This window comes from Altererythrobacter sp., from assembly GCF_050299635.1.
Taxonomy (GTDB): Bacteria; Pseudomonadota; Alphaproteobacteria; order Sphingomonadales; family Sphingomonadaceae; genus Erythrobacter.
Map to the genome: position 1 here is coordinate 1 of NZ_JBNKWF010000023.1, position 50,201 is coordinate 50,201.

Consider the following 50,201-nt stretch of genomic DNA (forward strand, 5'->3'; position numbering starts at 1 on the left):
CAAGCAGTCTCGCTCCAAATATGGTGCGAAGCGGCCGAAGTAAGAGGAGCCCACTCCGACCATTCCCGTCGCCCCTGCGCAGGCAGGGGCCTAGATAAGGGAAATGGCCGGGCGGTCCGTAGGAATCACGGAGCCGCAACCGTTATCTGGGTCCCCGCCTTCGCGGGGATGACGCAAGAAGACGGTCGCTACGCTCCCGACATTTTGGAGAATAGAAATGTCACGTCGTCGTCGTCCCGAGAAAAGGGAAATCCTGCCTGATCCGAAGTTCGGAGATCAGGTGCTGTCGAAGTTCATGAACAACCTCATGCTGGACGGTAAGAAGTCCGTTGCCGAGCGCATCGTCTATGGCGCGCTCGACACGGTCGAAGCCAAGGCCAAGGCCGATCCGGTGCAGCTGTTCCACGAAGCGCTCAACAATGTTAAGCCGCAGGTCGAAGTCCGCAGCCGCCGCGTCGGTGGTGCGACTTACCAGGTGCCGGTCGAGGTTCGCCCCGAGCGTGCCCAGGCACTCGCGATCCGCTGGCTGATCGGTGCTGCACGTGGCCGTGCGGAAACCACCATGTCCGTGCGCCTCTCGGGCGAGCTGATGGATGCGGCCAACAACCGTGGCAACGCCGTCAAGAAGCGCGAAGATACGCACCGTATGGCTGACGCCAACCGCGCCTTCTCGCATTATCGCTGGTAATTACTAATCGAGGGGAGAGCCCCCTCATGGAGACTTAGAAATGGCACGCGAGTATCCGCTGGAGCGTTACCGCAATATCGGCATCATGGCTCACATCGATGCCGGCAAGACCACCACGACCGAGCGTATCCTCTACTACACCGGCAAGTCCTACAAGATCGGCGAAGTGCACGATGGTGCAGCGACGATGGACTGGATGGAGCAGGAGCAGGAGCGCGGCATCACCATTACTTCGGCTGCGACCACCACCTTCTGGTCGGCCGAAGATGGCGAAGGCCCCAAGCACCGGATCAACATCATCGACACGCCCGGGCACGTCGACTTCACGATTGAAGTCGAACGTTCGCTGCGCGTGCTCGACGGCGCGGTCGCGGTGTTCGACGGCGTGGCCGGAGTTGAGCCGCAATCCGAAACTGTGTGGCGCCAGGCCGACAAGTACAAAGTCCCCCGCATGTGCTTCATCAATAAGTTGGACCGTACCGGTGCGGACTTCTACTATTGCGTTCAGTCGATCATCGATCGCCTCGGCGCTACTCCGCTGGTGCTGTACCTCCCGATCGGAATGGAGAGCGACCTCAAGGGTGTCGTCGACCTCGTGAACAACCGCGGCATTGTCTGGGAAGACGAGAGCCTGGGTGCGAAGTTCAACTATGTCGATATCCCTGCGGATCTGGCCGACAAGGCTGCCGAATATCGCGAGAAGCTGATCGAGACCGCCGTCGAGCAGGACGACGATGTCATGGAAGCCTATCTCGAAGGCGAAGAACCCGATGCGGCGACGCTCAAGCGTCTCATCCGCAAGGGCACGATGGACCAGGCTTTCGTTCCTGTGCTGTGTGGTTCGGCGTTCAAGAACAAGGGCGTGCAGCCGCTGCTCGACGCAGTGGTTGACTACATGCCTTCGCCGCTTGACGTTCCGGCCATCAAGGGTGTGCTGCCCGACAGCGACGAGGAAGATGTGCGTCCGTCGAGCGATGATGCGCCTTTCGCCGCGCTGGCCTTCAAGATCATGAACGATCCCTTCGTGGGCTCGCTCACCTTTACCCGCATCTATTCGGGCAAGCTCTCCAAGGGCTCGGTCCTGAACTCGGTGAAGGACAAGAAGGAAAAGATCGGCCGCATGCTGCTGATGCACTCGAACAACCGCGAGGACATCGATGAGGCATTCGCTGGCGATATCGTTGCGATTGCGGGCCTCAAGGAGACCACAACCGGCGACACGCTGTGCGATCCGGCCAAGCCGATCATTCTCGAGCGGATGGAATTCCCCGATCCGGTTATCGAGTTGTCGGTGGAACCGAAGACCAAGGCCGACCAGGAAAAGATGGGCGTCGCGCTCAACCGCCTGGCTGCGGAGGATCCTTCGTTCCGCGTAACGACCGACCACGAAAGCGGTCAGACGATCATCAAGGGCATGGGCGAGCTCCACCTCGACATCCTGGTCGATCGCATGAAGCGCGAGTTCAAGGTCGAGGCCAATGTCGGTGCGCCGCAGGTGGCCTACCGCGAAGCGCTCGCCCGCGAGGTCGAAGTCACCTACACCCACAAGAAGCAGTCGGGTGGTTCGGGCCAGTTCGGTGAAGCAAAAGTCGTCGTTACGCCGGGCGAACGCGGCCAGGGCGTCATTTTCGAAGACGAGATCAAGGGCGGCAACATCCCGCGCGAATATATCCCGTCGGTCGAAAAGGGCATGCGCGAGCAGGCCGAGAGCGGCTATCTCGTCGGCTTCCCGATCATCGACTTCACCATCCGCCTGATCGACGGCAAATACCATGACGTCGACTCGAGCACGGTGGCGTTTGAAATCACCGGGCGCGGCGCGATGCGCGAAGCGGCCAATAAAGCCGGCATCAAGCTGCTCGAACCGATCATGAAGGTAGAGGTCGTTACGCCCGAGGATTACCTCGGCGACGTGATTGGCGACCTCAACAGCCGCCGTGGTCAGATCCAGGGCACCGACAGCCGCGGCAATGCCCAGGCGGTCGAAGCCTTCGTGCCGCTTGCCAACATGTTTGGCTACGTCAACGAGCTGCGTTCGTTCACTCAGGGACGTGCCCAGTACACCATGCAGTTCAGTCACTATGACGAAGTGCCGGCAAATGTTGCGCAAGAGGTGAAGGAGAAGCTTGCCTAAGCGCGCATCAGGGTCTAGGGGCGGCGCCTGATTCAGCGGGTGCCGCCTTCTCCCGCAGAGAGATCAATCTTTCAAACAGAGGTTATTGAGTAATGGCGAAGGAAAAATTTGAGCGGAACAAGCCGCACTGCAACATCGGCACCATCGGTCACGTTGACCACGGCAAGACCACGCTGACGGCTGCTATCACCAAGGTGATGGCAGAAACGCACGGTGGTTCGGCGGTTGATTTCGCAAACATCGACAAGGCTCCCGAGGAGCGCGAGCGCGGCATCACCATTTCGACCGCACACGTCGAATATGAAACCGACGCACGTCACTATGCACACGTCGACTGCCCGGGCCACGCCGACTATGTGAAGAACATGATCACCGGTGCTGCCCAGATGGACGGCGCGATCCTGGTTGTGAACGCTGCTGACGGCCCGATGCCGCAGACTCGCGAGCACATCCTGCTTGCCCGTCAGGTCGGCGTTCCGGCTCTGGTCGTGTACATGAACAAGGTCGATCAGGTCGACGACGAGGAAATCCTCGAGCTGGTCGAACTGGAAGTTCGCGAACTGCTGAGCGAGTATGGCTTCGACGGCGACGATATTCCGATCGTCAAGGGTTCGGCTCTGGCCGCTCTTGAAGGCCGCGACGACGAGATCGGCAAGAACTCGATCATCGAACTGATGAAGGCTGTTGACGATTACATCCCGCAGCCGGATCGTCCGGTCGATCAGGACTTCCTGATGCCGATCGAAGACGTGTTCTCGATCTCGGGCCGTGGTACGGTTGTCACCGGTCGTGTCGAAACCGGCAAGGTCAATGTTGGCGACGAAGTCGAAATCGTTGGTATCCGCGACACGCAGAAGACCACGGTCACCGGCGTCGAAATGTTCCGCAAGCTGCTCGACAGCGGCGAAGCTGGCGACAACATCGGCGCGCTGCTGCGCGGCACGGGCCGTGACGACGTTGAGCGTGGCCAGGTTCTCGCGAAGCCGGGTTCGGTTACGCCGCACACTGAGTTCAGCGCCGAAGTTTACGTGCTGTCGAAGGATGAAGGTGGCCGTCACACGCCGTTCTTCGCCAACTATCGTCCGCAGTTCTACTTCCGCACGACCGACGTGACCGGCGAAGTGATCCTCCCCGAGGGCACCGAAATGGTCATGCCTGGCGACAACGTGACGATCAGCGTCAAGCTCATCGCTCCGATCGCCATGGACGAAGGTCTTCGCTTCGCCATCCGTGAAGGCGGTCGTACCGTCGGATCGGGGGTTGTCAGCAAGATCACGAAGTAATATAGGCGCGCGCGTCGCAGCGACAGATTCGTCTGCTGCGGCGCGTGCAACAGTTTTGAGGAGGGCCGCCCCTCGCCGGAATATCGGTAGGGTGGGGCGGTTCTTCTTTTTTGGGAAGGTTTCGGTCTTCCTTGGCTCTTTCGCATCGGTGTAGGTAATGGAAGCTCAGAATATCCGCATTCGCCTCAAGGCGTTCGATCATCGCGTTCTCGACCAGGCAACTGGTGAAATCGCAGACACCGCACGTCGTACGGGTGCACTCATTCGTGGTCCCATTCCCATGCCGACGCGCATCGAGAAGTTCACCGTGAACCGCGGCCCGCACATCGACAAGAAGTCGCGCGAGCAGTTCGAGGTGCGCACCTACAAGCGGCTGCTCGACATCGTGCAGCCCAACGCTCAGACCGTCGACGCTCTGATGAAGCTCGATCTGGCGGCTGGCGTGAACGTCGAAATCAAGCTGGCTTAAGCCGCTTTCGGCCGGTCCATCTGGTAGGACCTTAAACGACCAGAGAATTTCGGGGCTCCAACGGCCCCGCTGATCCAGCAGGATCGGCAAGACATTGGGATACCGCCGGATTTATCCGGGCTGCGTCCCCCGTCTAGCTTCCCGAGCCATTCCGGCGAGGGCGGCACTCAGCCCGGACGGGGCGATGCATGACAATTTGGGCTGGCAAGCACGCGGGGATGGGCCTCGTGTGCCTCTGTTTAGGAGTTCAGACGATGCGCACTGGCGTTATCGCAAAGAAAGTCGGGATGACCCGCCTGTTCCAGGAGGATGGACGTCACGTACCTGTGACCGTCCTGGCCCTGGAAGGCTGCCAGGTTGTTTCGCACCGCACTGCCGAGCGCGATGGCTATTTCGCCGTCCAGCTGGGTGCGGGCGAGGCCAAGCAGAAGAATGTCAACAAGCCGCAGCGCGAAGCTTTTGCGAAGGCCCAGGTCGGCCTGAAGAAGCGCGTTGCCGAGTTCCGCGTGGAAAACGAAGAGGGTCTGGTCCCGGTCGGTTCGACCATCAGTGCCGATCACTTCGTTGCCGGCCAGAAGGTCGACATCACCGGCCATACCCAGGGTAAGGGTTTTGCCGGTGCGATGAAGCGCTGGGGTTTCGGTGGTCTGCGCGCAACGCACGGCGTTTCGATCAGCCACCGTTCGCACGGTTCGACGGGTAACCGCCAGGATCCGGGTCGCGTCTTCAAGAACAAGAAGATGGCCGGTCACATGGGCGATCGCCAGCGTACCCAGCAGAACCTGGAAGTGGTTCGCACCGATGCAGACCGTGGCCTGATCTTCGTAAAGGGCTCAGTCCCCGGATCGAAGAATGGCTGGTTGCTGGTTCGTGATGCGGTGAAACTGCCATTCTCGGAAGAGCTGCCGTTCCCGGCTGCGATTTTCGATCCTGCTGCCGCCAATCCAGTCGAGGAAGCTCCGGTGGAAGCCGAAGTGGCCGAAACGCCGGTAGAAGCCGAAGCTGCTGTAGAGGCCGCGCCGGTGGAAGAGACGCCTGCAGCGGAAGCTCCGGCTGAAGAAAACAACGCGCCTGAAGCCGATGATGCTTCGGACGAGAGCAAGGAGTCCTGATCGTGAAGGTCAAGGTCCAGAAAATCGACGGCAAGGCTGCTGGCGATCTCGAGCTCAACGATGCCGTGTTCGGTGTCGAGCCGCGCGCCGACATCCTGCACCGCGTCGTGACGTGGCAGCTCGAAAATCGCCGTGGCACAGCGCGTCCGACACGTGAGCGCAGCGACGTTGCGCGTACCGGCAAGAAGTTCGGCCGCCAGAAGGGTTCGGGCGGTGCACGTCACGGTGACCGCGGTGCTCCGATCTTCATCGGCGGCGGCAAGGCTCACGGTGCCCGCAAGCGCGACTTCAACCAGTCGCTCAACAAGAAGCTGCGTGCGCTCGGTCTCAAGATGGCGCTTTCGAGCAAGGCGAAGGACGGCCTGGTGGTCGTTGACAGCCTCGAGCTCAAGGATGCCAAGACCAAGGTGCTCAAGGGTCACTTCGACAAGGCCGGGCTTGCTGGCAAGGTCCTGGTGATTGACGGCGAGAGCGTGAATGACGGCTTCAAGAAGGCCGCGGGCAACCTCAAAGGTGTCAACGTGCTCCCCGCCATCGGCGCCAATGTCTACGACATTCTCAACCACGACACGCTGGTCCTGACCAAGGATGCTGTCGCCAAACTGGAGGCGCGCTTCAATGGCTAAGAAGCAGGAAGTCGACGCGCGTCACTATGACGTGATTTTGGCCCCGCACATCACCGAGAAGTCTACTTTGGCTTCCGAGAACAACGCAGTTGTTTTCAAGGTGGCGGGCGATGCGACGAAACCGCAGATCAAGGAAGCGGTGGAAGCGATCTACGACAAGAAAGTCGTGGGCGTGAATACGATCGTCGTGAAGGGCAAGACCAAGCGCTGGAAGGGCAAGCCCTACAAGCGCTCCGACGTGAAGAAGGCGGTCGTCACCCTCGCCGAGGGCGAAATGATCGACATCACGAGCGGTATCTGAGGGGCTAGAGAGAAATGGCACTCAAGAATTACAATCCGACGAGCCCCGCGCGCCGTGGCCTCATCCTCGTCGACAAGACCAGCCTCTGGAAGGGCAAGCCGGTCAAGTCGCTGACGGAAGGCAAGCGCAAGACCGGTGGACGCAACAACAAGGGCCATGTCACTTCGCGCGGCATGGGCGGCGGTCACAAGCAGAAGTACCGCTTCATCGATTTCAAGCGCCGCAAGTGGGACGTTCCCGCAACTGTCGAGCGTATCGAATACGATCCCAACCGCACGGCCTTCATCGCTCTCATCAAGTATGAGGACGGCGAGCAGGCTTACATCCTGTGCCCGCAGCGCCTGGCTGTTGGCGACACGGTTGTGGCCGGCGAGAAGACCGACACCAAGCCGGGCAACGCCATGTTGCTGGGCCAGATGCCGGTCGGCACCATCTGCCACAATGTGGAGATGAAGCCGGGCAAGGGTGGCCAGATCGCCCGTTCGGCAGGTGCTTACGTGCAGCTGGTCGGTCGCGACCGCGGCATGGTCATCGCGCGTCTCAACTCGGGCGAGCAGCGTTACCTGCGCGCCGATTGCATGGGTACGGTTGGTGCGGTTTCGAACCCCGACAACCAGAACCAGAACTTCGCCAAGGCCGGCCGCAAGCGCTGGATGGGGCGCAAGCCGCTGACCCGCGGCGTCGCCAAGAACCCGGTCGATCACCCGCACGGTGGTGGTGAAGGCCGCACCAGCGGTGGCCGCCATCCGGTGACCCCGTGGGGCAAGCCGACCAAGGGCGCACGTACCCGCAACAACAAGCAGACGGACAAGATGATCATCCGTTCGCGCCACGCCAAGAAGAAGAGGTAAGACAAGATGGCACGTTCCGTCTGGAAAGGACCGTTCGTCGAACTCAGCCTTCTCAAGAAGGCGGAGGACGCACAGGAAGCGAGCAGCAACAAGCCGATCAAGACCTGGTCGCGCCGCAGCACGATCCTGCCGCAGTTCGTTGGCCTGACGTTCAACGTCTACAACGGGCAGAAGTTCATCCCCGTCTCGGTTTCCGAGGAAATGGTCGGTCACAAGCTTGGCGAGTTCGCGCCCACGCGCAACTTCCCGGGCCACGCTGCCGACAAGAAGGGCAAGCGCTAATGGGCAAGGCAAAGGCACCCCGCCGCGTCGGCGATAACGAGGCGCTGGCTACCGGCAACTCGATCCGCGGTTCGGCGCAGAAGCTGAACCTCGTCGCCGGGTTGATCCGCGGCAAGAAGGCCGAAGAGGCCATGAACATCCTCGCTTTCAGCAAGAAGGCGATGGCGAAGGACGCCAGCAAGGTGCTCGCTTCGGCGATCGCCAATGCGGAAAACAACCACAACCTGGACGTCGACGCGCTGGTCGTGGCCGAAGCTTCGGTTGGCAAGTCGATCACGATGAAGCGGTTTCACACCCGCGGCCGTGGCAAGTCCACCCGGATCCTCAAGCCGTTCAGCAAGCTGCGGATCGTCGTACGCGAAGAGGAAGAGGCGTAAGATGGGCCAGAAGAGCAATCCGATCGGTCTGCGCCTGCAGATCAACCGTACCTGGGACAGCCGCTGGTACGCCGAAGGGCGTGACTATGCCAAGCTGCTCAAGGAAGACATCGAGATCCGCAAGTTCATCATCGAGACCGTGCCGCAGGCCGCAATCTCGAAGGTGGTGATCGAACGTCCGGCCAAGCTGTGCCGCATTTCGATCTATGCTGCACGTCCCGGCGTCATCATCGGCAAGAAGGGCGCGGATATCGAGAAGCTTCGCAGCAAGCTTTCGGCCATGACCGAAAGCGAAGTGAAGCTGAACATTGTCGAGATCCGCAAGCCGGAAATCGACGCCAAACTCGTCGCGCAGGGCGTGGCCGACCAGCTGGTCCGCCGTGTTGCTTTCCGCCGTGCCATGAAGCGTGCCGTTCAGTCGGCGCTGCGTCTGGGTGCGGAAGGGATCAAGATTACCTGCGGTGGCCGCCTTGGCGGTGCCGAGATCGCACGCGTCGAATGGTATCGCGAAGGCCGTGTGCCGCTGCACACTCTCCGCGCCAATGTCGACTATGCCGAAGCCGAGGCGCTGACCGCCTATGGCATCATCGGCATCAAGTGCTGGATCTTCAAGGGCGAGATCATGGCCCACGATCCGACGGCGCAGGACCGCTTGATGATGGAAGCCCAGACGTCCGGCGTCCGGCCGGCTCGTTGAGGTGAGTAGATAAGATGCTGCAACCGAAGAAAACCAAATATCGCAAGGCGTTCAAGGGCAAGATCCATGGCAAGGCCAAGGGCGGCACCACGCTGAACTTTGGCGCCTATGGTCTCAAGGCTCTCGAGCCGGAGCGTCTCACCGCGCGCCAGATCGAGGCCGCTCGCCGTGCCATCACCCGCGCCATGAAGCGCCAGGGCCGTCTGTGGATCCGCGTGTTCCCCGATGTTCCGGTGTCGAAGAAGCCTGCCGAAGTCCGTCAGGGTAAGGGCAAGGGTTCGGTCGAATATTGGGCAGCCCGCGTGAAGCCGGGCCGCATCCTGTTCGAACTCGACGGCGTTCCCGGCCCGCTGGCCGCGCTCGCTTTCGAACGTGCGGCTATGAAGCTGCCGATCAAGACCAAGGTCGTTGCCCGCCTGGGCGACACCTCGCACCTGGGAGGTAACTGATGGCCGACAAGAATGTCATCGAGGACCTGCGCGCCAAGACCGACGATCAGCTCGACGCCGAGCTGACCGAGCTGAAGCGCGAGCAGTTCAACCTGCGGTTCCAGGCGGCGACCAACCAGCTTGAAGCGCCGGCCCGGATCAAGGAAGTGCGCCGCACGATCGCCCGGATCAAGACGCTGCAGAACGAGCGCGCCGCGACAGCGGCCGCTGCGAAGGCTTGAGGAGCTAGACAATGCCGAAACGTATCCTGATCGGAACTGTCACCTCCGACAAGACCGACAAGACCGTGACCGTGAAGGTCGAACGCAAGGTGAAGCACCCGCTCTACGGGAAGATCATCCGCCGTTCGAAGAAGTATCACGCTCACGATGAGAGCAATGAGTACAAGATTGGCGATGTCGTCCGCATCGAGGAGACCAAGCCGATCTCGAAGACCAAGACCTGGGCCGTAAAGGACCGGGTCACGGCAGGCGGCACGCAGGCGGTGGAAGCCGACCTCGAAGTCGAAGCCGCAGGCAACTGACCCTTCGACGGGCTCAGGACAAGTTTAGACGTAGGAACTGCCGGACTCGTTCCGGCAAGCCAGTGAGAAGGAACCGGATCGATGATCCAGATGCAATCCAATCTCGACGTCGCGGATAACAGCGGCGCAAAGCGCGTCCAGTGCATCAAGGTACTGGGCGGCTCAAAGCGCCGTACTGCATCCGTAGGCGACGTGATCGTGGTTTCCGTGAAGGAAGCGCAGCCGCGCGCCAAGGTCAAGAAGGGCGACGTTCACCGCGCCGTGATCGTGCGCACGAAGAAGGACGTTCGCCGCCCCGATGGCAGCGTGATCCGCTTCGACAGCAACGCCGCCGTGCTCGTCAACAAGAGCGAAGAGCCGATCGGCACACGTATCTTCGGCCCGGTGGTGCGCGAATTGCGCGGCCGCGGCTTTATGAAGATCATCTCGCTCGCGCCGGAGGTGTTGTAATGTCCGCTGCGAAGATCAAGAAGGGTGACAGCGTCGTCGTCCTGTCCGGCAAGGACAAGGGCAAGACCGGCACCGTCGCGAAGGTCATGCCGAAAGAAGGCAAGGTCGTCGTCGAAGGCGTCAACGTCGCAACCCGTCACCGCAAGCCGAGCCAGGCCAACCCGCAGGGTGGCATCGATCGCTTCGAAGCGCCGATGCACATCTCCAAGGTTGCCGTGGCCGATCCGAAGTCCGGCAAGCCCACCCGCGTTCGCTTCGAAACGAAGAAGGACGGTTCCAAGGTGCGCGTTGCCGTGAAGTCCGGGGAGACTATCGATGGCTGATTATACCCCCCGCCTGAAGCAGAAGTATGAGGACCAGATCGTCAAGGCGATGACCGAGAAGTTCGGTTACAAGAACCGCCTTGAAGTTCCCAAGCTCGAGAAGATCACGCTCAACATGGGTGTGGGCGAAGCGAGCCAGGACAAGAAGAAGGTCCAGACCGCTGCCGAGGAAATGGCGCTGATCGCTGGCCAGAAGCCGGTTATCACCAAGGCCAAGAAGTCGATCGCCCAGTTCAAGCTGCGCGAAGGCATGCCGATCGGTTGCAAGGTGACCTTGCGCCGTGACCGCATGTTCGAGTTCATGGATCGCCTCGTAACCATCGCAATGCCGCGTATCCGCGACTTCCGCGGGCTCAACCCCAAGTCGTTCGACGGGCGTGGCAACTATGCGATGGGTCTCAAGGAACAGATCGTGTTCCCCGAGATCAGCTACGACAAGATCGAAAAGGTGCGTGGCATGGATATCATCGTCACCACTACCGCTAAAACCGACGAGGAAGCGCGCGAGCTGCTCAGGCTGTTCGGTTTCCCGTTCCCGGCCCCCGAGTCTGCCGACTCGAAGGCTGAAGAGAAAGAGGCGGCGTGAGCCGCTGATCAGGAGAGCTTAAGTCCATGGCGAAACTGAGTTCCATTAACAAGAATGAGCGTCGCAAGAAGCTCGTTCAGAAGTACGCAAACAAGTATGCCAAGCTGAAGGCGATTGCGGACGACGAGTCGCTCGACGAGAGCGAACGTCTTATCGCGCGCCTGAAGATGGCTGAAATCCCGCGCAACGGTAACCCGACCCGGGTTCGCAACCGTTGTGCCACCACCGGCCGCCCGCGCGGCTATTACCGCAAGTTCGGCATCAACCGCATTGAGCTGCGCGAACTCGGCAACAAGGGCCTGATTCCGGGCCTGACCAAGTCGAGCTGGTGAGGATCTAGATTATGGCAATGACCGATCCCCTGGGTGATATGCTCACCCGTATCCGCAACGGCCAGCAGGCGAAGAAGGATTCCGTCCTTTCGCCGGCATCCAAGCTGCGTGCGAATGTGCTCGAAGTGCTTCAGCGCGAAGGCTACATCCGTGGCTACAGCGAGGACGCAACCGGCAAGCACAAGGCGCTGCGGATCGAACTGAAGTATTTCGAGGGCGAACCTGCGATCAAGCATGTCGCTCGCGTCTCCAAGCCGGGCCGCCGGATCTATTCGGGCAGCAAAGAGCTCCCGACTGTCCGTAACGGCCTTGGCATCACCATCGTCTCGACGCCCAAGGGCGTGCTGTCGGATGCCGAAGCGCGCACTCAGAACGTCGGCGGCGAAGTGCTGGCGGAGGTGTTCTGATGAGCCGCATTGGCAAAAAGCCGGTGGCGATCCCCAGCGGGGTCACTGCCAATATCGAGGAAGGCACGCTGACCGTGAAGGGGCCCAAGGGCACCCTTTCACTCGGCCTCTCCGACCTGATCGACTACAAGGTCGAAGGCGAAGAGATCCAGGTCAACCCGGCCAACGATACCAAGCAGGCGCGCAGCCACTGGGGCATGCAGCGCACGCTGGTTTCGAACCTGGTTGAAGGCGTGACCGATGGTTTCACCAAGGTGCTCGAGATTTCGGGCGTTGGCTATCGTGCGCAGGCACAGGGCAAGAAGCTCAAGCTTCAGCTCGGTTTCTCGCATGACGTCGACCTCGACGTACCCGAGGGTCTCGAAGTGAAAACCCCGGACCAGACCACCGTTGAGATTTCCGGCATCGACAAGCAGGCCGTTGGCCAGTTCGCCGCCGAAATCCGCCGCTGGCGCAAGCCTGAACCTTACAAGGGCAAGGGCATCAAGTACCGCGGTGAATATGTCTTCCGCAAGGAAGGGAAGAAGAAGTAAGATGGCCAAGCTTTCTCTCTTTGAACGCCGCCGCCGCCGTGTGCGCACCGCCCTCAAGGGCCGTGCCGGTGGCCGTCCGCGCCTGTCGGTGCACCGCACCGGTCGCCACATCTACGCTCAGATCATCGACGACAAGGAAGGCCGCACCGTGGCTTCCGCTTCGACGCTGGGCGGCAAGAGCTCGGGTGCCAATGTCGATGCCGCCGCCAAGGTGGGCAAGGACATCGCCGCCGCAGCCAAGAAGGCTGGCGTGACCACTGTCGTGTTCGATCGCGGCGGGTTCCTGTTCCATGGCCGCGTCAAGGCGCTGGCCGATGCCGCTCGCGAAGGCGGGCTGGAGTTCTGATGATGGCTGACGACAAGAAAATCGAAGAAGCTCAGGTCGAGGAGACCGCAGCGGTCGAAACTCCGGCTGAAGCCACTGAGGCTCCGGCCCAGGAAGCGGCACCTGCGGAAGAAGCTCCGGCAGAGGCTCCGGCCGAAGCCGCTCCGGCTACCGAGGCTCCCGCTGAAGCTGCACCTGCAGAAGCTGCTCCCGAGCAGCCGCAGCAGCGCCGTGGCCGTGGTGGCCGCGACGGTGGCAACCGTGAAGGCGGTCGCGGCCGTGGTCGCGGTCGTGACGATCGCCGGGGCCGCCGCGAGGAAGAAGATGACGGCATCATCGAGAAGCTCGTCCACATCAACCGCGTTTCGAAGACGGTTAAGGGCGGCAAGCGCTTCGGCTTCGCGGCGCTGGTCGTCGTGGGTGACGGTTCGGGCCGCGTCGGTTTCGGTCATGGCAAGGCACGCGAAGTGCCTGAAGCCATCACCAAGGCAACCGCTGCCGCACGCAAGAAGATGATCCGCGTTCCGCTCAAGGAAGGCCGCACGCTGCACCATGACGGCAATGGCCGTTTCGGTGCCGGCAAGGTCACCGTGCGCACCGCGCCTGCGGGTACCGGCATTATCGCCGGCGGTCCGATGCGTGCCGTGTTCGAAAGCCTGGGCGTGGCTGACGTTGTGACCAAATCGGTCGGTACGTCGAACCCCTACAACATGATCCGCGCCACTTTCGATGCGCTGCAGAACCAGACTTCGCCGAAGTCGGTGGCTCAGCGTCGCGGCAAGAAGGTCGCTGACCTGCTCGGCCGTGGTGGCGCTTCGGAGGCAGAGGCTGAAGCCGACGCCGCCGCGATTGCGGAGTAATTACGATGGCGAAAACAAGCACCATCAAGATCAAGCAGATCGGTTCGCCGATCCGCCGTCCCGAGAGCCAGCGCAAGATCCTGATCGGCCTGGGCCTCAACAAGATGCACAAGGTCGTGGAGCGTCAGGATACGCCTGAGCTGCGCGGCGCGATCGCCAAGGTCCCGCATCTGGTGCAGGTGGTCGACTAAGATACAATCCAGTGGCCCGGTTCTTTGCCGGGCCGCTTCATTTCAGCGCGAAACCCCTTTGTGGGTCCTAGAAAGCGAAAGCGAGTGCAAATCTCATGAAACTCAACGACATCCGCGACAATTCGGGCGCCCGTAAAGAGCGCATGCGCGTGGGCCGTGGCATCGGCTCGGGCAAGGGCAAGACCGGTGGCCGTGGCCAGAAGGGCCAGAAGAGCCGTTCCGGCGTAGCCATCAAGGGCTTCGAAGGCGGCCAGATGCCGCTTCACATGCGTCTGCCGAAGCGCGGCTTCAACAACCCCTTCGCCAAGGACTATGCCGAAGTGAACGTGGGCATGATCCAGAAGTTCATCGACGCCAAGAAGCTCGACGCGAAGAAGGACATCGACGAAGCTGCCCTGCGCGCTGCCGGCCTGGTCCGTGGCGGCAAGGATGGTGTGCGTCTGCTTGGCAAGGGTGAGATCAAGGCCAAGGCCAAGTTCGTCGTCACCGGCGCCACCAAGGGCGCGATTGCGGCGGTAGAAAAGGCTGGCGGTTCGGTTGAAGTGACCGCGCCGAAGGCTGAAAAAACTGCCGAAAAGGCGGATTGACCCAAAAAAGACGGGGAGCAGGGGTTCGACATCGGGCCCACTGCTCCCTATCTATCCTGTCTACGCCGGGCGGGACCGGTGCAAAGCTAGGATCGAACTACCGAAATGGCATCACGCGCCGACAGTATCGCGAGCAATCTAAGCCTCGCCAATTTCTCCAAGGCCACCGAGCTGAAGAACCGTATCTGGTTCACAATCGGTGCGCTGATCGTCTTCCGCTTCCTGAGCTTCGTACCGCTTCCGGGTATCAATCCGTTGGCGTTGCAGCAATTGGCAGACCAGACGCAGGGTGGCATCCTGGACATGTTCAACATGTTCACTGGCGGCAGCCTTTCGCGCATGAGCCTGATCGCGCTGGGTGTGATGCCCTACATCACCTCGTCGATTGTGGTTCAGATGGCCGCAGCCCTGCATCCGACGCTCGCCGCGCTGAAGAAGGAAGGCGCGAGCGGACGGCAGAAGCTCAACCAGTACACCCGTTATGGTGCGGTGTTCCTGTGTACGATCCAGGGCTGGTTCCTGGCCGCAGGGCTTGAAAGCTTTTCCAATGCGGCGGGCCTGCAGGCGGTAGTCGATCCGGGCTATATGTTCCGCGTTGGCGCGGTGATCAGCCTTGTCGGCGGAACCATGTTCCTGCTGTGGCTGGGCGAACAGATCACCAGTCGCGGAATCGGCAATGGCGTGTCGCTGATCATTATGGCGGGGATCGTTGCTCAATTCCCGACTTTCATCTCGAACCTGTTCGAGGGCGGTCGCAGCGGTTCGATCGCACCGGGTATCATCATTGGCTTCATGGTCATGCTCGTGGTGCTCATCCTGGCTATCTGTTTCATGGAGCGCGCGCAGCGCCGCCTGCTGATCCAGTATCCCAAGCGTGCGACGCAGCATGGCATGATGCAGGCGGATCGTTCGCACCTGCCGCTCAAGATCAACACCGCCGGCGTTATTCCGCCGATCTTCGCCAGTTCGCTGCTGTTGTTGCCGCTGACGATCACTCAGTTCGCGGGCAATTCGATCGATACGGAAAGCACGATGGGCGGCGTGATCGTGACGCTGAACCAGTATCTCGCGCACGGTCAGCCGCTTTACATGGCGCTCTATGCAGCGGGCATCATCTTCTTCAGCTTCTTCTACACCGCGGTCGTCTTCAACCCTGAAGAGACAGCGGAGAATCTCAAGAAGAACGGTGGGTTCATTCCCGGCATCCGCCCGGGCAAGCGGACCGAACAATACTTGGACTATGTGCTAACTCGCATCACCGTCGTGGGTGCGATATATCTCACACTGGTTTGCGTTATCCCCGAATGGGGCATTGCACAGACCGGTATTCCGCTCTTCCTGGGCGGGACCAGCCTGCTGATTGTCGTCAACGTCACGGTTGATACGATCAGTCAGATCCAGTCGCACTTGCTGGCGCACCAGTATGGCGACTTGATCAAGAAGGCGAAACTTAAGGGCCGCATGCGCTGATCGCGGTGCCGGAACTGTTGGGGGGATAGCTAGTAGTGAACATCATTCTTCTTGGCCCTCCCGGGGCTGGTAAAGGCACCCAGAGCGCGCGCCTGGTGGATCATTATGGGATGCGCCAGCTCTCCACTGGAGACATGCTGCGCGCCGCGGTGAAGGCCCAGACGCCCGTCGGCCTCAAGGCCAAGGCAGTGATGGACCGTGGCGAGCTCGTTTCCGACGAAATCGTATCCGAACTGATCGATGCGGAACTGGCCGCGATGGGGCCGGATACCGGCGCAATCTTCGATGGTTATCCGCGCACCGAAGCACAGGCCGAGATTCTCGATCAGTTGCTCGAAAAGCATGGTCGCGCGCTCGACCATGTGATCGAACTCGATGTCGACGAGGATGCGCTGGTCGAACGTATTACCGGTCGCTTCACCTGTGCCAATTGTGGCGCGGGCTATCACGATACATTCCAGCAGCCGACCGTCGAGGGCGTGTGCGACAAGTGCGGATCGACCGAATTCAAGCGCCGTCCTGACGACAATGAGGAAACCGTGCGCACGCGGATGCAGGAATATCGCGCCAAGACCGCGCCGATCCTGCCTGGCTATGAAGCGCGCGGGATTGTTCGCCGTGTAGACGGCATGGCTGATATTGACGCGGTGGCTGCCTCGATCGACGCCATTCTCGGCTGATTTCGCCAGCTTGCGCGCTTCAGCGCAGACCGGTTAACCCATTCTCGAGATTGCCGCTTTAACGCGGTCGCCACTTCGCCTACAGTTTCCGGCGAAGGAGGGGGGAATCGCTATGTTTCATCGGCTTGCGGCGCTGGCCTTTCCCATCTTTCTGATGGCGCAACCGGCTTCTGCTGAAGTGATATCCGCCAGTGACGACAGCTTCGTCACGCGCGATGTCTCCGTGGTAAGGGCCGATGCCAAATCCGTCTGGATGGCACTGATCTCGCCTGCAAGGTGGTGGAACTCTGCGCACACATGGTCGGGAGACTCCGCAAATCTATCGCTCAAACCGCAAGCGGGCGGCTGTTTTTGCGAACGTATACCGGAAGATCCTGACCCCAAGAAGATCACGCTCGAAGGCAGTGTCGAGCACATGCGCGTGATCCAGGCCTTCCCTGAGAAGGTGCTGCGGATGCGCGGAGGGCTTGGGCCCTTGCAGAGCGAGCCGGCGACCGGGGTTCTGACGATTGTGTTGTCCGAACATGAGAAGGGTACGCAGATCGTGTGGGAATATGCAGTTGGTGGCGCAATGCGTTATCCGCTGCCAGTGATCTCCAAGGCGGTCGATGGCGTGATGAGCCAGCAGCTCGATGGCCTTGCGAATATGCTTGGCGGAAGGCTTGATGCGCCGCCGCCTCCGTCACCGGAACCCGCGCAGAGCGAAGACGAAACAGAAGACGAAGCGACGCAAGGGCAGGCACCTGAAATCAGCGTTGAGGATGCCATCGACGCGATGCAGGACGATTAGACGAGGATTATCGGGGAAAGCGCGCCCCGCAACATAACGCGCAATTGGTCGCACAGGCAGAAACCGGCCTTCGCCACGGCGGGGCAGCAGGACAAGGAGAGCAGTGCGATGGCGGTTACCGATCATGTCGATCTTGAGCAGTTCATGGAGGGCGTGAAGAAGCGCAATCCGGGGCAGACCGAGTTCATCCAGGCCGTGCAGGAAGTTGCCCAGGACATCTTCGAATTCATCGAAGACAAAGAGCAATATCACGAGGCGCAGATCCTGCGCCGGATCGCCGAGCCCGATCGGGTGGTATCCTTCCGCGTTTGCTGGGAAGATGACAATCACAACATCCGCGTCCAGCGCGGCTGGCGGGTGCAGAACAACAATGCGATTGGCCCCTACAAGGGCGGCATCCGCTTTCACCCCAGCGTGAACGAAAGCGTGCTCAAATTCCTCGCCTTCGAACAGACCTTCAAGAACTCGCTCACCGGCCTGCCGATGGGCGGGGGCAAGGGCGGGGCGAACTTCAATCCGCGCGGCAAATCCGACAGCGAAGTGATGCGTTTCTGCCAAAGCTTCATGACGGAGCTCTATCGCCATATCGGGCCCGATACGGATGTGCCGGCAGGCGATATCGGCGTCGGCGGGCGTGAGATCGGCTATATGTTCGGCCAGTACAAGCGGATCACCAACCGTTGGGAGGGCGTGCTGACGGGCAAGGGCATCGAATATGGCGGATCTCAGATGCGGCCGGAAGCGACCGGCTATGGCGCAGTCTATTTTCTGCAGAACATGCTCAAGCACAAAGGGCAGGATATCGAGGGAAAGACAGCGGTCATCTCTGGCTCGGGCAATGTCGCCACCCATGCGGCGGAAAAGGTCACGCAATTGGGCGGCAAGGTGCTGACCCTGTCGGATTCCGGCGGGTTTATCCACGATCCGGAGGGGCTCGACCAGGAGAAGATCGACTGGATCAAGAACCTCAAGAATGTCCGTCGTGGCCGGATCAGCGAATATGCTGATCATTTCACCGGCGCGACCTTCCATGAAGGCAAGCGGCCGTGGGACGTGCCTTGCGACATCGCATTGCCTTGTGCGACGCAGAATGAGCTCAATGAGGAGGAAGCGAAGGAACTGGTAGGCAACGGCGTGATCGCCGTATCCGAAGGGGCCAACATGCCGACCACGCTTGAGGGCGTGAGGGTCTTCCATGATGCCAAGATCATGTATGGACCGGGAAAGGCGGCCAATGCCGGCGGCGTTGCTGTCTCCGGTCTGGAAATGAGCCAGAATTCGGAGCGGATCAGCTGGAACCACGGCCGGTTGGGCGAAATGCTGACAGAACTGATGGAAGGCATTCACGGCAAATGCGTCGAATATGGCGACCAGGGTGGCGGCTATGTCGACTATGTCAGGGGCGCCAATATCGCCGGTTTCAAGAAGGTCGCTGACGCCATGCTGGCGTTTGGAGTGGTCTGATTCCTTCCGCTGGGGGGCGTCTGAAAGGGCAACCCCCAGCGGTCAGGAATGACGCGGCCGCGCCGATTTTGACCGGTTGCGCGTCTTGGTGTAACCTGCCTTGAAATCGCATGGTTGCGGACCATATCGGGCCGCACGTGTGGTTGTGCGCGCTTAGCTGTTGACGCAGGGTGAGAATCGCCTTAAGCGCGCTTTCATTCGACACGTTCGATCAAAGTCCGGCAGGCGACAGCCGTTTGTGCGCGCCAACCGGGCTTTTTGCCGTTTCGGCGCAATGCCGGTGCGGAGTTCGGGCGGGAAGAGACAACCGCGATGAGATAGGGCAGGCGGCCAGTCCGTCATTCCCTGTGGAGCATGGAGAAGTAAGTGGCTCGTATTGCCGGGGTAAATATCCCCACCAACAAGCGCGTTATTATCGCGCTCACCTACATCCACGGTATCGGTCGTACCACTGCCGTGGAAATCGCCAACAAGCTGGGCATCGATCACGCTCGCCGTGTGCAGGACCTCTCCGACGAGGAAGTGCTGCGCATCCGTGAAACGATCGACGCCGACTACACCGTGGAAGGTGACCTGCGTCGCAACACCGCGATGAACATCAAGCGCCTGATGGACCTGCGGTCCTATCGCGGCTTGCGTCATCGCAACCAGCTGCCCGTTCGCGGACAGCGTACGCACACCAACGCCCGTACCCGCAAGGGTAAGGCCAAGCCGATCGCAGGGAAGAAGAAGTAAGCGCGCGGGGCAACCCACACGCTTTTGCCTTCTTTCGATACTGAAGAGGAATACCAACCATGGCACGCGAACCCGGCCGTATCAGGCGTCGCGATAAAAAGAACATCACCAGCGGCGTCGCGCATGTGAACGCCAGCTTCAACAACACCATGATCACCATCACCGATGCGCAGGGCAATGCAATCAGCTGGTCCAGCGCGGGCATGATGGGCTTCAAGGGCAGCCGCAAGTCGACTCCCTATGCTGCTCAGGTCGCTGCCGACGATGCCGGCAAGAAGGCAGCAGAGCATGGTGTGCGCACGCTGGAAGTCGAGATCAAGGGGCCGGGTTCCGGTCGCGAAAGCGCGCTGCGGGCGCTGCAGGCGGTGGGCTTCACCATCACCAGCATCCGCGACGTGACACCGATCCCGCACAATGGCGTGAGGCCCTCAAAGCGCCGCCGCGTCTGATCCGAACCTGCCTGGCGGTCCGTATGGGCCGCCGACACCTCCTTCGGACCGGACGCGCTTTCAGCGCCGCCGGTCCAGTCCGTTTTTAGAACCCTAGGGGAAATCCATGTCCGTCAACATCAAGAACTGGCAGGAACTCAAGAAACCCAACACGCTCGAAATCAAGGAAGGCGGCGACAAGAGCCGCAAGGCAACCTTCGTTGCCGAACCGCTTGAGCGTGGATTTGGCCTTACCCTCGGCAATGCGCTGCGCCGCGTGCTGCTGAGCTCGCTCCAGGGCGCTGCGATCACCTCGATCAAGATCGAGAACGTGCTGCACGAGTTCTCCTCGCTCGCCGGCGTGCGCGAGGACGTGACCGACATCGTGCTGAACGTGAAGCAGATCGCGCTCAAGATGGAAGGCGAAGGCCCCAAGCGGCTGCAGCTTTCCGCAACTGGCCCGGGCGAAGTGAAGGCCGGCGACATCGCCGTTTCCGGCGACATCGAAGTGATGAACAAGGACCTCGTCCTGTGTCACCTCGACGAAGGCGCGACGCTCAACATGGAACTGACCGCCGATACCGGCAAGGGCTATGCCCCCGCCGTGGCGAACCGTCCGGCTGATGCGCCAATCGGCCTGATCCCGGTCGACTCGCTTTACTCGCCGGTGCGCCAGGTGAGCTACAAGGTCGAGAATGCCCGCGTCGGGCAGGAACTCGATTACGACAAGCTCTCGCTGACGATCGAAACCGATGGCACTGTCGCTCCTGAAGACGCCGTGGCCTATGCCGCGCGCATCCTGCAGGACCAGCTGACGCTGTTCGTCCACTTCGAAGACGGTATCCCGCAGCCGCAGGCCGCGATGATTGGCCAGGCCGCGCAGCCGCAGGAAGACGATGCCAACCAGCTCAACCGCTACCTTCTCAAGAAGGTGGACGAGCTGGAGCTGTCGGTCCGTTCGGCCAACTGCCTCAAGAACGACAACATCATCTACATCGGCGATCTGGTCCAGAAGACCGAAGCCGAGATGCTGCGCACGCCGAACTTCGGCCGCAAGTCGCTCAACGAGATCAAGGAAGTGCTTTCGAGCATGGGCCTGCGCCTGGGCATGGATATCCCCGGCTGGCCGCCTGAGAACATCGAGGAAATGGCCAAGAAGCTCGAACAGGAGCTGCTGGGTTAATAACTCGTACGGGCATGGGCCGGACCCGATCTTCCGGCCTGCTACGGGCTACCTTGCACGGGCCCATAACGAACGTCCGATCCCTTCAGGGAATGTGGGAACCGGTTTCCCGCCCGGAAGGGTCGGCTAAGGAGTAAGAAAATGCGTCACGGAATTTCACAGCGCAAGCTGAGCCGCAAATCGGGTCACCGTACGGCCCTGTTCCGCAATATGGCTGCTGCCCTGATCAAGCACGAGCAGATCAGCACCACCTTGCCCAAGGCCAAGGAACTGCGCCCCTATGTCGAAAAACTGATCACGCTGGCGAAGCGTGGTGGCCTTTCGAACCGCCGGCTCGCCATGAGCCGCCTGGGTGACGAAACCCAGCTCAAGAAGCTGTTTGACGTGCTGGCCGAGCGTTATGCCGACCGCGATGGTGGTTACACCCGCATCGTCAAGGCCGGCTACCGCGACAGCGACGCTGCGCAGATGGCGATCATCGAGTTCGTTGATCGCGATATGGAGGCCAAGGGCCAGGATTCGGGCCCCGTCATCAGTGACGAAGAGTTCGAAGAAGCCTGAGCGGTTTCAAATCGAAACAATTGAGGCCGGTGGAGCGATCCGCCGGCCTTTTTGTTTGTTCATAAAAAGCGCCAATATTCTGAACATCACCTGTCGGTGCAATTCAGGGTCGTATCAGTGCAGATGTTCCAAAAGGCCCTCACAGCCGAGGCAATCCCGCCACGGCCCGGATGAGGAGAACCTCAAATGAGCAAGACGACCAAACTATTTGCGAAGGGTGGGATCGCAACGGCAGCCGTGGGTGCAATGGCGCTCGCCGGTGCGAGCCCGGTGCAGGCACGCGATAGCCACCGCGACGGGATCGACGCCGGTGATATCATTGCCGGTGCAGTGATCCTGGGCGGTATTGCCGCCGTTGCAAGCACCGTTGGCAAGGATCGCAGCCGCTACGATTACCGCGATCGCTATGGCTATCGTGACCGCGACTATCGCAGCAATCGCTATGGCCACGGTAACGCGCGCGCTGCCGTCCAGCGCTGTGTTGCTGCGGTTGAGCGCGACGCGCGCCGGGCTGGCTATCGCTTCGCCCAGGTTACAGAGATCCGCGATGTGGACCGCGAACGGCGCGGCTGGGAGGTCAAGGGCCGCCTGATTGTCGATGGCAATCGCGGCTGGGCCTATCGCGGCGACCGTGATCGGTATCGCGATGGCAATCGCTATCACGATCGGCGCTATGACTATGGCTACAATTCCCGCCACCGGGCGGATAGCGGCAAGTTCAAGTGCGAAATCCGCCGCGGCAGGGTCGAATATATCGACTACAGCGGGATCCGCGGCCTGCGCTGATCGCATTTGATCCAGCATTTCAACATGGGCGGTTCAGGCGTTTGAAAGCCTGGGCCGCCTAATGTATGTTCACATATTGAGCGATTGGTGGACGCTCGTTCCGCAACAGGAGGGCGCCGATATGGCCCAAACCAAGCGTCTCGCGGCCGTTTCCGGCTTGGCCGCCGCACTTTCCATGGCCGCGACTCCGCTCGCTGCCGCTGAACTGCCCACTACTGCGCCGCGAGTTTCAGTCGATACGCCAGGCGTGTTCGACAAGGATTCCGAGAACGCACAGCGCCACCGCTGGTATCGCTATCGCCGCCACCGCCATGTCGATGCTGGCGACGTGCTGGCGGGCGTACTCATCATCGGCGGGATTGCCGCCATCGCGGGGGCCGCATCGAAAGCGGACCGGCGCGACCGTGATTATCGCTACCGGGACCGCACCTATCGCGACCGGCCCTATGACTATCGCGAACGCCGCGGTGATTCACGCTACAACAGCGGGCAGGGGATCGACCGTGCTGTCGACCGCTGCGTTTCACAAATCGAGCGCGACGTGCGGGTCGATACGGTCGATAGTGTCGATCGCACCGGCGAGGGTTGGCGCGTGACGGGCACAATCTACAACGGTGATCGTTTCACTTGCCGGATCGGCCAGGATGGGCGGGTCGAAGACATCGATTACGGTCGTGGCTTTGCCGCGAGTGAAGACCGCCAATGGAACGATGATCGCTACGCCGCCGCCTGGCGCGATGTCGATAGCGGCAAGATTGCCCGTCCCGAAACCACGTCGAAGATGCCAGCCTATCCGGGCGGCCCGGTCGATAGCGATTTGCAGCAGGATGGCGTGGCGGATGACGGGCGCTACAGCACGGCCGAAGCGCCCGATTTCACCGGCTGACTATTTCGAACCCGCGCCCTTGTCGCGATAGGCGGGAAGGGCCAGGTTCCAGCGAATGGCGGCGGATCGCAGCAGCAACCCTGCGAGCGTCGCCACGCCCCACACCCAAACACGCGGCAAGTCGTACCAGCTCCCTGCGACGCACAGGCTGGCGGACAGGGCGGCTGCCGTCACGTAGAGCTCCGGCCGCATGATGATAGAGGGCCGGCCCGCGACCACATCGCGGATGATCCCTCCGACCGTGCCGGTCACAACCCCCATCATCATGGCGGGTACGGGCGGAACGCCGTAGGATAGGGACTTGGCGCTTCCCAGCACCGCATAGGCGGTCAGGCCGATACCATCGGCGTAGTCCAGCAGCTTGCCGTCCCACCAGCGCGTCGGCGTGATCCACACGAGTACCGCGACCAGCAAACAGACAGCGGCAACCCACGGATCGGTGATCCAGAACACGGGTGCCCCGATCAGCAGGTCGCGCACCGTGCCTCCACCCACGCCGGTGACGAGAGCGAAGAAAGACACGGTGACGAAGGTCTGGCGCTCCTTGGCCGCCAGCAACGCACCGGACAGCGCAAAGATCGCGACGCCGACCAGATCCAGCAGATCGAGCAGCGGAGTCAGGACCGCGCCATTCATGACCTGGATCCCGGCATCCGGCGAGCCGTGCGGCGGCGAAACATCAAAATGCAGCCGAACAGCGCACCGGTCAGGCCAAGTGCCGCGAAGATGATCAGGATCGGGTGACTGGTTTCCTCGCGCGTCTGCAGGTCCATGATATGCAGGCCCCACATGAAGTCATAGGCGCGCCACCAGCCTGTGCGGACCGCTTCGATCTCGCCCGTGTCGCGCCCGACATAGACATGCGTGCCGTCGCCGAGCACGACTTGCCAGACTGGCACCGGGCGGCGGAAGTCGAACGGGACCTTGTCGGCTTCAAATTGGCGCACCGACGTGATTTTGTCTCCGCCGACAATGCGCTCTCCCACTATCCGCCGTGCATCGCTGGCAGAAAGCGCGGGCAGGGGGGTGCCACTATCCATATCCACGCGGCGCACGCTGCCGTCCATTCCCGTAAGGATTGCAATCGCGCGCCCGCCCTGCATCACCGCCCGCATTTCCTTTAGCGGAAACTCTTCGCTGGCGAGCGCACTCCCCGGCAGGATGAGTGGCTGTGCCTCGACAGGCAGGCGCATGTGACCGCCACGAACTTCCTCTATCGGCCTTGCCGCCATGAAGAGCCCGCTGGCCATCCACATCAGGATCGGGAAGCCGACCAGCCAGCCAAGCCAGATATGCCATTTGGCCAATCGCAGCATGAGTGGCTTCTCTGCCATATACCTACGCGTTCAATACCGCGTCGATCCCGCGTGCTGCGGCGATGCAGCCGAGATCGGACCAACGCGGCCCGATCACCTGCATTCCGCACGGGAGGGTCGAGCCATCGACTTCGCTCTGGCCGACCGGAAGGACAGTCGACGGCAGATTGGGGAAGGTTGCAATTCCGGCCCAGGCGAGTCCGTTCGCAGCCGGTTGTTCCTCGCCATTGATGGTCAGCGTCCCGCGGAACACGGCTTCGTCGCTATGTCGCACCGCCAGTACCGGCGCAGGGGGCGCAAGGACGAAATCGTAGCTCTCGAACAAAGCCTCCCAGGCGAGTTCATTGCGGGCCTGCATGTCGAGCAGATTGAACCAGTCGGTCGCAGTCGCGCGCGTTCCATCGGGCGCGGGCGCGCCGCGCGCCATGGCTATGTTGAGCATCCGAAGGTAATCCGCCTGCTGGCGCGCCAGATCAGGCAGAAGCTCGCTTGTACGGTCGATGCGGACACCCGCAGATTCGAGCGCCTTTGCCGCCGCTTCAAGCGGTCCGCGCACGCTGTCGTCGATCGGGCTTCCGGGATAGTCGAGCAACATGAGCAGCCGGCATTCGGACAGCGGCTTGCGCGCTTCGCGCAGCGGCAGGTTCGCTGTGATGCGCAACAGGATTTCGATATCGGCGGCATTGCGCGCGAGCGGCCCGGCAATTGACAGCGCGCCATCATGCGCATCCTTGCCTGCCATCGCGGGATGGTCATGCCCATGTTTTGAGACAAGGCCCCAGCTCGTCTTGTGCCCCCAAATGCCGCAGAAATGCGCCGGTACGCGGACCGAGCCACCAATGTCGCTGCCATATTCGCAGGGCACCATGCCGCTGGCGACCGCCGCGGCACCGCCGCCCGAGGACCCGCCCGGAGAGCGCGCATGGTCGTGCGGATTGTTGGTGCGGCCATAGACCGGGTTGAAGCTCTGCCAGTCGGATAGATCGACCGGGACATTGGTCTTGCCGACTATGATCGCGCCCGCCCGCTTGAGCTGAGTCACGATCTTCGAATCGCGTTTGGCGATGCTGTCCCTGAACTGGGGGTGCCCCCAGCAGGTCGGCAGGCCAGCGATGTCGAAGCTTTCCTTGACCGTCATCGGCACGCCGAACAGCGGCTGGTCCTCGCGCGGCTTGACGCCATCCAGGGCATGGGCGGCGGCAACGGCGCGCTCGAAATCGCCCACGGCCAGGGCGTTCACATGGACGTCGAGTTCCTCGATCCGCACGATCGCGGCATCGACCGCTTCATAGGGCGACAGCTCGCCCGCGCGAATTGCTGCGGCTGTTTCCAGCGCGCCCGGTTTGTCGGTAAGTTTCGGATAGGCCAAGAGATCCTCCCTGCGGGCTGCTTGATGATGCCAGACAGCGAATGCGTCAATGGGGGGCGGGGCAATTGGTGACAATTGCAATCATTCCAGTTAGGCCTTGAACGAGAAGATCAATCGAGGATTTCCATGCGCATCGCCATTCTCCCCTTCCTCCTGGCCACCGCTGCCTGTGCCACCGTCGCGCCGGAGGCTCCGGTCGAACCTGCCGCTGCCCCCCCAGTCGCGCCCGCAGAAGCCGCATATGATTTGCGCGCGCAAATGGACAAGCTGGCGGTGGTCGAGATGGCGCCCGACACAAGCTATCTTACCGATGAAGAACGGCAGGTGGTCAATCTGCTGATCGGTGCCTCGCGCTATATGAGCGAGATCTACAAGCATCAGCGGATGGCGGATTACGATCAGGCGCGCCGGGCTGTCGCAAATAACCGCCGGGCGGATCGCGACCTGTTGCTGACCATGTTCGATCGCAATTTCGGCCCGTGGGACGAGTTGGGCGAGCTCCACCCCTTCTGGGGCAGTGAGCCTATGCCCGATGGCGCGGGCTTCTATCCCACCGATCTTACGCGCGAGGAGTTCGATGCCTATCTCGCGGCCCATCCTGATCAGGCCGCGGCGCTGACCAGTGATTACACCGTGGTGCGAAGAGATGGAGAGAGGCTCATCGCGGTGCCTTACTCCGAGGCTTACAAGGAGTGGCTTGTCCCTGCTGCGCAGCTGCTGGAGCAGGCTGCGCAGATCACCACCAACCCCAGCTTGAAGAAATTCCTGTCACTGCGCGCCAAGGCTTTCCTGACCGATGATTATTTCGAAAGCGAACTGGCCTGGATGGATCTGGAGGGAACTCCGATCGAAGTCGCGATCGGGCCCTATGAGGTTTATACCGACCGGCTCTATGGCAAGAAGACCGCCTTCGAGAGTTTCGTGACGCTGAAGGATCCCGAAGCTTCCGCCTCGCTCGACAAATACAAGGGCTACCTCCGCGACATGGAGGCCAATCTGCCGATCCCGGACGAGCACAAGAACTTCCAGCGCGGCTTTGCCAGCCCGATTGCGGTGGCCGACCAGGTGCAGAGCGGCGGCGACAATGTGCCGGGCGTGCAAACCATCGCTTTCAACTTGCCCAATGACGAGCGCGTGCGCGAGGCCAAGGGTGCGAAAAAGGTGATCCTGTCCAACGTGCTGGGCGCGAAGTATGATCGCATCCTGGCACCCATCGGCAAGCTGGTGCTGAGCGACGCGCAGGCACCGCTGGTGGTGAAGAAATACATGCAGCTCGAAACGCTGTTTCACGAATTGTCGCACAGCCTGGGGCCGGGCACGATCACCGTAAACGGTCGCAAGACCACGGTGAACGAGGAACTCAAGGACCGCTACTCTGCGCTGGAGGAATCCAAGGCCGATGTGGCAGGCGTGTGGAACATATTGTTCATGATGGACAAAGGCGAGCTACCCCTGGCCGAGAAGAACCAACTGTGGCCGACCTATTTCGCCGGAATCTTCCGCTCGGTCCGCTTTGGCGTCACCGATGCGCATGGCGAGGGCGCGGCGCTGCAATATGGCTATCTGAAGGAGAAGGGCGCGTTCCACTGGGACGCGGCGCAAGGACATTTCGTGATCGATCCGGCCAAGATGGAGGCGGGGCTCAAAGCGCTGCTGCATGACCAGCTGATGCTGCAGGCATTGGGCGATTACGAAGGGACCAAGGCCTTCTTCGAACGTTATGCCCATCTTGACGAACATGCCGAAGCGGCAATCGCGGCGATGGACGCAATCCCGGTCGATATTCTGCCCGTCTATCCGAAGGAGGTGTGAGGGGCGTGGGTGGATCGTCAGCTAACGACCCAGTTGCGGACATTGGTCATTGAAGGCTACAAGCGGCGCATGAGTGTAGTCGAAACGATCTTGATGATGGCGTTTCTTGTGCCGTTACTGCTTGCGATCTCGTGGGTTCATGAAGAGTTACGCATGGTTGAGCCGAAGACTCGGTTCGGATTTGGTATTGCTTCGTTCGCTGGGGCAGCGATCACATTCTTCGTCATTATGAAATTGCTCCCAGAGCCTACAAAAATTGAGGTCGATCTGCCTCTTCAGACGCTGCTGATGGGAGGAGTTTCGATATTCGCTGGCGGATTAGTCCTGTCGATAGCGCTTATAAGCAGCGCCGCTTGGCAAGCCTTTAAGCGGTGGAAATTTCACCGGAGCAACGTCCGATAACCACTCAAATGCGGACAAAGCCGATCACATATGGATCGGTTTGCCCAGCACTCCCATTGCCGCTTCCTTGATCGCTTCCGAGTGAGTCGGGTGCGCGTGGCAGGTATAGGCGATATCCTCTGACGTTGCGCCGAACTCCATCGCCTGCGCGGCCTGCGCGATCATCGTACCTGCGACCGAAGCGATGCACCAAACACCCAACACGCGGTCGGTTTCGGCATCGGCGATCACTTTCACGAAACCGTCAGGCTCGTGATTGGTTTTGGCGCGGCTGTTGGCCATCATCGGGAACTTGCCCACCTTGACCGCACCGCGTTCCTTCGCGGCTTCCTCGGTCAGGCCGACACCCGCGATTTCGGGCCAGGTATAGACTACGCCGGGGATGACATCGTGATTCACGATGCCGGTTTGCCCGGCGATCCATTCGGCCACAGCGATGCCTTCGTCTTCCGCCTTGTGCGCGAGCATGGGGCCGGGGACGACGTCACCGATGGCGCGCACGCCCTCGACGCTGGTGCGAAACTCGTGATCGACTTCGATCTGGCCGCGCTGGTTGGTTTCCAGCCCGATATTCTCAAGCCTCAGACCTTCGGTGTTGGGGCGCCGCCCGATCGAAACCAGCACGCAATCGGCATCCAGCGTTTCGCTATCACCGCCGGCAGCGGGCTCGAGCGTCAGCGTGGCCTTCTTGCCCTTGACCGTGCAGCCGGTGACCTTGGTCGAAAGCTTCAGCTCCATGCCCTGCTTCTTGAAGATCTTGGCCGCTTCCTTGCGCACATCCATATCCATGCCGGGCAGCAACTGGTCGAGGAATTCCACCACGGTCACTTCCGCGCCGAGACGCCGCCAGACCGAGCCGAGCTCAAGCCCGATCACGCCGCCGCCAATCACGACCAGTTTCTTCGGCACTTTGGGCAGTTCGAGCGCGCCGGTGGAATCGACCACCACATGCTTCGAATTGTCGATCTCGACGCCGGGAAGCGGCGTGACCGAGGAACCGGTGGCGATGACCACTTCCTTCGCCGTCTTGGTCTCGCCATTCACCTCAACGGTGTGTGCGTCCTTGAACTTGGCATAGCCCTTGAGCCAATCGACCTTGTTCTTCTTGAACAGGAACTCGATGCCCTTTGTCAGCCCGCCGACCGCGTCGATCCGCTGCGCGTGCATTGTGTCGAGATTGAGCTTGGGCTTCACTTCCACGCCCATGGATTCCATCGCACCACCCGCTGCCGCCTCGAAATATTCCGAAGCGTGGAGCATGGCCTTGGACGGGATACAGCCGACGTTGAGGCAGGTGCCGCCCAGCGTTTCGCGGCCTTCCGCGCAAGCGGTCTTGAGGCCCAGTTGCGCCGCACGGATCGCGGCAACATAGCCGCCAGGTCCGGCACCAATGACAAGCAGGTCGTAGTCGTATTCAGCCATTTTCAAATCCTCAGAGGTCGATCAGCATCCGCGTGGGATCTTCGATCGCTTCCTTCATGATCTTGAGCGCGGTCACTGCCTCGCGGCCATCGATCAGCCGGTGGTCATAGCTGAGCGCGATATACATCATCGGGCGGATGACGACTTCGCCGTTCAGTGCAATGGGGCGATCTTCGATCCGGTGCAGGCCCAGCACGGCGCTCTGCGGCGGGTTGATGATCGGGGTCGACATCAGCGAACCGAACACGCCGCCATTGGAGATGGTGAAGGTGCCGCCCTTCATGTCGTCCATCGTCAGCGTACCTTCGCGTGCACGCGTGCCGAAATCCGCGATATCCTTTTCAATCTGCGCAAAACCCTTTTTGTCGCAGTCGCGGATCACCGGGACGACGAGGCCATTGGGCGCGCTGACCGCAACCGAAATATCGACATAGTCGTGATAGACGATCTCATCGCCTTCGATATAGGCGTTGACCGCGGGCACATCCTTCAGCGCAAGGCAGGCTGCCTTGGCGAAGAAGCCCATGAAGCCGAGCTTGATGTCGTGCTTCTTGGCGAACATGTCCTTGTATTTGGTGCGCGCCTCGATCACCGCCGACATGTCGACATCGTTGAAGGTGGTGAGCAGCGCGGCCTCTTCCTGCGCGCCCTTGAGCCGCTTGGCGATGGTCTGGCGCATCCGCGTCATCTTCACGCGCTCGACATTGCGACCGGCAGCAGCGGGAGCGGCGGCGGGTGCGGGGGCAGCGGCTGCAGCGGGAGCCGGGCTGGCTTCCTTGGCCTTGGCGGCCGCAACCACGTCTTCCTTGGTCAGGCGGCCGTCCTTGCCGGTGCCCTTGATCGTGGTCGGATCGACGCCGTGTTCCAGCACCGCGCGGCGCACTGCCGGCGACATGGTGACTGACGCGTCGCCCGAAGCCGCTTCCTCGGACGCAGCAGGCGCAGGGGCCTCTTCCTTTGCCGCAGCCGGTTTCGCGGCGCCCGCCGAAGCACCAGCCTCGACCGTGGCGATCACCGCGCCGACTTCGACCGTATCGCCCACGGCGACCTTGTGTTCCGCCAGCACGCCGGCAACGGGGGAGGGCACATCGACTGCGACCTTGTCCGTTTCGAGGCTGGCGATCGGCTCATCCACCGCCACGGCCTCGCCAGGCTGCTTCAACCATTCGCCGACGGTCGCTTCGGTAACCGATTCGCCCAGTGTGGGTACTTTGACTTCTTGTGCCATGTTCTAGCTATCCCAGCTCAATCAGGATTTTGTCTTGCGTTGCGAAGGGCGTCGCGAGCCCTTCTTGCCAGGCTTCACGCCTTCGTCACCGGCCAGCCCCAGCGCGACCTTGACCAGCAGTTCCTGCTGTTCCTGGTGACGGATGGCGAGGCCGGTTGCAGGTGAGGCTGACGCGTCACGCCCGGCATAGGTCGGACGCATGCCTTGCTTGCCCGCCGCTTCGGCCGACATTTCGATCAGGCGGTCAACGAAGAACCAAGCACCGTTGTTGCGCGGCTCTTCCTGGCACCAGACGATCTCTTCGAGATTGGTCATGCGTTTGAGCCGGGCGGCAAGCGGTTCGCCGGGGAAGGGGTAGAGCTGTTCGATCCGCACGATCGAGACATCGTTCAGCTTTTCCTCGTCGCGCTTCTGCATCAGGTCATAGGCGACCTTGCCCGAACACAGGACCAGGCGGCGGACCTTCTTGTCCGGAATCTCCGTCATGTCCGATTTGATGCGCATGAAGTGCTGCTCACCCAGGAACTCGCTCGCCTCGCTCTTGGCCAGCGGATGGCGCAGCAGGCTCTTGGGCGTCATGATGATGAGTGGCTTGCGGAACGGGCGCAACATCTGGCGGCGCAGAACGTGGAAGTAGTTCGCCGGAGTGGTGATGTTGCAGACTTGGATATTGTCGTTCGCACAAAGCTGAAGGAAGCGCTCAAGCCGGGCGGAAGAGTGCTCTGGCCCCTGGCCTTCGTAGCCATGCGGTAATAGCAGGACCAACCCGTTTGCGCGCAGCCATTTGGCTTCGCCTGCGGCAATATACTGGTCGATCATGATCTGCGCGCCGTTGGCGAAATCGCCGAATTGCGCTTCCCACAGAACCAGCGTCTTGGGATCGGCCATTGCAAAGCCATATTCGAAGCCGAGCACGCCATATTCGGATAGCGGGCTGTCATAGACCTCGAACTTGCCATGCGGGAGCTGGCACAGCGGAATGTATTTCTCTTCCGTGTTCTGATCGATCCAGACGGCATGGCGCTGGCTGAAGGTGCCGCGACCGGAATCCTGGCCGGACAGGCGCACGCCGAAGCCTTCGGTCACCAGGCTGCCGAAGGCGAGTGCCTCTGCCGTGGCCCAGTCGAAACCTTCGCCGCTTTCGAACATTGCCTCCTTGGCCTTGATCACGCGGCCCAGCGTCTTGTGGATCTGGATATCCTCGGGAACGGTGGTGAGCGTGCGGCCCAGGCTGTCGAACAGCTTGCGTTCGATAGCGGTGTGAATGTTGCGGCGCGCGGTTTCAGGGTCGGCCGGCTTGTTGAGGCCGGCCCAGCGACCGCCAAACCAGTCAGCCTCATTGGCCTTGTAGCTTGGGGCGGCGTCGAATTCTTCCTGCAGCAGCTTGTCGAACTCGTCGCGCAATTGCGGGGCGGTACCGGCTTCGATCACGCCCTGCGCAATCAGCTTGTCGGCATAGAGCTCGCTAACGCGCGGATGCTTGCGGATCGCGCTGTACATCAGCGGCTGGGTAAAGCTTGGTTCGTCGCCTTCGTTATGGCCGAAGCGGCGATAGCACCACATGTCGATCACGATATCGCGCTTGAACTTCTGGCGGTATTCGACTGCCAGCTTGCAAGCGAAGGTCACTGCCTCCGGATCGTCACCATTGACGTGCAGGATTGGTGCCTGAACGCCCTTCGCCACGTCGGACGGGTAGGGCGAGGAACGCGCGAATTTCGGGCTGGTGGTGAAGCCGATCTGATTGTTGATGACGAAGTGGAGGCAGCCGCCGGTGTTGTAGCCGTTGACGCCCGAGAAACCGAGGCATTCCCACACGATCCCCTGGCCAGCAAAGGCCGCATCGCCGTGAATCAGCACGGGCAGGACCTGTTCGTGCGAAGCAAGATCCTCGCGGATTGCCTGCTGCGCACGGACCTTGCCCAGAACTACCGGGTCGACTGTTTCGAGGTGCGAGGGGTTGGGCACAAGCGACATATGCACGCTGATCCCGTCAAACTCGCGATCGGTGCTGGTGCCGAGGTGGTATTTCACATCGCCCGATCCGCCGACATCTTCGGGATTGGCGCTGCCGCCCGAGAACTCGTGGAAGATGACCTTGTAGGGCTTGGCCATCACATTCGCGAGCACGTTGAGCCTGCCGCGGTGCGCCATGCCATAAACGATTTCGCGAACGCCGTCAGCGCCGCCATATTTGATCACCGCTTCGAGAGCCGGGATCATGGATTCGCCGCCATCGAGGCCAAAGCGCTTGGTCCCGACGTATTTCTTGCCGAGGAACTTCTCGTATTCCTCGCCGCGGATCACGGCAGCCAGGATCGCCTTCTTGCCTTCGGGCGTGAACTGGATCGTGTCTTCCGGGCTTTCGAACTTGTCCTGCAGGAAGCGCCGTTCCTCAGTGTCCGAAATATGCATGTATTCGAGGCCGACATGGCCGCAATAAGTCGCCTTCAGCGCGCTGTGGAGTTCGCCAACCTTGACCCAGTCAAAGCCGAAGGCGCCGCCGACATAGACTTCCTTGTCTTCCTGACCGCCAAAGCCGTGCCATTCGAGCGTGAGGTCTTCCGGTTCGTCGCGATGCGAGAGGCCGAGCGGGTCGAGATCGGCAGCCAGATGGCCGCGTACGCGGTATAGCCGGATCAGCAACATCGCGCGGACCGATTCCTCGGCCGCTTGCTCGATGGCCTTGGCATCGAGCGGTTTGCTGGCCTTCCTGGCCGCTTCCTTGATTGCCAGCTTCATCGCCGTGGGGTCGAGCGCCTGTGTCAGGTCGCTCTCCGAATCGGGCGATGTCAGTGGCCAGCGCGGATTGCCCCAGGACGGGCCCGGCTGAGGGTCGTCAGGGTAAAAGTCGAGATTCTCATTGCCCATCGTCAGGTTACCTCTTGGCAAACCAATGGCCGAATGCGCACGGCGCTCCCGGGGAGGAGATGCGCCGTGCCACTGGTCAGGCGAGTTCCTTCAGCATCGCATCCAGAGTGGTGCCCAGTTCGCTGGGCGAGGGCGACACGCGGATGCCCGCAGCCTCCATCGCAGCGATCTTGTCTTCCGCGCCGCCCTGGCCGCCCGAAACGATCGCACCGGCATGGCCCATGCGGCGCCCCGGAGGCGCCGTCCGGCCCGCGATGAAGCCGACCATCGGTTTCTTGCGGCCCTTGGCTGCTTCCTGCTTGATGAACTCGGCCGCTTCCTCTTCCGCGCTGCCGCCGATCTCGCCGATCATGATGATCGACTTGGTCTCGTCATCGGAAAGGAACATGTCGAGCACGTCGATGAAATTGGTGCCGTTGACCGGATCGCCGCCGATACCGACCGCAGTGGTCTGACCCAGGCCTACCATGGTGGTCTGGTGCACGGCTTCATAGGTCAGCGTGCCCGAACGCGAGACAACGCCGACGCTGCCCTTCTTGAAGATCGAACCCGGCATGATGCCGATCTTGCATTCTTCGGGCGTCAGAACGCCGGGGCAGTTGGGGCCGATCAGGCGCGATTTCGATCCCGTCAGCGCAGCCTTGGCGCGGACCATGTCGAGCACCGGAATGCCCTCGGTGATGCAGACGATCAGTTCCATCTCCGCATCGATCGCTTCGCAGATCGCGTCGGCGGCGAAGGGCGGCGGAACATAGATGCAGGTCGCGGTCGCGCCGGTCGCTGCCTTGGCCTCGGCAACGGTATCGAAATTGGGCAGGCCGATATGCGTCGTGCCGCCTTTGCCCGGCGTGACGCCCGCAACCATCTGCGTGCCGTAATCCAGCGCCTGCTGCGTGTGGAAAGTGCCGGTATCACCCGTCATGCCCTGGGTGATGACCTTGGTATTCTTGTCTACGAGGATGGACATCCGTGTCTCTCCTGATTGATCCGTCTTGTTGGGTGCTCAGGCGAGCGAGCTATCGATCGCTTTGCAGGCTTCGAGCAGTTCCTTGACCGCATCGACGCTGACCTGGAAGCCGGCCTTGGCGGTTTCGTCGAGTTCGATCTCGACCACGCGCTCCACGCCATTGGCGCCGATCACGATCGGCACGCCGACATAGAGACCGTCGACGCCATACTGGCCGGTCAGATGCGCGGCGCAGGGCAGCACGCGCTTCTTGTCCTTGAGATAGGCTTCGGCCATCTGGATCGCGCTGGTTGCCGGCGCGTAATAGGCCGAGCCATTGCCGAGCAGGGCAACGATCTCGCCGCCGCCAGAGCGGGTACGCTGGACGATCGCGTCCATCTTTTCCTGCGTCGACCAGCCCATCTTGATGAGATCGGGCACAGGGATGCCAGCGACGGTCGAATATTCGAGGATCGGAACCATGGTGTCGCCGTGGCCGCCGAGCACGAATGCCGTGACATCTTCCATCGACACGTCGAACTCTTCAGCCAGGAAGTGGCGGAAACGCGCGCTGTCGAGCACGCCTGCCATGCCGACCACCTTGTTGTGCGGCAGGCCGGAGAATTCGCGCAGCGCCCAGACCATCGCGTCGAGCGGATTGGTGATGCAGATCACGAATGCGTCGGGGCAGTTTTCCTTGATGCCTTCGCCAACCGCCTTCATCACCTTGAGGTTGATGCCGAGCAGGTCGTCGCGGCTCATGCCGGGCTTGCGAGGAACACCGGCGGTGACGATCACTACGTCTGCGCCGGCAATATCCTTGTAATCGCTGGTGCCCTTGAGCTGGGCGTCATAGCCTTCGACGGGACCGGCCTGCGAGAGGTCCAGTGCCTTGCCAGCTGGCATGCCTTCGGCAATGTCGAACAGGACGACATCGCCCATTTCCTTCATTGCTGCGAGGTGCGCGAGCGTTCCGCCGATCATTCCGGCGCCGACGAGCGCTATCTTCTTACGGGCCATCTTCCGGTCTTGTCCTTCCCTTGGGGCTTGGGACGCATGAACCCTGACCGGAATCGAAGTGCTTTCCCTTACGTCCCGCGAGGGCTGGCACCCGGCCATTCATCGCGGCCCTAGGCCCGGGTGTTTGGGATTGCAACCGGCAATTGTACTAATTGATGAACTATTTTTGCAAACAATTCGCAATAGCAATAATGTGTGCAAGAAATTCGATTACTGCCCTGGCCGACTTGCAAGAATAGCACGCTTCGATCGCAATGCACCTACTGAAAGATCGTTGCGCAATGGCCAGTGTGAGCGGTTGAGGGGCCGCGGGCCTGCGCGCTCAGGCGATCCTGCGTTGCTGCTCCAGCGTCGCGCGCTCCTGCGCCAACAGCATGGCGGCCAGATAGTCCGGGACCGCGCGACTGAAGTAATAGCCCTGGCCGAGATTACAGCCGGCTTCGCGTACGGCCTGGACCTGCTCGATCGTCTCGAGACCTTCGGCGACGATGTCCATGCCAAGGCGAGAACCCATTTCGGCCACGGCGCGGATGATGGCGTCACTCTTCTGGCCGACATTCGGGCCCGAAACAAAGCTGCGGTCCACCTTGATCTTCTTGAACGGGAAGGTGTTGATATAGGCCAGCGAGGAATAGCCGGTGCCGAAATCGTCGAGAGCGAAACGGACGCCTTCGTTCGAAAGATCCTCAATGAAGCTGGCCGTTGCGTGGTTGTCTTCGACGAACAGGCTTTCGGTCACTTCCAGTTCGAGCCGCGAGGGGTCGAGGTTCGCGTCGCGCAACGCGCTGAGGATTCCCAGTGCGGCGCCAGGCGCCTTGATCTGCAGCGGAGAGAGGTTGACTGCGATGGTCACGTCTTCGGGCCACTTGGCGCAGGCGCGGGCAGCCTGTGCGGTAATCCAGTTGCCGAGGGTGACGATCACGCCCGATTCCTCTGCCACCGGGATGAACTCGTCCGGCCGCAATTCGCCCTTTTCCGGATGGAACCAGCGCACCAGCGCTTCGAAGGTGCGAATCTTGCCGGTTTGCAGATCGACGATCGGCTGGAAGAAGATCGACAGTTCGTCGCGCTGGATGGCGGCGCGAAGTTCGCCTTCGATTTCGCGGCGCCGCACGAGGTCGCGCGTCATCGATTGATCGAAGAACCTGGTCTGGCTGCGCCCGCCGATCTTGGCGTGATAGAGCGCCTGATCGGCATTCTGTATCAGGGCATCAGCGTCGGTTCCGTCTTCGGGCAGCAGAGCAACGCCCAGCGAAGCGCGCACTTCCAGCCGGTCACCTTCGATCCGGATCGGTCGCATGATCTCGGCATGGATCTCGCTGGCGATCTTTTCGCTATGCTTGCGGTCGACGATCGGGCAGCAGACTATGAACTCGTCTCCGCCAAAGCGGGCGATGGTCGATCCTTCGGGCGTGACTTCGCGCAATCGGCGGGAAACTTCGATCAGCACGCGGTCGCCAACCGGATGGCCCAGCAGGTCGTTGACTTCCTTGAAGCGGTCGAGATCGATCCAGATCACCGCAATGCGCGTATCCTCATTGACCGCAGCCATAGTCTCCACCATCGCGTGATTCAGGCCGGCACGATTGGCGAGGCCGGTGACAACGTCGGTTCGCGCGAGCCGCTGCATCTTTTCTGCCAGTTCCGCGCTCGTTTCGGCGGCGCTGATCGAATCCCGCAGCACCTTGAAGACGTTGAAGGTGATCGACATCATCGCCGGGAACAGCAGCAGCATGGTGAAGAACAGCGCAATGAAGGGCAGCGTTCCGATCCAGAGCGATGCCGCCATGATCGGCAGGCATGTAAGGAACAACTGCCCCATTGCGATTTGCGGGCGGCCCGCATTGCGCGCGCAGATTCCGACGCCGTAACAGGCGGCATTGGTGACCATCAGCACTTCAATGGCTACGCCAGCCTGGGTTAGCAATGTGAGCGCGGCAATCAGGCCGAGTACAAACGCATAGCTGAACGCGCCAACCTCGTAGATCACCTCAAGCGTGCGGGTGCTGGTCTTGCCTTCATCCGGGGAGAGACGGATTGCAGCGGCCAGGCGGGCGATCGCAATCACCGTCAGGATGACACAGCCACCATAGAGCACATTGAGGTTGGCGGCCCATGCGGCGATGAAAGTGGAGGCAATGCCGTTGATCGCCCCGATCGCAAGACTTGCGGGTTGGGTGTATAGCGTGCGGACAAGCGTATGCTTCACACGCTCGGACAGTTTGTCCGTGCGCGTGTGATGCGCGTACAGGTCGCGCAGTCTGGTCAAGTGCTTGTCTCCCGCCATGACCAATCGGGCATAACGCAAAGACGTCACTGGCAAGTTAACGCCTTGCTTACCAGAATTACGAAGACAAATATTGCTTTGCGGGCAAATGCTTGGAGGCTACCGAACTCAACCGCGCCGGGGACGGGTGTCGCGCTCGACAGAGGCCGCAAGCCTGCGGTCGAGTGTGCGGCAGACGCCGAGCCACCAGTCATAGCTCTCGCGATCGCCGGCAAAGAATGCCGCTTCGGCCTTCTCGCGTGCCGCCCGCGCTGCACCCAGGCCATGCTCCGCGAAGTGACGCAGCGCCGCGTTGAGCATCAGATCGGACGTTCCATGCTCGCCATTGTCATTGGCTGCGCGGGCGACGGCGCGTTTGCCCATTGCTCGTGCAAGGGGGGAACAAGCTGCCGAGATGGAGGCGGCCGGTAGGGTGAGCATCAAGCGAGTCCTTGCAGATTTTCAGCGACGGGGAAGGCGATATATCCGCCGCTCGCTAAGGCTTGGTTCCATGACAGGGTTTCGCAGTCGTTAACCAGGGCCGGGCTCGCTGCATGCGTTAGCCGGGCGGTGCCTATTGCTTGCCTGTGACCTGGTCGTCGAGCCACCGGCCTGCGCTGGCATATTCGGCTTTCACCTGTCCCGCTCCGCCATATCCGCTGTTGACCTGCGAAACTGGTTTGGCCGGTGTGGCGAGGGAGGGGGCGGGGGTTCCGGTAATTGCGCTGGAAGCTGGCATTGGGCCCGAGCGGGTGGGGGCGACGCTCTCGCTTGCAACCGGCACCTGGGCAGTGCGCAAGGTCAGAGACGCAGTGGCGATCTCATGCCCGCTGTAGCGAGTGGTAAAGGCTGAGGGATGGCCACTTGCTCCGCGCGATCGATAGAAGCGGTGCGCACCGATAGTCCCGACCAGGTCGAGCGTCTTCGCCCAATAGGGATTGACCCAGTTGGTGTGGTAATGCGTCGCCAGGCCAATCGGCTCATAAACGTCGCCGGCGAGAGCGTGGGCGGCAACCATCATTGCGCGGTCCCATCCCTTGCGGCTGGGCTTGCGCGTCAGGGAACCATCGCAGGTAAAGGTGAACTGGCAGCCGGTGCTGCGCTGAGATCCTTGGTACACCACGCCGCATACGCTGGAGGGCCAGGCCCGGTTCGCCACGCGGTTGAGCACAACCTGCGCCACCGCGCGCTGTCCCGCTTCGCTTTCGCTTGCCGCTTCATAATAGACCGCCTGCGCCAGGCATTGCAGCGCGCGGGCGCGGTCGAGCCCGGTTCCCGCCGACGCGAATGATCTTGCAACGGGTCCCGCGTCAAGAACCATGCCCAGGTGCCCGGTTTCTGGCTGCGTCTCGTTCGGGTCAAGCGATGGCAGAGCGACGGGAGCCTGCGGTGCATCTTCCAGATAGTAGAACGCCGATCCGGGAAAGCTCATCCCGGCGGATTCGAAGGGCATCGTCTCCTGTTGCATGGCGAGTTGGAGGGGATCGGAATCCGCTGCTCCAATTCCATCGAACGTCCATTCGGCGGGAGCGGCAAATGCCGGAACGCCTATCGCCGCCGCAAGCACGATGAAGCGCCGGCCGAGATGGCCCGGTTTGTCATTCCGGTGGCGCAGAGCGCGAAGGAGGCGTGTCAAATGTTCAGTCATGAAATGCTTGGCGAAATCCGCGCTCAGGGCGCGTAGAATAAGGGGCCACCAATGGCGAGCATGGCCTCGCGCGCGTCCCGAAAGAGAACACTGCATTTCAGGAGGTTAATGTGCTGAGGCCGGTCGCCCCAAGGCCTTGCAGGCTGCGCAAGCCGCATCTATCGCGGCAGCGCGGGGAGCAATAGGCAGAATGAGCTTTCACAACAGACGAAACTGGGCGGTTGCGGTGTCGAGCATGTTTGCGGCCACGCTTGCCGCCTGTTCCGCGCCATCGGCACCACTGCGCGACGGCGATGGGCCCGGCATCGTCAGCCTCAATCCCTGCACCGATGCAATCCTGGTGGAAGTCGCCGATCCTGGACAGATCCTGGCGATTTCGCATTTTAGCCGTGATCCCGCGTCCAGTTCGATTGATCCGGCGACCGCGCGCCGGTTCAAGGCCACCTCAGGCACCGTGGAAGAGGTTGTTGCACTCAATCCCGATCTCGTGCTGGCGGGGGCCTTCCTGCCGCCTGCGACAACGGCAGCGCTTACCGATCTGGGTTTCCGTACGGAAACCTTCGGCATCGCGGGCGAAGTCGAGCAGAGTTTTGCGCAGGTCCGGCGCATCGCTGCGCTTGCAGGCCATCCTGACCGCGGCGAAGCGCTGATCGGGCGGATCGAGCGAGCTTTGGTAGATAGTGTGCCTCGGCCGGATGCAACGCCGATCGGTACTGTTCTGTGGCAACCGGGAGAGATCGTGCCCGGAGAACAGACGATGATTGGCACGTTGATGCGCCATGCCGGATTCTCCAGCCATTCTGCAGCGCTCGGCCTGGGGCAGGCGGATTACCTTTCGCTCGAGCAAGTGCTTGCCAATCCTCCCGATCTTCTGCTGGTTGCGGGGAACAGTCGCGGGCAGCAGCATCCCGCGCTAGCCAAACTCCACTACACACGCATCGAGCCGCTCGACCCGGCGCTGCTCTATTGCGGTGGGCCAACCATTGCGCGTGCGCTCGACAGGCTGGTCGAGATCAGGGATGAGGCGGAATGAATCGCGCTTCGCTAATCTTCGGCGCATTGCTGCTGCTTGCACTGCCGCTCTCGCTGCTGGCCGGGCGGGTGTGGATCGATCCTGCGTCGACGCCCAATGCCGCGCTGATCCTGATGGAACTGCGCTTGCCGCGCGCCATTCTGGCGGTCGTGATCGGGGCAGGGCTGGGCGCTTCGGGCGCGGCGATGCAGGGCTATCTGCGTAATCCGCTGGCCGATCCGGGCCTGTTCGGAATCGCGCCGATGGCTGCGCTGGGCGCAGTGGCGAGCCTGTGGTTCGGTTATTCGGCGAGCGCCTGGCTGCTGCCTCTGTTTGCGCTGGCGGGGGCCGGGCTGGGCATGGCGATGCTGGCGCTGATCGCGGGCCGTTCGGGCGGAATTGCACTGTTCACGCTCGCAGGCCTGATGATCGCCAGCCTCGCCGGCGCGCTTACGGCGCTTGCCATCACCTTTAGCCCCAGCGCTTTCGCGATGAGCGAGATCGTGATGTGGCTCAATGGCGCGCTGACCGACCGCAGCTGGCGCGAAGTAACGCTGGCCACGCCTCTCGTCGCGCTAGGAATACTCCTGCTCGCATTTGCCGCGAGGCCGCTTGACGCGCTAACGCTGGGAAGTGACGCCGCGCGCTCGCTTGGCGTTCGGAGCGACCGGCTGCTGTGGCTGCTGGTCGTGGGGATCGGGCTTTGCGTCGGGGCAGGCGTGGCGGTGGCGGGAATCATCGGCTTTGTCGGCCTTATCGTGCCGCATCTCGTCCGCCCCCTGACCGACCGGCTGCCCTCCAGCCTGATCCTGCCGAGCGCACTGGCTGGCGGCTTGCTGGTGCTGGTGGCGGACAGCGTGGTGCGGATACTGCCGTTCGTGACCGAATTGCGGCTGGGCATCGCGCTCAGCCTGATTGGCGCGCCTTTCTTCCTCTGGTTGCTGCTCAGAATGCGGAGGGGGCGGATATGACGCTGGCCTGCGACAGTCTGGGGTTGGAGCGCGGCGGCGCGCAGGTTCTCGAAGCGGTTTCAGCCAGCTTCGCGCCAGGACAGATCACTGCGATTTGCGGGCCGAATGGTGCGGGCAAGTCGAGCCTGCTGATGGCCTTGGCGGGACTGCTAATGGCGGAAAGCGGGGCAGTTACGCTTGCCGATGCTTCGCTGGCGTCGATCCATCCTCAGGATCGCGCGCGCCGGATCGGCTATCTCCCGCAAGAGGCGGTGGTTGCCTGGGACGTGGCGGTCGAAAATGTGGTTCGGCTTGGTCGGATGCCCTGGCGCGACCGCGGGGTAGAGGCGGTGGAGCGGGCCATTGCCACGCTCGATTTGCAGGATTTGCGCCATCGCCCGGTGTCGCATCTTTCGGGCGGTGAAAAGGCGCGCGCGCTGCTGGCCCGCGTTCTGGCGGGTGAGCCCGAGTGGATTCTGGCCGACGAACCGCTCGCAGCGCTCGACCTGGGGCACCAGCTTGCATTGATGCGCAACCTGCATGATGCCGCCGCGCAAGGGGCGGGCGTGGTGCTGGTCCTTCACGATCTGGCAATGGCGATGAACCATGCCGACCGTGTGCTTGTTCTCGATCAGGGGCGGGCGGTTGCGGACGGCGCACCCGAACAGGCGCTTTCGCCCGAAGTGATCGCGCAGGTCTGGGGTGTGACCGGCAAGTGGTTGGGGCAGCCCGGTGCGAGGGCGCTGGTTACAAGCTAGGTGGTTGCCACCCGGCAAGCTGCAGGCTCCAAACAGAAAGGGCGACCCGCTTCGGGCCGCCCTCCGGTGTGGCAATGCACTCTTGCGCTTACTTCTCTTCGACAAGTCCGCGCGATTGCAGCATCGGCGTGACATCGGGTTCGCGCCCGGCGAAATTGCGGAACATCTCGAAGTAGTCCATCGTGCCGCCGCGGCTGATCACTTCCTTGCGGTAGTGATCGCCATTGGCGCGCGTGAGCCCGCCATTGTCGAGGAACCACTTGCGGCTGTCCTTGTCGAGCATCTCGGTCCACAGATAGCTGTAGTAGCCGGCCGAATAGCCCGCGGGCGAAGAGAAGATGTGGTTGAAATAGCTGCTGCGATAGCGCGGCGGCACCAGGTCGATTTCCAGCCCCAGCTCCTTGAGCGCCTTGACCTCGAAACCGTCGACCTTCTCGGGCGCATCGATAGCTGCCGCCTGTTCGGGCGAGAGCGCGTGCCACTTCATGTCGAGCAGTGCAGCTTCGACCACTTCGCCGAAGTCGTAACCCTGGTTGAACTTCTGCGTCGCCTGGATCTTCTTCACCATCTCCAACGGCAGCGTTTCGCCGGTCTGGTAATGCTGGGCATAATGCTGCAGCACCTCGGGATAGGTTGCCCACATCTCGTTGACCTGGCTAGGATATTCCACGAAATCGCGCGCCGTCGCCGTGCCCGAGAGGCTGGTGTATTTCTGGTCGGCGAAGAAGCCGTGCAGCGCGTGGCCGAACTCGTGGAACATCGTTTCCACATTGTCGAAATCGACCAGTTGCACCTCGCCCTCGGGCGCCTTCGGGATGTTGAGCACGTTGTAGATCACCGGCTTGGTGCCCCACAGATAGCTCTGGTCCACGAAGTTGCTCATCCATGCACCGCCGCGTTTCGAGGGGCGCTGGTAAGGATCGAAATAGAACAGGCCGAGCTCGGAACCGTCATTGTCATAGACGGTGTAGGTCGACACGTCCGGGTGATAGACGGGGATATCGGTGCGGCGCTTGAAGGTCAGGCCGTAAAGCTTGTTGGCGGCATAGAAAACACCGTCTTCCAGCACCTTGTCGATCTGGAAATAGGGCTTCACCACGCTTTCGTCGAAAGCGTATTTCTCGGCCTTGATCTTCTCGGCGTAATAGTTCCAGTCCCACGGCTTTACCTCGAAATTCTTGCCGTCGGCAGCGATCCGCTCGTTCAACTCCGCAGCTTCGCGGCGCTGGGTGGCAGCGAGGGCGGGAACCATCTGTTCCATGAAGTCGATCGCGGTCTTGGGGTTCTTCGCCATGCGGTCATACATGGTGTAGCTGGCCCAGTCGGAATCGCCGAAAAGCGCGGCCTTGTCCGCCCGCAATTTCACGATCTTGGCCAGCAGCAGGCGCGTGTCGTTGGCGTCATTTGCATCGGCGCGGTGATAGCTGCGCCAATAAAGCAGCTCGCGCGTCATGCGATCGTCGAGGCTGGGGTTGAGCGGGTGCCGCGTAGTGTTCTGGAGGGCGATCGCGAATTTGCCTTCCTGCCCCTTTTCAGCGGCAAGTTTGGCTGCGGATTCGATGTCAGCCTCGGAAAGTCCGGCAAGATCATCGGCGCTTTCCACGATCAGCGCATTGTCGACCGTCGCCTGGCGGACCTTCTGGCTGAACTCGGTGGTCAGCGTCGACAGCTGGGAATTGATCGCCTTGACCTGTTCGCGCTGCGTATCGGTGAGCTTCGCACCGGCGTGGACCATGTTCTTGTAGGTCTCTTCCAGCAGCCTGGCGTCTTCGCGCGTCATGCTCATCGCAGCGCGGTTGTCATAGACTGCCTTCACGCGGGCGAAGAGCGCGGGGTTGAGCGAGATGCCGTCGAAATGCGCGGAGAGCTTCGGCCCCATTTCGGTGTCGATCTCATCGAGCCGGTCGGTCGTGTTGGCGCCGGTCAGCGCGTAGAAAACATAGGACACACGGCCGAGCATCCGCCCCGATTTTTCGAGCGCGACGATCGTGTTGTCGAATGTCGGCGGCGCGGGATTATTGACGATCGCGGCGACTTCGGCCTGCTGGATTGCCATGCCCTGCTCGAAAGCGGGAATGTAGTCATCCTCGCTGATCCTGGTGAAATCCGGCGCATGGAAGGGCAGCGTGCTGTCCTTGGCGAAATAGCCGGTGCCTTCGGGGATAGCCGGGCTGTAATCGGCGGCATCTTGAGCGGCAGCAATCGGGTCCATATCGGCTCCGTTGGTGGTGGCGCAGCCGGCAAGCAGGGCTGCACCGAAAATGTGAATGGCGGTCGTGGCCAGGATTTGGGCCTTCATGACGTCTCCAGATTAGTGCTGGAGCCAGGCGCAAGACTGCGCCGGGCATGGAAAAGAAAACGGCACTGGAATCCAGCGCCTAGCTGTCCGACCTTGAACAGGAGATTGATTGCAATTGCAACCGGTCATGCGGCGTTGGTCGATCGAGAAGGGGTCATCGTCGAAATGGAGGGAGGCCGGGAAGGCTCCGCGAGCGCATTGTGATGCGCAAGCGGAACCCAGCGATTCACCTGCTGCGCGAGGCGCAGGATCGAATCCATTCGGTCATATAGCGCTTGCAAGTTCTCGCTTCGATTGAGCCAATTGGTGCGACCCGGAGGACTCAGCGGGAAGATGCGAACGAAGAGGCCCCAGCCATGGCGCAATTTTACAAGTGGGGGGACTTAAGTTTTCCTGTAGCCCCAGCGTTTTCTGGCAATACTTCAGGTATGCTTTAGGTATTATGGGGATTTCGGGCGCGCATCCGGCATCGGATATTATCACTGAAGGTCAATAATTTAGCGACATCTTCTCACTCGTGATCACGCCGGCCCTTCGTGCCTGCGGAGGTTAGAGTCCAAGATCGCCTCTCAGGCAAGAATCCCGATAACGCTACCAGGAGAACACTGTTGAAACGGGGGAGCGGCGGGCACAAATAGCACCCGCCGCATCCGATTCACCAGATCCTGACGCGATCTTCAGGAGCGATATACATGGCGTCGTCGGGGCTGATCCCGAAGGCTTCGTACCAGGCATCGACATTGCGCAGCGGCGCGATCGTGCGATAGCGCGCCGGGCTGTGCGGATCGGTCGTGACCAGGTTGCGCAGGGCATCCTCGCGCGCCTTCGACCGCCACACCTGAGCATAAGCGAGGAAGAAGCGCTGATCGCCGGTCAGCCCGTCAATCACCGGGGCTTCCTTGCCGCCCAGCGACTTGTGGTAAGCGTCATAGGCAACCAGCACCCCGGCCAGGTCGGCGATGTTTTCGCCCATGGTCAGGTCCGGCTTGATGAAGGCGCCGGGCACCACTTCGAATGCGGCATATTGTTCGCCGAACTTCTTGGCTTCTGCCTTGAAGCGTTCGTTGTCTTCAGGCGTCCACCAGTCCTTGATCGCGCCATTGGCGTCGATCTTGCGGCCCTGATCGTCGAAACCGTGGCTGATTTCGTGGCCGATCACCACGCCGATCGCGCCATAATTCACCGCCGGATCGGCCCAGGCATCGAAGAAGGGCGGCTGCAGGATTCCGGCCGGGAACACCATCTTGTTTTCCAGCCCGCCATTATAGGCGTTCACCGTTTGCGGGTTCATCGCCCATTTGCTGCGATCGACCGGCTTGCCAAGGTCGCTCATCGTATAGTCGGCATTGAACCTGGTGGCTGCGACCATGTTGCCATAGAGGTCATCGGGCGACATTGGCAGCTGCGAATAGTCGCGGAACTCCTTGGGATAGCCGACCATGACTTCCATCTTGTCGAGCTTCTCGAGCGCCGCGGTCTTGGTATCCTCGCTCATCCATTCATTGCCGCGAATCCGGTCAGCCATGGCGAGCTTCAGGTTCTTGACCAGCTCGTCCATGCGGACCTTGGCCACTTCGGGGAAGTATTCCTGGACGTAGCTTTCGCCCACCAGCTCGCCCAGCTGCCCGTCGATCAGGTCAACCGCGCGTTTCCAGCGCGGGCGGATTTCGCTGACGCCGGACAGGGTGCTGGTGAACTTGAAGCGACTATCGATCATCTTCTTGGTGAGATAGGGCGAGGCCTGGTGCGTAACGCGGGCCTTTTGCCACAGCTTCAGCGTTTCCAGATCGGTTGAAGCGTAGAGCGCAGCAATCGCCCTGATCGCGGTATTGTCAGTCACGATGATCCGGTCTTGCGGCGGAATATTGTTGCCTGCGAAGAACGCGCCCCAATCGACACCGGGGGCATAGTTTGCCAGTTCCGCGCCGGACATCGGGTTGTTGATCATGGCGATATCGCGTGTCTGCTCAACGTCCCAGTTCAGTTCGGCGACATAGGTCTCGAAGGTCATCACGCGGCTTGCGGCCTCGCGTGGGTTCGGCACGCCGATCACCTTGAAGGTCCTGGTCAGGTAGTCGATATAGGCGCCGCGCTGTGCGGCGAACTTCTCGTTGAAGTAATAGTCCTTTTCCGGGAGGCCGAGGCCTGAGGAAAACAGCCAGAGCGAATTCATGGCCGGGTCGTCCGGATCGGCATAGGGCGTGGCGCCGAACAGCGATCCGCCGAACTTGTCGTATGTCGAGCCCATGAAGCGCGCGAACTCAACCTTGTCGGAAATCGCATCGACTGCCGTGAGATCGCGCTTGAGCGGCGCGAGGCCGATCTTCTCGATCGTCTTTTCGTCCATGAAGGATTGGTACAGGGCGCCATATTGCGTGCCCGCAGGTGCCTCGGTGATGAGGCCATTGACCTGTGCCGTCACATCCTCGCGCAGATTGTTGAACGAACCGACCGAAGCCCGGTCGGCCGGGATTTCGGTCTTGTCTAGCCATGTGCCGGAGGCATAGCGCTCGAAATCGTCGCCCGGATTGGCCGAGAGATCGCGAGCGCTGAGGTCGATTCCGAACTCGCCGATTGAAGCGTGTCCGGTGACGACGATATTCTCGGCGCTGACGCCTTCTGGAAGGGTCTCTTCCTCGGCAAATGCAGGCGCAGCCGTGGCAACCGCCAGAGCAAGCGCCGAAGCCACCGCGGAGCCGGCAATCGAATGTTTGAAATGCATGGTATTCCCCTGATTCTATGCTGAGCCGCGCTTAGCCCGCATAGATCTATCTCGGCAGCGCCGCTCTGCGAACTGCAAAGGCGCATCGGCGGGCTTCATGGCTGGCGAATTGGCTGGTGATCTCGGGCCTTATACTTTGGGTCGATTTGATCTGGATCATGAGACACGGGCTCCGCGAAAGGCTAGCCGACGGGAGCCGGAGTTCGCGGATGCAGCATTTGCCGATCAGGCAGACCTCGCATCCGTGGATTGAAACACCCGGCGAAAAATGGAGGTAACTCATGAATCCCATCGTCCGCCTGGCGCTTGCCGGTGCTCTCGCCCTTGGTGCGGCTCCCGCTGCCCTTGCTGGTCCGCATGCCAGCGCCGCGGAAGCGAAAGCCATGCTCGAACGGGCCGTGGCCGAAATCAAATCGGTTGGTGCGGAGAAGGCGCTGGCCGAATTCAACCAGCCCGACGGGCGGTTCAACACCGGCGAGCTCTATGTTTTCGCGTTCGACACCTGTGGTAGATATGAAGCCTATGGCCCGCATCCGGACCTGGTTGGCTCCGATGTGCTCGATCTGACCGATGCCGAAGGCAAGCCGATCGTGCGCGACATGATCGAGATCGCCAAGACCACCGGCCACGGCAAGATCAGCTATGTCTGGCTCAACCGGGCGGACAACCGGGTCGAACGCAAGATGTCGCTGATCGAACTGGTTGACGATCACGTGATCGGCGTCGGCTATTATCACTGAGGCTTACCGGGCGAGGGGGCGGCGGTTGTAGCGACCGCCGCTCCGCTCGGCCTCAACCTGCTGGCCGGTGCCCGTCGTAGGGGCGCCGCCGGAGTTGAAACTGACGCATTTTCAATGGCAGCATCAATTAAGTGCACTGTCACCGTAATTGTAAGCGTTGCTTGGTGAGGGCGGCGACTAGACGCAATCGGTACCGGCGCATTTACAAGCGAGGAGATTGCCGCCTGCAATGCCACCCCGTGCGCGTTCGGCGTACTCAGGAGTTTTTTGATAATTTTCCTTGAACAAGGAGAAAAATAAACAAAAAAAGCCAGACAAGGGAGTATATATAACCCAACCGTGAATATGAGAATTCTTCGAAAACTATCATAAGAGTATATATTAACGAAAATGATACAAATGCAATCCTATTTATTTTATCGGACGACATAGAAAACAAAACAAGTATTGAGAGTGGAAATAGGAAATTCTTTACGAGTTTCAGGAGGCTGGTATCTTGGAATTTTGGGTCGATGAATATTGAAAATAGCTGAAAGATTCCTGCTAATACAAAGGTGCAAATAAGGAAGCGACCTAGATCTTTATTCACTGTGCCCTCCCATTACAATTTGTTGGCGGCACTTTGCCATCCCAGTTCAACCCGCTCCAGCTAGCGACAAATGCTCCACCTAGCACTCCACCTCCAACCTCGACTTTGCCCAAACTTCTATAGTTTGACGTATCGCCGGGGTTCGACATCGTATCGTTAGCCTCTATCGAAGCATTACCGGTGCCATACCCTCCATCAAATCCAACAGTCCAAAATGAAATGGTGATATTCTCAGCTGAGACTATTTCTGAATGAACAGTACCCGAAATGCTAAAGCGACCGACACCTAATCCAGTTGCTATCGATCCATCTAACGCCCCGCCCTTTCCTGAAAGACTGTAGCTTTCACCCGTGTCAATATTTGTAAGTGTGCCGCGCAATGCTGCCACACCGCTGCCCACACCCGCAGCATCGAAGTTGGCACTAATGTTATAATTGCCAGCATAGCACGGTCCACTTTGCGGCAGATATCATCTGGCTTTCTCAAAACCCTTCGCCAGAAATTTGGACAAGGTCAGACAGGCGAAAATGGCAATCGCTCCAATCAGCATATATACGATTCCGTAAAACTCACGATCATCGTACTTTAACGCAAAAAGACTTCCAAATGTTTGGGCAAAAGAGGGGCTAATATCCCACGAGTTTCTGATCTCATAAAATGCAAGGCATACAAGAGACAGCAATAGTATGATTATGCCCGTGGTAATGATTGCCAAATTGAGAAACTTGATCGCAGTTTGCATGTTACGGAACACCCTTCAACATCCAAGGCGGGCGGTGGCGAGATTATAGTTCGTCGTGTCATAGACGGCCGCATATGCGCCCACACCAACACCTGGACGCACACCAACCGCACCAGTGCCCCCTGTGGTATTCGCACCTTCGCCACCAGAATATGAAAAGACGCTGCTGGCAGAAGGTCCTCGGCCAAGCCCGCCACCAAAACCCCTACTGCTGTTCGTGCTGAACCCAGAAGCGGGCGCAGGTCCATAACCACCCACCACGTTCGCACCGGCCCCTACATACGCCCCGCTTCCTGACAATTTGCTGTCGCTCAAAGTGAAAGAGGCTTGCAGGCCAGCAAATGGATTGCTCAAATCGAAAGCCGTCGGGATATGGATTTGAATTGATACCCCCAAATCAAACCCGTTCTCACTCTGCAAGAAATTCGAGCCAACCAGCCCAGTTACAGCACCGCCCAGCCCGACCGTTACCACAGGAGCGTCGCAAACATCATTTTGCGGCTCCGGAATTTTTGCCTTTGGTGCGCGACTTGTATCCCACCATCCGACCGTCATTCCGCTGAAGCCGGAGGCGCCGGGACTCATGCCATCGAAGCCTACCCAATCGTCACTGTCACTTGAGCAATAGGAACCAGTCGAATCCACTACACATGCAGTCACTAGACCACTCGGATCCACCCCATTGACGGGATCATTCCTTACATAGGCGTACATGTTCA

The 50,201-nt window shown here is 60.9% G+C and carries 54 protein-coding genes; 40 read left to right on the top strand and 14 right to left on the bottom strand.

Going from position 1 to position 50,201, the window contains the following annotated elements; genetic code table 11:
* Positions 1-217: 217 nt before the first annotated feature.
* From rpsG to ACQY6C_RS12015, 34 genes are all read left to right on the top strand, one after another.
* Positions 218-688 (top strand): 30S ribosomal protein S7, encoded by a 471-nt coding sequence (rpsG, locus tag ACQY6C_RS11850; protein ID WP_427968983.1) that lies wholly within the window; start codon positions 218-220, stop codon positions 686-688.
* A gap of 40 nt (positions 689-728) precedes the next feature.
* Positions 729-2,822 carry an elongation factor G gene (gene fusA, locus ACQY6C_RS11855; RefSeq protein WP_427968985.1) on the top strand — a complete coding sequence of 698 codons (2,094 nt, stop codon included), beginning with the start codon at positions 729-731 and terminating at the stop codon, positions 2,820-2,822.
* 92 nt (positions 2,823-2,914) lie between these two features.
* A complete protein-coding gene (gene tuf / locus ACQY6C_RS11860; protein WP_427968987.1) occupies positions 2,915-4,105 on the top strand; it encodes an elongation factor Tu in 1,191 nt (396 codons plus the stop codon).
* 157 nt (positions 4,106-4,262) lie between these two features.
* Complete coding sequence (gene rpsJ, locus ACQY6C_RS11865; protein ID WP_006831877.1) at positions 4,263-4,574, top strand: 30S ribosomal protein S10; 312 nt, start codon at positions 4,263-4,265, stop codon at positions 4,572-4,574.
* Positions 4,575-4,828: 254 nt separating this feature from the next.
* The gene (rplC, locus tag ACQY6C_RS11870; protein ID WP_427968990.1) at positions 4,829-5,686 is read left to right on the top strand and encodes a 50S ribosomal protein L3; all 858 of its coding nucleotides are present in this window, start codon (positions 4,829-4,831) and stop codon (positions 5,684-5,686) included.
* 2 nt (positions 5,687-5,688) lie between these two features.
* A complete protein-coding gene (gene rplD, locus ACQY6C_RS11875) occupies positions 5,689-6,312 on the top strand; it encodes a 50S ribosomal protein L4 (RefSeq protein WP_427968992.1) in 624 nt (207 codons plus the stop codon).
* Positions 6,305-6,613, top strand: a complete 309-nt coding sequence (locus tag ACQY6C_RS11880; RefSeq protein WP_427968994.1) for a 50S ribosomal protein L23 — start codon at positions 6,305-6,307, stop codon at positions 6,611-6,613. The genes rplD and ACQY6C_RS11880 overlap by 8 nt, the downstream gene beginning before the upstream one ends.
* A 14-nt stretch (positions 6,614-6,627) precedes the next feature.
* Positions 6,628-7,464: a 50S ribosomal protein L2 gene (gene rplB / locus ACQY6C_RS11885; protein ID WP_427968996.1), complete on the top strand. Its 837-nt coding sequence runs from the start codon at positions 6,628-6,630 to the stop codon at positions 7,462-7,464.
* Between the two features lie 6 nt (positions 7,465-7,470).
* Positions 7,471-7,746 (top strand): 30S ribosomal protein S19, encoded by a 276-nt coding sequence (gene rpsS, locus ACQY6C_RS11890; RefSeq protein ID WP_007164620.1) that lies wholly within the window; start codon positions 7,471-7,473, stop codon positions 7,744-7,746.
* On the top strand, positions 7,746-8,123 hold the full coding sequence (gene rplV / locus ACQY6C_RS11895; protein ID WP_427968998.1) for a 50S ribosomal protein L22: 378 nt from the start codon (positions 7,746-7,748) through the stop codon (positions 8,121-8,123). The genes rpsS and rplV overlap by 1 nt, the downstream gene beginning before the upstream one ends.
* Position 8,124: 1 nt before the next feature.
* The gene (gene rpsC, locus ACQY6C_RS11900; RefSeq protein ID WP_427969000.1) at positions 8,125-8,820 is read left to right on the top strand and encodes a 30S ribosomal protein S3; all 696 of its coding nucleotides are present in this window, start codon (positions 8,125-8,127) and stop codon (positions 8,818-8,820) included.
* A 14-nt stretch (positions 8,821-8,834) separates the two neighbouring features.
* On the top strand, positions 8,835-9,269 hold the full coding sequence (gene rplP / locus ACQY6C_RS11905) for a 50S ribosomal protein L16 (RefSeq protein ID WP_427969002.1): 435 nt from the start codon (positions 8,835-8,837) through the stop codon (positions 9,267-9,269).
* Complete coding sequence (rpmC, locus tag ACQY6C_RS11910) at positions 9,269-9,490, top strand: 50S ribosomal protein L29 (protein WP_427969004.1); 222 nt, start codon at positions 9,269-9,271, stop codon at positions 9,488-9,490. Before rplP ends, rpmC begins: the two co-directional genes overlap by 1 nt.
* An 11-nt stretch (positions 9,491-9,501) precedes the next feature.
* Entirely contained in the window at positions 9,502-9,792 is a 291-nt protein-coding gene (gene rpsQ, locus ACQY6C_RS11915; protein ID WP_427969005.1) for a 30S ribosomal protein S17, read from the top strand.
* A gap of 81 nt (positions 9,793-9,873) precedes the next feature.
* Positions 9,874-10,242 (top strand): 50S ribosomal protein L14, encoded by a 369-nt coding sequence (gene rplN, locus ACQY6C_RS11920; protein WP_067680194.1) that lies wholly within the window; start codon positions 9,874-9,876, stop codon positions 10,240-10,242.
* Entirely contained in the window at positions 10,242-10,565 is a 324-nt protein-coding gene (gene rplX / locus ACQY6C_RS11925; RefSeq protein WP_427969008.1) for a 50S ribosomal protein L24, read from the top strand. The genes rplN and rplX overlap by 1 nt, the downstream gene beginning before the upstream one ends.
* The gene (rplE, locus tag ACQY6C_RS11930; protein ID WP_427969010.1) at positions 10,558-11,151 is read left to right on the top strand and encodes a 50S ribosomal protein L5; all 594 of its coding nucleotides are present in this window, start codon (positions 10,558-10,560) and stop codon (positions 11,149-11,151) included. The genes rplX and rplE overlap by 8 nt, the downstream gene beginning before the upstream one ends.
* A gap of 26 nt (positions 11,152-11,177) precedes the next feature.
* On the top strand, positions 11,178-11,483 hold the full coding sequence (gene rpsN, locus ACQY6C_RS11935) for a 30S ribosomal protein S14 (protein ID WP_427969012.1): 306 nt from the start codon (positions 11,178-11,180) through the stop codon (positions 11,481-11,483).
* Positions 11,484-11,494: 11 nt separating this feature from the next.
* The gene (gene rpsH / locus ACQY6C_RS11940) at positions 11,495-11,890 is read left to right on the top strand and encodes a 30S ribosomal protein S8 (protein ID WP_427969014.1); all 396 of its coding nucleotides are present in this window, start codon (positions 11,495-11,497) and stop codon (positions 11,888-11,890) included.
* A complete protein-coding gene (gene rplF, locus ACQY6C_RS11945) occupies positions 11,890-12,423 on the top strand; it encodes a 50S ribosomal protein L6 (protein WP_427969016.1) in 534 nt (177 codons plus the stop codon). Before rpsH ends, rplF begins: the two co-directional genes overlap by 1 nt.
* A 1-nt stretch (position 12,424) precedes the next feature.
* Positions 12,425-12,769, top strand: coding sequence for a 50S ribosomal protein L18 (rplR, locus tag ACQY6C_RS11950; RefSeq protein ID WP_427969018.1), 345 nt, complete (start codon positions 12,425-12,427; stop codon positions 12,767-12,769).
* Positions 12,769-13,608: a 30S ribosomal protein S5 gene (gene rpsE / locus ACQY6C_RS11955; RefSeq protein ID WP_427969020.1), complete on the top strand. Its 840-nt coding sequence runs from the start codon at positions 12,769-12,771 to the stop codon at positions 13,606-13,608. The genes rplR and rpsE overlap by 1 nt, the downstream gene beginning before the upstream one ends.
* Positions 13,609-13,613: 5 nt before the next feature.
* Positions 13,614-13,799: a 50S ribosomal protein L30 gene (gene rpmD, locus ACQY6C_RS11960; protein ID WP_427969022.1), complete on the top strand. Its 186-nt coding sequence runs from the start codon at positions 13,614-13,616 to the stop codon at positions 13,797-13,799.
* A gap of 95 nt (positions 13,800-13,894) precedes the next feature.
* A complete protein-coding gene (gene rplO / locus ACQY6C_RS11965) occupies positions 13,895-14,386 on the top strand; it encodes a 50S ribosomal protein L15 (protein WP_427969024.1) in 492 nt (163 codons plus the stop codon).
* A gap of 105 nt (positions 14,387-14,491) precedes the next feature.
* A complete protein-coding gene (gene secY / locus ACQY6C_RS11970) occupies positions 14,492-15,856 on the top strand; it encodes a preprotein translocase subunit SecY (RefSeq protein WP_427969026.1) in 1,365 nt (454 codons plus the stop codon).
* A gap of 35 nt (positions 15,857-15,891) precedes the next feature.
* The gene (locus ACQY6C_RS11975; protein WP_427969028.1) at positions 15,892-16,536 is read left to right on the top strand and encodes an adenylate kinase; all 645 of its coding nucleotides are present in this window, start codon (positions 15,892-15,894) and stop codon (positions 16,534-16,536) included.
* A gap of 112 nt (positions 16,537-16,648) precedes the next feature.
* Positions 16,649-17,326 (top strand): SRPBCC family protein, encoded by a 678-nt coding sequence (locus ACQY6C_RS11980; RefSeq protein WP_427969030.1) that lies wholly within the window; start codon positions 16,649-16,651, stop codon positions 17,324-17,326.
* Between the two features lie 108 nt (positions 17,327-17,434).
* Positions 17,435-18,790: an NADP-specific glutamate dehydrogenase gene (gene gdhA / locus ACQY6C_RS11985; protein ID WP_427969032.1), complete on the top strand. Its 1,356-nt coding sequence runs from the start codon at positions 17,435-17,437 to the stop codon at positions 18,788-18,790.
* Positions 18,791-19,156: 366 nt separating this feature from the next.
* Positions 19,157-19,525, top strand: a complete 369-nt coding sequence (rpsM, locus tag ACQY6C_RS11990; RefSeq protein WP_427969033.1) for a 30S ribosomal protein S13 — start codon at positions 19,157-19,159, stop codon at positions 19,523-19,525.
* Positions 19,526-19,584: 59 nt separating this feature from the next.
* Entirely contained in the window at positions 19,585-19,974 is a 390-nt protein-coding gene (rpsK, locus tag ACQY6C_RS11995; protein ID WP_086436134.1) for a 30S ribosomal protein S11, read from the top strand.
* A 106-nt stretch (positions 19,975-20,080) separates the two neighbouring features.
* The gene (locus ACQY6C_RS12000; protein ID WP_427969035.1) at positions 20,081-21,136 is read left to right on the top strand and encodes a DNA-directed RNA polymerase subunit alpha; all 1,056 of its coding nucleotides are present in this window, start codon (positions 20,081-20,083) and stop codon (positions 21,134-21,136) included.
* Between the two features lie 141 nt (positions 21,137-21,277).
* Complete coding sequence (gene rplQ, locus ACQY6C_RS12005) at positions 21,278-21,697, top strand: 50S ribosomal protein L17 (protein WP_427969037.1); 420 nt, start codon at positions 21,278-21,280, stop codon at positions 21,695-21,697.
* 186 nt (positions 21,698-21,883) lie between these two features.
* Positions 21,884-22,483 (top strand): hypothetical protein, encoded by a 600-nt coding sequence (locus ACQY6C_RS12010; RefSeq protein WP_427969039.1) that lies wholly within the window; start codon positions 21,884-21,886, stop codon positions 22,481-22,483.
* A gap of 121 nt (positions 22,484-22,604) precedes the next feature.
* Positions 22,605-23,369 (top strand): hypothetical protein, encoded by a 765-nt coding sequence (locus tag ACQY6C_RS12015; protein WP_427969041.1) that lies wholly within the window; start codon positions 22,605-22,607, stop codon positions 23,367-23,369.
* Here the strand turns inward: ACQY6C_RS12015 and ACQY6C_RS12020 are convergent, their stop codons facing one another.
* Genes ACQY6C_RS12020 through ACQY6C_RS12030 form a run of 3 tightly spaced genes read right to left on the bottom strand, consistent with a single transcriptional unit; the run spans position 23,370 to position 26,054 of the window.
* Positions 23,370-24,005 (bottom strand): trimeric intracellular cation channel family protein, encoded by a 636-nt coding sequence (locus ACQY6C_RS12020; protein ID WP_427969043.1) that lies wholly within the window; start codon positions 24,003-24,005, stop codon positions 23,370-23,372.
* Positions 24,002-24,703, bottom strand: coding sequence for a PepSY domain-containing protein (locus tag ACQY6C_RS12025; protein WP_427969044.1), 702 nt, complete (start codon positions 24,701-24,703; stop codon positions 24,002-24,004). Before ACQY6C_RS12025 ends, ACQY6C_RS12020 begins: the two co-directional genes overlap by 4 nt.
* Before the next feature lie 4 nt (positions 24,704-24,707).
* Entirely contained in the window at positions 24,708-26,054 is a 1,347-nt protein-coding gene (locus ACQY6C_RS12030; RefSeq protein ID WP_427969046.1) for an amidase family protein, read from the bottom strand.
* A gap of 126 nt (positions 26,055-26,180) precedes the next feature.
* On the opposite strand from ACQY6C_RS12030, the gene ACQY6C_RS12035 reads away from it, so the two are divergent.
* Both ACQY6C_RS12035 and ACQY6C_RS12040 read left to right on the top strand, forming a co-directional pair.
* Positions 26,181-27,866 (top strand): dipeptidyl-peptidase 3 family protein, encoded by a 1,686-nt coding sequence (locus tag ACQY6C_RS12035; RefSeq protein ID WP_427969048.1) that lies wholly within the window; start codon positions 26,181-26,183, stop codon positions 27,864-27,866.
* A 9-nt stretch (positions 27,867-27,875) separates the two neighbouring features.
* Positions 27,876-28,268, top strand: coding sequence for a hypothetical protein (locus tag ACQY6C_RS12040; RefSeq protein WP_427969050.1), 393 nt, complete (start codon positions 27,876-27,878; stop codon positions 28,266-28,268).
* Positions 28,269-28,292: 24 nt separating this feature from the next.
* On the opposite strand, the gene lpdA is transcribed toward ACQY6C_RS12040, so the two are convergent.
* From lpdA to ACQY6C_RS12080, 8 genes are all read right to left on the bottom strand, one after another.
* Entirely contained in the window at positions 28,293-29,690 is a 1,398-nt protein-coding gene (gene lpdA, locus ACQY6C_RS12045; RefSeq protein WP_427969052.1) for a dihydrolipoyl dehydrogenase, read from the bottom strand.
* Positions 29,691-29,700: 10 nt separating this feature from the next.
* Entirely contained in the window at positions 29,701-30,918 is a 1,218-nt protein-coding gene (gene odhB / locus ACQY6C_RS12050) for a 2-oxoglutarate dehydrogenase complex dihydrolipoyllysine-residue succinyltransferase (protein WP_427969054.1), read from the bottom strand.
* Between the two features lie 21 nt (positions 30,919-30,939).
* Positions 30,940-33,789 (bottom strand): 2-oxoglutarate dehydrogenase E1 component, encoded by a 2,850-nt coding sequence (locus tag ACQY6C_RS12055; protein WP_427969056.1) that lies wholly within the window; start codon positions 33,787-33,789, stop codon positions 30,940-30,942.
* A 76-nt stretch (positions 33,790-33,865) separates the two neighbouring features.
* A complete protein-coding gene (sucD, locus tag ACQY6C_RS12060) occupies positions 33,866-34,756 on the bottom strand; it encodes a succinate--CoA ligase subunit alpha (protein WP_427969057.1) in 891 nt (296 codons plus the stop codon).
* Between the two features lie 36 nt (positions 34,757-34,792).
* Positions 34,793-35,755: a malate dehydrogenase gene (gene mdh, locus ACQY6C_RS12065; protein ID WP_427969059.1), complete on the bottom strand. Its 963-nt coding sequence runs from the start codon at positions 35,753-35,755 to the stop codon at positions 34,793-34,795.
* A gap of 322 nt (positions 35,756-36,077) precedes the next feature.
* Positions 36,078-38,042, bottom strand: coding sequence for a putative bifunctional diguanylate cyclase/phosphodiesterase (locus ACQY6C_RS12070; protein WP_427969061.1), 1,965 nt, complete (start codon positions 38,040-38,042; stop codon positions 36,078-36,080).
* A 108-nt stretch (positions 38,043-38,150) separates the two neighbouring features.
* Positions 38,151-38,405: a hypothetical protein gene (locus ACQY6C_RS12075; RefSeq protein WP_427969063.1), complete on the bottom strand. Its 255-nt coding sequence runs from the start codon at positions 38,403-38,405 to the stop codon at positions 38,151-38,153.
* A gap of 190 nt (positions 38,406-38,595) precedes the next feature.
* Positions 38,596-39,669 carry a cell wall hydrolase gene (locus tag ACQY6C_RS12080; RefSeq protein WP_427969065.1) on the bottom strand — a complete coding sequence of 358 codons (1,074 nt, stop codon included), beginning with the start codon at positions 39,667-39,669 and terminating at the stop codon, positions 38,596-38,598.
* A gap of 190 nt (positions 39,670-39,859) precedes the next feature.
* On the opposite strand from ACQY6C_RS12080, the gene ACQY6C_RS12085 reads away from it, so the two are divergent.
* Genes ACQY6C_RS12085 through ACQY6C_RS12095 form a run of 3 tightly spaced genes read left to right on the top strand, consistent with a single transcriptional unit; the run spans position 39,860 to position 42,389 of the window.
* Positions 39,860-40,702, top strand: coding sequence for an ABC transporter substrate-binding protein (locus ACQY6C_RS12085; protein ID WP_427969067.1), 843 nt, complete (start codon positions 39,860-39,862; stop codon positions 40,700-40,702).
* On the top strand, positions 40,699-41,652 hold the full coding sequence (locus ACQY6C_RS12090) for a FecCD family ABC transporter permease (RefSeq protein WP_427969069.1): 954 nt from the start codon (positions 40,699-40,701) through the stop codon (positions 41,650-41,652). Before ACQY6C_RS12085 ends, ACQY6C_RS12090 begins: the two co-directional genes overlap by 4 nt.
* Positions 41,649-42,389 (top strand): ABC transporter ATP-binding protein, encoded by a 741-nt coding sequence (locus ACQY6C_RS12095; protein WP_427969070.1) that lies wholly within the window; start codon positions 41,649-41,651, stop codon positions 42,387-42,389. Before ACQY6C_RS12090 ends, ACQY6C_RS12095 begins: the two co-directional genes overlap by 4 nt.
* A gap of 88 nt (positions 42,390-42,477) precedes the next feature.
* On the opposite strand, the gene ACQY6C_RS12100 is transcribed toward ACQY6C_RS12095, so the two are convergent.
* Together ACQY6C_RS12100 and ACQY6C_RS12105 are read right to left on the bottom strand one after the other, a co-directional pair.
* Positions 42,478-44,688: a M3 family metallopeptidase gene (locus ACQY6C_RS12100; RefSeq protein WP_427969072.1), complete on the bottom strand. Its 2,211-nt coding sequence runs from the start codon at positions 44,686-44,688 to the stop codon at positions 42,478-42,480.
* Positions 44,689-45,343: 655 nt separating this feature from the next.
* Positions 45,344-47,410, bottom strand: coding sequence for a M13 family metallopeptidase (locus tag ACQY6C_RS12105; protein WP_427969074.1), 2,067 nt, complete (start codon positions 47,408-47,410; stop codon positions 45,344-45,346).
* 281 nt (positions 47,411-47,691) lie between these two features.
* Here ACQY6C_RS12105 and ACQY6C_RS12110 point away from each other — a divergent pair, with 281 nt between their 5' ends.
* Complete coding sequence (locus tag ACQY6C_RS12110; protein ID WP_427969076.1) at positions 47,692-48,150, top strand: cache domain-containing protein; 459 nt, start codon at positions 47,692-47,694, stop codon at positions 48,148-48,150.
* Between the two features lie 1,347 nt (positions 48,151-49,497).
* Here ACQY6C_RS12110 and ACQY6C_RS12115 read toward each other — a convergent pair.
* A partial coding sequence (locus ACQY6C_RS12115) for a hypothetical protein (protein WP_427969078.1) occupies positions 49,498-50,201 on the bottom strand: 704 nt, incomplete at its 5' end.

Excerpts from the sequence above, each read along its gene's own strand:
- fusA (WP_427968985.1), top strand. The coding sequence starts at position 729 with ATGGCACGCGAGTATCCGCTGGAGCGTTACCGCAATATCGGCATCATG.
- rpsQ (WP_427969005.1), top strand. The coding sequence starts at position 9,502 with ATGCCGAAACGTATCCTGATCGGAACTGTCACCTCCGACAAGACCGAC.
- ACQY6C_RS12015 (WP_427969041.1), top strand. The coding sequence starts at position 22,605 with ATGGCCCAAACCAAGCGTCTCGCGGCCGTTTCCGGCTTGGCCGCCGCA.
- rpsN (WP_427969012.1), top strand. The coding sequence starts at position 11,178 with ATGGCGAAACTGAGTTCCATTAACAAGAATGAGCGTCGCAAGAAGCTC.
- ACQY6C_RS12090 (WP_427969069.1), top strand. The coding sequence starts at position 40,699 with ATGAATCGCGCTTCGCTAATCTTCGGCGCATTGCTGCTGCTTGCACTG.
- rpsE (WP_427969020.1), top strand. The coding sequence starts at position 12,769 with ATGATGGCTGACGACAAGAAAATCGAAGAAGCTCAGGTCGAGGAGACC.
- rpmC (WP_427969004.1), top strand. The coding sequence starts at position 9,269 with ATGGCCGACAAGAATGTCATCGAGGACCTGCGCGCCAAGACCGACGAT.
- ACQY6C_RS12110 (WP_427969076.1), top strand. The coding sequence starts at position 47,692 with ATGAATCCCATCGTCCGCCTGGCGCTTGCCGGTGCTCTCGCCCTTGGT.
- rpsS (WP_007164620.1), top strand. The coding sequence starts at position 7,471 with ATGGCACGTTCCGTCTGGAAAGGACCGTTCGTCGAACTCAGCCTTCTC.
- rplN (WP_067680194.1), top strand. The coding sequence starts at position 9,874 with ATGATCCAGATGCAATCCAATCTCGACGTCGCGGATAACAGCGGCGCA.
- mdh (WP_427969059.1), bottom strand. The coding sequence starts at position 35,755 with ATGGCCCGTAAGAAGATAGCGCTCGTCGGCGCCGGAATGATCGGCGGA.
- ACQY6C_RS12075 (WP_427969063.1), bottom strand. The coding sequence starts at position 38,405 with ATGGGCAAACGCGCCGTCGCCCGCGCAGCCAATGACAATGGCGAGCAT.
- ACQY6C_RS12085 (WP_427969067.1), top strand. The coding sequence starts at position 39,860 with ATGAGCTTTCACAACAGACGAAACTGGGCGGTTGCGGTGTCGAGCATG.
- ACQY6C_RS12080 (WP_427969065.1), bottom strand. The coding sequence starts at position 39,669 with ATGACTGAACATTTGACACGCCTCCTTCGCGCTCTGCGCCACCGGAAT.
- rplQ (WP_427969037.1), top strand. The coding sequence starts at position 21,278 with ATGCGTCACGGAATTTCACAGCGCAAGCTGAGCCGCAAATCGGGTCAC.
- ACQY6C_RS12070 (WP_427969061.1), bottom strand. The coding sequence starts at position 38,042 with ATGGCGGGAGACAAGCACTTGACCAGACTGCGCGACCTGTACGCGCAT.
- ACQY6C_RS12055 (WP_427969056.1), bottom strand. The coding sequence starts at position 33,789 with ATGGGCAATGAGAATCTCGACTTTTACCCTGACGACCCTCAGCCGGGC.
- ACQY6C_RS12020 (WP_427969043.1), bottom strand. The coding sequence starts at position 24,005 with ATGAATGGCGCGGTCCTGACTCCGCTGCTCGATCTGCTGGATCTGGTC.
- secY (WP_427969026.1), top strand. The coding sequence starts at position 14,492 with ATGGCATCACGCGCCGACAGTATCGCGAGCAATCTAAGCCTCGCCAAT.
- rplX (WP_427969008.1), top strand. The coding sequence starts at position 10,242 with ATGTCCGCTGCGAAGATCAAGAAGGGTGACAGCGTCGTCGTCCTGTCC.
- rpmD (WP_427969022.1), top strand. The coding sequence starts at position 13,614 with ATGGCGAAAACAAGCACCATCAAGATCAAGCAGATCGGTTCGCCGATC.
- ACQY6C_RS12105 (WP_427969074.1), bottom strand. The coding sequence starts at position 47,410 with ATGCATTTCAAACATTCGATTGCCGGCTCCGCGGTGGCTTCGGCGCTT.
- rplO (WP_427969024.1), top strand. The coding sequence starts at position 13,895 with ATGAAACTCAACGACATCCGCGACAATTCGGGCGCCCGTAAAGAGCGC.
- rplP (WP_427969002.1), top strand. The coding sequence starts at position 8,835 with ATGCTGCAACCGAAGAAAACCAAATATCGCAAGGCGTTCAAGGGCAAG.
- ACQY6C_RS11980 (WP_427969030.1), top strand. The coding sequence starts at position 16,649 with ATGTTTCATCGGCTTGCGGCGCTGGCCTTTCCCATCTTTCTGATGGCG.
- rpsC (WP_427969000.1), top strand. The coding sequence starts at position 8,125 with ATGGGCCAGAAGAGCAATCCGATCGGTCTGCGCCTGCAGATCAACCGT.
- ACQY6C_RS12010 (WP_427969039.1), top strand. The coding sequence starts at position 21,884 with ATGAGCAAGACGACCAAACTATTTGCGAAGGGTGGGATCGCAACGGCA.
- ACQY6C_RS11880 (WP_427968994.1), top strand. The coding sequence starts at position 6,305 with ATGGCTAAGAAGCAGGAAGTCGACGCGCGTCACTATGACGTGATTTTG.
- rpsK (WP_086436134.1), top strand. The coding sequence starts at position 19,585 with ATGGCACGCGAACCCGGCCGTATCAGGCGTCGCGATAAAAAGAACATC.
- rplE (WP_427969010.1), top strand. The coding sequence starts at position 10,558 with ATGGCTGATTATACCCCCCGCCTGAAGCAGAAGTATGAGGACCAGATC.
- rpsH (WP_427969014.1), top strand. The coding sequence starts at position 11,495 with ATGGCAATGACCGATCCCCTGGGTGATATGCTCACCCGTATCCGCAAC.
- ACQY6C_RS12100 (WP_427969072.1), bottom strand. The coding sequence starts at position 44,688 with ATGAAGGCCCAAATCCTGGCCACGACCGCCATTCACATTTTCGGTGCA.
- rplV (WP_427968998.1), top strand. The coding sequence starts at position 7,746 with ATGGGCAAGGCAAAGGCACCCCGCCGCGTCGGCGATAACGAGGCGCTG.
- sucD (WP_427969057.1), bottom strand. The coding sequence starts at position 34,756 with ATGTCCATCCTCGTAGACAAGAATACCAAGGTCATCACCCAGGGCATG.
- rpsG (WP_427968983.1), top strand. The coding sequence starts at position 218 with ATGTCACGTCGTCGTCGTCCCGAGAAAAGGGAAATCCTGCCTGATCCG.
- tuf (WP_427968987.1), top strand. The coding sequence starts at position 2,915 with ATGGCGAAGGAAAAATTTGAGCGGAACAAGCCGCACTGCAACATCGGC.
- ACQY6C_RS12000 (WP_427969035.1), top strand. The coding sequence starts at position 20,081 with ATGTCCGTCAACATCAAGAACTGGCAGGAACTCAAGAAACCCAACACG.
- ACQY6C_RS12035 (WP_427969048.1), top strand. The coding sequence starts at position 26,181 with ATGCGCATCGCCATTCTCCCCTTCCTCCTGGCCACCGCTGCCTGTGCC.
- rplR (WP_427969018.1), top strand. The coding sequence starts at position 12,425 with ATGGCCAAGCTTTCTCTCTTTGAACGCCGCCGCCGCCGTGTGCGCACC.
- rplF (WP_427969016.1), top strand. The coding sequence starts at position 11,890 with ATGAGCCGCATTGGCAAAAAGCCGGTGGCGATCCCCAGCGGGGTCACT.
- rplC (WP_427968990.1), top strand. The coding sequence starts at position 4,829 with ATGCGCACTGGCGTTATCGCAAAGAAAGTCGGGATGACCCGCCTGTTC.
- rpsJ (WP_006831877.1), top strand. The coding sequence starts at position 4,263 with ATGGAAGCTCAGAATATCCGCATTCGCCTCAAGGCGTTCGATCATCGC.
- odhB (WP_427969054.1), bottom strand. The coding sequence starts at position 30,918 with ATGGCACAAGAAGTCAAAGTACCCACACTGGGCGAATCGGTTACCGAA.
- ACQY6C_RS12025 (WP_427969044.1), bottom strand. The coding sequence starts at position 24,703 with ATGGCAGAGAAGCCACTCATGCTGCGATTGGCCAAATGGCATATCTGG.
- ACQY6C_RS12095 (WP_427969070.1), top strand. The coding sequence starts at position 41,649 with ATGACGCTGGCCTGCGACAGTCTGGGGTTGGAGCGCGGCGGCGCGCAG.
- gdhA (WP_427969032.1), top strand. The coding sequence starts at position 17,435 with ATGGCGGTTACCGATCATGTCGATCTTGAGCAGTTCATGGAGGGCGTG.
- lpdA (WP_427969052.1), bottom strand. The coding sequence starts at position 29,690 with ATGGCTGAATACGACTACGACCTGCTTGTCATTGGTGCCGGACCTGGC.
- rplB (WP_427968996.1), top strand. The coding sequence starts at position 6,628 with ATGGCACTCAAGAATTACAATCCGACGAGCCCCGCGCGCCGTGGCCTC.